Source organism: Streptomyces sp. NRRL S-1813, assembly GCF_000719605.1.
Lineage (GTDB): Bacteria > Actinomycetota > Actinomycetes > Streptomycetales > Streptomycetaceae > Streptomyces > Streptomyces decoyicus.
This window is the reverse complement of sequence record NZ_JOHB01000046.1, coordinates 1-47873: the sequence shown is the minus strand read 5'-3', so window position 1 is coordinate 47873 and position 47873 is coordinate 1. Positions and strand designations below refer to the sequence as shown.

The window sequence follows — 47873 nt, the reverse complement described above, 5'->3', positions numbered from 1 at the left end:
GCCAACGGCAAGGGCAAGGTGCTCGCTGCGTTCGTCAGCAACGGCCAGTATGCGGCGCTGAACTCCGACGAGCAGGTCATCGCCTCCAAGCTCGTCAACAACGGCGGTCCGGAGATGAAGGCCGCGGCCAAAATCGCCCTGGCCGATTCCGCCGATCAGCTGCACGACTTCGTCCAGGTCGGCCAGTACATGTCCGACCGCAAGGACAAACTCGCCAGCACCCACAGCGCCCAGATGCAACGCCTGATCGCCGAAGCCTCCGGCGTAGCGGCTAAAGCCCGGCTCAACAGCTGGAAGGCGGCACAAGCCGCCGCCAAGGCCGACGATGCCAAGGATGACGCCGCCAAGGCCGCGGACGGGGCGAAGAAGTCCGCCAACCTCGCCAAACAGTACGCCGCCGACGCCGACAAGGCCGCCACCAGCGCAGAAGGCAGCGCAGCCCAGGCAGCCAACTCCGCCAAGACCGCACGCACCGCAGCCAACGCCGCCGACCGAGACGCCGCCGACGCCGAATCCTCCGCAGCCCAAGCGGAGTTCTCCGCCAACTACGCGCGCAATTCGGCCTCCCTCGCCACTTCGGCAGCCGATGACGCCCGTGCCGCCGCACTCGACGCCGGAAAGAGCGCCAAGGAAGCCAACACCCTCGCCACCCAGGCATGGACGGAGGTGAAGAAGAAGCGCGAGAGCGAGGTCGCCGAAGCACGCCGCAAGGCCGAAGAAGCCCGCAAGGAACAGGAGAAGCAGAAGGCCAAGAAGCCACACTGCGTCTCTCACACCCGTAACGAAATAGCAGGGCTCCTGCCCTGCGTCCTCGCCGGCGGCGACGTCACTCCCGTCATCGACCCCACCCTGACCGCCGTGGTATGGGAAATCACCGGCCTCAACGATCTCAGGGAGTGCATCAAAAACCCCAACTTCGGAGCCTGCACCGCCTTCGCCATCTCCGTCCTCCCCATCGGCAAGGTCAAGCTCCTCAAGAAGCTCGGCGAAGGCATAGAAGACATCGCCGAAGGCTCAAGGGTTGCGAAGGAAGCGCACGGTCACCGACCTCATCGTCACGGAACACGACAAACACTTCAACGAACTCACCATCGCCACCCCCAAGGGCAACCGCCACCTCACCGCCACCAACGAGCATCCTTTCTGGTCGCCCTCGAGGAACGCATGGACCGAAGCTGCCCTCTTGCGTCCTGGCATGACGCTGAGAACCGTCGACGGCAGCGCGGTCACAGTCAAGGGCAACCGCCCCTTCAGCCAGAACGCCAGAACGTACAACCTGACGGTCGACAACCTGCACACGTACTATGTACTCGCTGGGGAGACGCCGGTACTCGTTCACAACAGCAACTGCCCTTGGACTTCTTACCGGAAATTCGATAACGATGGCCATCCGGTGGACGGAACTCAAATTCCAACGAACGAAGCCCTCGAGGCGGCGCAGAGGTGGATCGGTCCCGGCTATTCCGAGCCCGTGAAGGGTAGTGGGCGATATGTCTCAAAGGACGGTACGCGCGTTGCCAGGCTGGGCGAACGGGATATCACGGGACAGCACGGCGGTGGTCCGCACATGAATTTTGAGCGATTGGCGCCGAATCCCAATAAGCCTGGCAAGTCGATGATTGTCGAAAATCGGCACGTCTATCTCGAATAGGGCCTGTGTGTGGGGAGTCGCTTGATGAGACATCAACGGCTCCCCGCTGCGTTACCAAAGGAAGGTGACAGTAGTAATGGATCTTGTGATTAGTGTTCCAGATTATCGAGTTGGCGAAGGGCTGCAATTCTCCTGGGACGATGGTTTTGAAATTGAATTGGAGGTCGGGTCGACGGAGGTGGTCCTTAAAGCGAACCGCGCCGGATTGACTTCACTGGCACGTCACCTGTTGACCCTTGCTCAGCAAGGAGTTCATGAAGGTTCTCATATTCATCTGACAGCGGATCAAGAGATCGAATCTCAAATCGATCTCGTTCTTGAGCGTGTGGAGAAGGGCTGATCCTCTTGTGCCCGGCAGGCCGTTGACGGCAGCGGGTGACGCAAAGATCGACGGTCCGTTCGCCGAGCATGGTGCGGTGCTCACGTGCGGTGGAGCCGAGCGTGGGTGCCGTGTTCGGCGTCGTCCCAAACGACGGAATGGACTCCGAAGCGCACGCTCCAGGGTGGTCGGCGTTGTCCGCGCTCGGCCGGCGGGTGAGCTGTTCAGAATTTCACTACTGGTTCAGGGGCGGTCCGCTTGTGCGGGCCGCCCTTGCTCCTGGCTGCCGCCCCGCTGGCGACGGTCCCGGTCCACCGGTCCGGCGAGTACGAGTCGGCGTGCACATGCATCAGCGCTGTTTCGTTTGGCGCCAGATATTCCGATGGTCCCGGTAGAGCTCCCGCAGGGCACCGGACGGTCTCTCAGGCCAGGCAATTTTCATCTGCCGCTCGCCCCAGCAGAAGGCCAGATGGCTGCGGAAGGGTACGTCCTCAAGGCTTTTAGCAGCGCGTTCGATGCGCTATCTGCCGCGGGGCACGCTAGGCGCTCTCCTCCACGGGAAGCGGGGCCGCTCCGCACCTCAACATGGCACATTGTGGCTATGGCTTCTTCCCCTTCTGCTGTCGATCTGCGTGCCGAACCGGTCGACGAGGTGCTCGACAGGGTCGAGCGGTCTTTGGACGTTCGTTTGGAGCGGGGGAGCGGGGGAGCGTGGTGCGCAAGCGTCGCTCGGTCGGCGCGCACGGACCGCGGGACTTGGGTGCGGTTGGAGCGTCGGCCTTTGGCGCGGGTCGACGGCCAGGGGTGGAACGGCACGGAGGCTGCGGCAGCGCTGGAGGGCGTCGCTATGCCGCGGTGGCTGGCCGGCGTCGCGTGGCGGGACGCGTCAGGCGAGGCTATGTGGCGGGCGGATGAGACGAACCTGCTTCCCGGCGCCCCAGTAAAGCCCGGAGGAACCCTCACCGTCGATCCGCAGCTCCCCGGGGCCTGGTGGGGGCAGCTGAACAGGTCCCTGGACGCCCTGGCCGGCCAGACCACCACCCGTATCGCGACGCCGGACACCGTCACCATCACTCAGGGCCGGGTCACACAGGAGATCACTTCGACCTTTGGCGACCTCGGCACCACCCTCGCGGACTGGCGGCCGGCCCACACGGACCTGAACTGGGCGAACGTGACGGGCCCTACGTTTTGCCTGTTCGACTGGGAGGACTGGGGCATGGCACCCAGGGGCCTGGACGCTGCCTCGCTATGGGGGAATTCTCTGGCGGCCCCCGGCCTTGCAGAACGGGTGTGGCGGGAGCGCCGCGAGGACTTGGAAAGTAGGGACGGGCTGCTGATGGCGCTGTTCTACTGCACGAAGGTCGTCGGCCGCTGGGCCGACGAGGCTGATCCCAAGCTTGCGCCAGCCCGGATCGCGGCTGAACGGATCGTGGGCGAACTTCAGGCCCATTGACGACGTGAGTGGTCGCGCAGCAGCTTTCGGTACTGGCGCACTGTCGCCTCGTTGGCATTGAGGTGCAGTGCGTCGACCAGCTCACGCAGGTGTTCTGCATCGTCCGAGCCCACCGCGACCATGGCGACGGGGGGGCAGGAGGTAGGCGGCGCGGAACGCGGCCTGCACCCGCGAGGCTCCGCGGTGCTCAGGCTGCAGGAACATACGGGCGTTTGTGACTCAGTTCACAGTAGATCCAGAACCTGCGCGCCGCACCGGGCGTCTGGCTGGTGTGAGATCACGCAGGAGAGCACTGGACGAACTGGACGAGGAACGCCTTGTCCGGCTGGTGGCCAGAGGTGACCGCGGGGCGTTCGACGAGTTGTACCGGCGCACCTCGCCGTGGCTGGCGGTGCGGTTACGCCGCCGCTGCGCGGACGAGCAGATCGTCGCCGAGGTCATGCAGGAGACCTATCTGGCGGTGTGGCGCGCGGCCGGCGCGTTCGCCGGGAGCGCGGTCGGCGGGACGGCCGTCGGGTGGCTGTGGACGATCGCGGCGCGTCGCCTCGTCGACGCGTTCCGGCGCCGTGCCCACCACGCCGAACCGCCGGTCGCCGCCGCCGAACGGGCGGTGGTGCCCGCGGCGGAGGAAGAGGCACTCGCCGGGACCGTCGGCGGCGACGTCGGCGACGCCCTGCGGCGGCTGGCGCCGGAACTCCGAGAAGTGCTACGGGCCACCGTGCTCGACGGGCTCTCCATCCGGGAGACCGCCGTCCTGCTCAGACTGCCCGAAGGCACGGTCAAGACCCGCGCCCGCCGGGCCCGGATCGCGATGCGGGAGGCGCTGACATGAGCGGGGAACACGCGTCGAGGCAGTTGATCGACGACTACGCACGTGGTGACGCGACGATGGCCGCGGACACGGTATGGGCGATGGAGGCCCATCTGGAGACCTGCGCGTTGTGCCGGAGCCACCTGGCGGCCTGTGTGGCCACCGAGGCGCCCGGCATCGCCGCGCTCGTCGACACCGTCCGGGCCGGTCTGGAACCGCAGTTGGACGCGGCCGTCAGGGCGCCCTCGCGGCGACACCGCCCGAGGCGGGTCGCTGCCTGGCTGGCGCCGGTCATGGCCCCGTGGTTGGTCATGACCGTCCTCGTCACCCTGATGGCGCTGCTGTTGGACGCAGTGACGCGGCCCATGTTCCTCGGCGGCGTCTCTCCCGTGGTGGCGATCGCACCCGTGCTGCCGCTGTGCGGTGTCGCCGCATCGTGGTCGCGCGGCCTGGACCCGGCGCACGAACTGACGGCCTCGACCGCCCGAGCCGGCCTGCCCCTGCTCCTCCGGCGCACCGCGGCGGTTCTCGTGGTGGTCCTGCCCGCGCTCGTGGTGGAGGGATGGCTGACCGGAACGATGTCGGCCGCGCAGTGGCTGCTGCCCTCCCTGGCCTTCACCTCCACCGCCCTGGCGCTGGGCAGCGTGGTCGGCGTGACCCGCGCCGCCACCGGGCTGGTGGGCGCCTGGGGCGTCGTCGTGGTACTCGCGTGGGCCACCGACCACGGCCCCGTGGACCTGGAGCGTGTCCTACAGCCGGACCAACTGCCCGCGTGGGGGCTGTTCTTGGCACTCGGCATCGGCGCCGTGATCGCCCGCAGAAACGCGTACTCAACGCTGTGAAACCATCGTCGACCCTCGCAAGGGACTACCGCATGACGCCCACCACGAGCGCGGCCGACACCGCGCCGAAAACCTACGCCTGGCAGATCCGGGCCAGTGGCCTGAGAGTACGCGTCGGACGGAAGAAGATGGCCGTCGACGGGCTCGACCTCTCCCTGGGCATCGGCACCCACGGCCTCCTGGGGCCCAACGGCGCGGGAAAGACCACCCTGATCCGGGCGCTGGCCACCGTGCTGCGCCCCACCGAGGGCGAACTGGAGATGCTCGGCACCTCCCTGGGCAGGATGGTCGACCACCGGGCCCTGCGTCGCCGGATCGGCTACCTGCCGCAGGACTTCGGCTACTACAAGCGCTTCACGGTGCGCGAGTTCGTCGAGTACATGGCCTGGTTGAAGGAGGTCCCGAAGGCGGACGTCCCTGCGGCCGTCCAGCGGGCCGTGGAACGGGTGGGCCTGGCGGACCGCGCCGACCATCGGATGAAGACCCTGTCCGGCGGCATGGTGCGGCGGGCCGGCATCGCCCAGGCCATCGTCAACGACCCCGCGGTGCTGCTGCTGGACGAGCCGACGGCCGGCCTGGACCCGGCGCAGCGACTGCGCTTTCGCGAGCTGCTCCAGGAACTGGGCCGCGACACCTGTGTGGTCGTCTCCACCCACCTGGTCGAGGACGTCGCGGCCGCCTGCTCCGACGTGGTGCTCTTCGCCGACGGCCGCCTCGTCTTCCAGGGCACGCCGGAGGACCTGGCCGCGGCGGGCAGCACCGATTTCCCGGGCGACAGCCCCCTGGAGCGCGGCTACTCGGCGCTGCTCCGCAACTCCGGGCAGCGGGGAGGCGCCTGGTGACCGGACGTGTTCTGCGCATCGAGCTGAAGCGCTCCGTCGCCCCGTGGCCCGGCATCGTCGTCCTGGGCGGCAGCCTTGCGATCTTCTGTCTGTACGACGGGCTCTGGTGGAGGGGCACCGCGGGGTGGACGGCCCAGTGGACCTCCATGGCCCTGTGGACCCGGTCCCTGCTGACCTTCTTGTGGCCGCTCGCGGTGGGCACGGGAGCGGTGTACGGGCTGCGCGAGCCCCGCTTGCGGATGGCCGAACTGCTGACGACCGTGCCGCGACCGGCCTGGCGCCGTGCGGCGCTGCCGGCCGGTGCGATGGCGCTCGCGCTGGCGTCGGGCTTCGGCCTCCTGGTCCTCGTGGGCGGGGTCCAGGTGGCCCTCGGCCGGACCACCTACACGCCGCTCGATTGGCTGCCGATCTCACTCGTGGCGGCGCTGGCCCTCGTCGCGGGGGCCGTGTTCGGCATGGGCGTCGCGCGAGCCCTGCCCTCCGTGCTCACCCCGCCGGGCCTGGTCTTGTTCTTCCTCATGCTGACGGCCCTTCTACAGCAGAACAGTGACGAGACACTGCCGTCGAGCATCGCGCCGAACCGGCTCGCCCAGCTGCTCCCGGTGACCGCGGAGCCGCGGGAGATGCTGCTGACCCTGTCCGGCTCCGTACACCTCGGTCAGACGCTCTGGCTGCTCGGCCTGCTCGCCACCGGCTTCGCACTGCTGTCGACCGTGACCCGCCGGGCCCGGCTGCTCGCGGTGATCCCCGTCCTGGCCGGTGCGGCCCTGGCCCTGCTGGTCCTCCCGGCCGCTGCACGCGACACCTACGTCGTCGACAAGGCCGCCGCCGCCCTGGTCTGCGACGGACAGGTGTGCGTGACGCAGGCAAACCGCTCACGCCTGCCCGAGCTCGCACGGCGCGGCAAGGAGGCGCTGCGCGTGCTGCACGAGGTCCTGGGCGACAAGGCGCCGAACGCGGTGCGGGAGGACACCAGGCTGCGCGCGATCGCCGACAAACGCGAACCCTCCGGCGACGTGGTGCTGGTCGACTTCGACGACCGGCTGCTCGCCGATGCGACAGGTGAGAAACTGACCCGCGCGCTGATCGCCCAGGGTCTGGCACCCAGCTGCTACGGGAACAATGACCGGGAGGGCGGGGGGCAAGGCAACCTCCCTGTCCAGAGCGTAGCCGTGAGCTGGGCCCTGCACGATTCCCGGCTCCAACCGCTGGCGGAGAGGGACAGCGACGCGTACTTGCGCACGATCTGGCCGGACGCTGACGTCGCCTGGCAGAGGCTGACGGCGCTGTCACCGGCCGAGCAGCGCTCGCGGATCGCCGAACTGCACACCGCCGGCCTCTCCTGCGCGGCGGACAACCAGCTTGCGGTGCTGGCGGGGAAGGCGACGCGATGAGGTGGCTGATCCTGCACGCCCGTTCACGGCAGGTGCCCGCCTCGGCCGCCGCGGTCGCGCTCGTCGCGCTGGCGGTGTGGGCCCTCCACCGCCCAGGACCGGTGGATCAGGCGATGGCGGCCCTGGTCCTCACCGCGAACGTGGCGGCAGCTTCCGTCGGGCTCGGCGGGTGGGACGTCGTGCTGGAGAGGACGGCCGCGATCCGGTGGATGCCCCGCCGAGCGGCGCACGTGCTGCTGGCCGGCGCGTGCGCCGGTGCGGCGCTGCTGACGGTCCAGGCGGCGGGAGTGAAGCTCGCCCCCGCCGAGGTCGTCGTCCGGGACAGCGCGGGCCTGGTCGGCCTGGCCGCGCTCGGGGCGGCGCTGTGCGGGGCACAGTTCGCATGGACCCTGCCGACCGGCTGGCTCGCGTTCACCCTCTTCGGACCGCCTCCGGGCGGCACCGCGGGAGACGTGGTCATGTGGATGATCTATTCCCCCGCCACGACGGCGTCCACCGGGACCGCGTGGGCCCTGTTCGCGAGCGGCACCGTGGTGTACGCCATCGCAGGACCAAGACGGTAACGGACACGCCCCGCGTCGAGCGCTTCAGCCGGCGAAGCTCGCCGACTGAAGCGCTCAGTCACCGCGACGACGCCCGGGCACCGCGCAACCGCCGCCCCGGGTCAGGGGCGGCGGGTCCGTGCCCGTGCCTCAGGGGTGCTGCGGAATCTCGTCCTTCAGTGCCGCCCTGATCTGCTCCCGCAGCTCCGGGCTGTCCGTGTGGCCGTGGGACGGAGACGGCGTGCTCGCTGGCGGCGCGGACCACTTCCTCCTCCTCGCCGGCGATGACGAGGTGCAGTTCATCTCGCTCGGGTAGTCCCGGCAGTCGACCTTCTTCCGCATGGTGCACCTCCTCCTCTCCCAGTGTCGGCCGGTCGCCGCCCCCGGTCGTATACGGCGAATCCGGTATGGCGCGCGGGGTGGCCGGACTGCTGCAGTGAGAGGGGCGAGGAGGTGAGGGCCATGGCGACATCCGCCGAGGTCACCTCGGGCGCGGCCCCGGGCCAGGACCGGGTGCAGGAGTTCCTGGAGAGAGTGATCATCGACGCCGGTGCCGCGGTCGCGGGTCTGTGCACCTCGCTCGGCGACCGGCTGGGCCTGTACACGGCCATGGCCGGTGCCGGTCCGCTGGTCGCATGCACCCTCGCCGTCCTTGCCCACACGCCGACCAGACAGCCCCAAGGCGCTGCGCTCCGTGTGCTCGGCGAGGCCATCCTCGGCTTGGCGAAAGCGCCTCCCGAGAAGTCTTCCACCTGGTCGGATCCGAGTTCCAAGCTGCGTAATAGGGGCATCCGTGAGGCCTGACGGCATAGTGGACCGGGATTTCCTGGTTTTCGTACGATCCTCGGTCCCAGGCGCACGGCCCCACCCCTGCGACCTTTCAGCTCGATAGATCACCGCTGATGCAACAGGCCGGACGGCGTAGCTGGGCACGCCGGGCAGTCCCTCTATACGGAACGCACCTGCTGACAGCCGGAGTCGGGGTTCTACATGTGGTCCTGTGTTTCGTCGGGCTCGGGCGTGACGGTGGGCTCGATGCTGGGGCCGCGGTACTCGGGGTGGGCGCGGTCCATGGCGTCGGCAACATGCAGCGGGAACGGGTGGCGGGTGCGCGCGTCCCAGGCCAGGGACTGGTGGCACAACTGGGCGGCGAGAGCGGCGAGGTGTTGTGGGTCCCTCTCTCCGGCGTGGGGGACGGCGTTCTGGGCGGCGGTGGAGCTGTGCCAGTCCTTGCGTTGAAGGAGGAACGCAGGTGCCCGCCGGCCGGGCGTAAGGGCTGCTGTCGGCCCCGGGATGTCCAAGGTCGACAATGCGGTCGGTGGACAGCGAGCCAGGAATTCTCGTCAAGGAAACCGTAGGAGAACGGCGCGGGACTCGTGGTTCAGTCGTCCTGCAAGTGACCGCAGAAGTCGTGCTCGTACGTCGGCCCTCCGGTCGCTTTCGGCTGCGTCGTCCGGCTCCGGGGTCGCGTGTGAAATGTCGTCGGGTGTTGCGTCGGCGTTGGCCAGCAGTGCCTCGTCGATCATCTTGCTGGAGCGGAGGACGACAGAGTCCGCCGGCTCTTGCGGCCAGACAGCAATGAGGTAGTCCTCGACAGGCTCTTCGCTGACCCCGTCCGGGTTGATCGAACGCCCCGATGCGTGGACGCACATTCGATACCAGCCCGGTCCTTGGGGGTTGAGCGCGAGAAGGTCATCGGGCGTGATGTCGTAACCGGAGTTGATGCGCAGATCGCCGGCAACCGACCGCACGCTGACCTCTACGATCTCTTCCCAGTCGGCCGCCTCAACGGACGGTGCGGCATCGAGGCACTGAGCCTTCACACGCACATGGCCGGTGTTGGTGCCGGTGAGGATCCACGCTCCGTGGTCCATCGGAGCGGCGAGGCCGGTCGACCATCGAACCGTTTCCATGGGCACCTGGGCGTCGTCCGAGATGCCGAAGATGCCTTCATTGACGAACATGACAGACGATGTGGTCACGTGTATGAGGCTACCCGGGAGCAGGAACGGAGGAGGCACTACGGAGAATCCCGCAGCGCCCCCTCCATGAGCGGTCAGTCGCCGATCAACACCCGGTAGGGATCTCCGTCCAGCATCCGCTCGGCCTTGTAGAAGCTGCTGTTCATGCCGCCCTGGTAGTTCTGATCGGAAACACTGATCATGCAGGCGCTTGCCCCCTTCGCCCCCGTGCGTGAGGGCACTGTGGGTATGGAGCACCCCGGGAAGGTACGACACTGACCGCCGGCGGACAGGCCCTCCTTCGACGTGGCCACGGGGTACTCGTCACAGCTCTTCCCCTGAGGCCGTGACTCGTCCCTGGGACAGGCCAGGTCTCGGTTGCGTTTCATGGTGGCCGCGTTCGTCGTCCGGGGCAGGGGACTTTTGAAGGTAGCTCCCGGCAGACCGGAGCCCAGGCCACGGCAGGGGCATCCGCGGCCGCCATGCTGCTCGGCGTGGGCCTCGGCTTCGTCGCCGCCACCACGTACGCCCTCTACGCCTGGGCCGCGCACCGTCTCATCACCGGCGGGGTTCCCTCCCGTGCGGCGATGGGCGCCGTCTTCGGGCTCGGTGGCCTGCTCCTGCTGCCGGTCCTCCTGGCCACCGGAGCCCCGCTCGTCGGCTCGTGGCCGAACGCGGCCGTCGCGACCTACATGGCGGTGGTCCCAATGTTCGCGGGCTACGCCCTGTTCGGCTGGGGACTCGCACACCTGCCCGCCAGCACCGCCACTACCCTGTCTCTGCTCGAACCGGCCGTCGCGGCCGTACTCGCCGTCCTCGTCGTCGGTGAACGCCTCCCGGCCGCCGGTTGGACCGGCATCACCCTCGTCGTCGCATGCCTCGCCGTTCTCACGAGTCCCTGGCCCACCACCCGCCGCCGAAAGCAGCAGGCCCGGGGCCCAGAGACGGCAGACGAATCCAACGACGCGATGCAGGGTCATCTGGTGCGTCCCGGAGCTGCCTAGAGCTCTCAGCCGGGCCAACTCGAACGCTCACGGGCCAACATGGCGCTCAACTGGCTGGAAGGGAGTCGCGCCGACGGAGGAATCGATGTCATGACGGTGCGCTCTGAGCGCTGGCCGGCCGCGTTCAGCTTGGCGAGCAGGACCTGTTGCGGCCGGTCGATGACGCCTGCTTTCTGCCACCGGTCCAGGCGGCGCCAGCAGGTCTGTCCCGATCCGAATGTCAGCCCCGCCGCACAGGACAGGAGTTGCCGGGCTATGTCGTTGTACAGGACGATACGGGATGCCCTGGAGGTCTAGCCGGTCCGCCACCGGCTGTGGCCCCGGCGATCGCTCCAGCCGTGGCGGCAACAACAGCTCGGTCGGCGCCCACAACTTATCGTCCACGATCCACGGTCGATTTCCCGCACCATCACGAACGGCCGAATCGTCACACCGGGCATGGTCAACCAGGACGTTTCAGCAAGATCGTGTTACGAGCTCATAGGAGCTGTGCTAAGCGAGCCTGGAGGCCGCGGCCCAGGCCGCGGGGTACGGCGGCACGCTTGTCGGCGCCTACCTGAACCACTCCCGACCCGAACAGACCACGGCGAGCGGTGTTCCTGGCCGCGCTCTGGGGGAGGCGGAACACAGGGATGTTTTCGGCAGAGTGAATGAGAGCCACTCGGACAGTGAGATCGGGACCTACTGTTTGGGCATCGAAGTTGAGAGCCGCCTGTCCCAACCGGGTGCGACATGCCGCTTTTGGCGTAATGGGCTCGTTGGGCTGGCCGGGCGCGTCACTCTGTGCGGGTTGATCACGGTCGGTCAGGAACCCGTGTGTACAGATCGCGTAGGTGGCTCTTCGCGCGGATGTGCAAGGTGAGCCGGGTCGGCACCAAGCCCCCGAGGCCCAAGGCCGCCGCCTGGTGAGCGGTCCCTTGGAGGGACCGCCCCGTAGGCGAAACCGGCTCTGCTGTGGCGAAAGGGAGCGGCTGTGGCGGACGGTGGGCGCTGGCCTGACAAGGCCATGGTGGATCGGTCGGAAGGGTTCGGCGAGCGGCTGCTCGGGGTGCTGCTGGACCGGGCGCACGAGATGCCGCCGCAGCTGATCGCCCCGCTGATCGCGGAAGAGGTGGCCAGAGTCGGTGGCCACGACGTCTCGATCCTCCTGCAGGACTACGGCCAGCGGGTGCTGGTGCCGCTGCCGGGTAGGCGGCTGACCGTCGGCGAGCCCGAGCCGATCGGTGACTCGCACGCCGGCACGGCTTTCCTCTACGCGACCCCTGTGGAGGTACCGCAGGCCGACGGCGTCCGGATGTACCTGCCGTTGCTGGACGGCAGCGACCAGGTGGGAGTGATGGCCCTCACCCTGGCCACCGCCGATGACGATGACCGGCGGCTGCTACGCAGACTCGCCGGCCTGGTCGCCGACATGCTGGTCACCAAGCACAGCTACACCGACCGGTTCTTCCTCGCCCGGCGCCGCGAACCGATGAGCGTGGCCGCGGAAATCCAGTGGTCTCTGCTGCCGCCAGTGGCGATGTCCACCCCGCAGGTCGCGGTGGCCGGAATCCTCGAACCCGCCTACAACGTCGCCGGAGACAGCTTCGACTACGCCCTCAACGACGACATCCTGCACGTGGCGACCATCGACGCGATGGGCCACGGCCTGGACGCCGCCACCATGGCGACCGTCGCCATCGGCGCTTACCGTCATGCCAGACGCGCCGACATCGGCCTGTCCGAGATCTACGCCTTCATGGACCAGGCCATCTCCGACCAGTTCGGACCCGACCACTTCGTCACCGCGCAGATGATGCGCCTGAACGTCGCAACCGGCCACCTGCAACGGGTCAATGCGGGCCACCCGGCACCGCTGCTGATCCGCGACCACCAGGTCGTCCGGCAACTGGAGAGTGCGACCACCTTGCCGGTCGGCTTCGGCGGTGAACAGCCCCGGATCAGTGAGCAGACCCTTCAGCGCGGCGACCGGGTGCTGTGCTTCACCGACGGCCTGATCGAGGAGCACGAAGCCGGCGGGGAGCAGTTCGGCGTGGAGCAACTCATCGACTGGGTCAACAGCATCGAGCGCGCCGAGAAGGGAGTGCGGGCGGTGGTGCGCTCTCTCTCCCACGCCTTGATGGAGGAACGGGGCGGCACAACCAGCGACGACGCAACTCTCTTCCTCATCGAGTGGCGCGGGGGCGGAGCCGACCACCTCGCCATCCTGGACTGAGCCGAAGCTCAAGACACTTCGCCCCGCCGCAGCCGAGCGCCGCACCACAATTGAACGAAGTCCACGGCACGCACCTCCCGCTTCCCAGCCACGGCGTTCTTCTCACCACGGACCGCCATTGGCACTCCCTGACCGAGGCCACACGTGACGCCGGGCCCCTCACGATCCATGCCAGTCCGGGACGTGTCCGGAGCAACGGGCTCCGGACACGTCAGGACCGGGAGAGGCGCAAGTCGATCCAGGGGATGCTGTCGCCGGGCAGCAGGTATCGCTCGGTTTCGACGAACCCGTGCTTGCGTGCGAACCGCAGACCGTCCTCGTTGGAGGACAGGACGACAGTCTCGATCACTTCGGCGCCGAGTTCCTGCGCCCGTTTGCGCCCGCGCGCATAGAGTTCCTCGCCAAAGCCCTGACCACGGTGAGCGGCGAGTACTCGGGCGATCACCGTGGCCGTCTGGGTTTCGTCCGTAGGCGGGCGCACCGTGCTGCACCCGATGAGGACGTCACCGACATACGCGACCTCCAAGTGGTGGCGCTGTGCACGTTCCCCCACCTCATCCAGCGAAAGGAGGTGGGTAGGGATGATCACGTTGTGGACCTGCTGCCAGTCCTTGAGGGTGGCGTCGCCGTCCGGCTGCTGGATACGAAGATCAGACATCGCAGCAGGAGACCCGAGTCCACCTCGGACGTCAACTCTGTTTGCCACGCCAGACTCACCCAGGAACTCACCTCCGCCGTCGAGCAGTACGCCCCGGCCGGCGAACGCCTCACCGAACTGCGCCGGATCACCGAGGAACTGTTCACCCACGCCGACACCCACGCCAGTTGCGACCCTGCCCGCGGACACCACGACCCTCCGCCGGGTGCGTTCTCCGTGCGGGGGGATCGCCTTCGCGCGGGCGGCACGGTCGGCCTGGAACGGGGGAAGTCGGACGTCGTCGTCGACACCTGGGCCGGCGCGCCGTCCGCCGTGCGGGACGCTGCCCGGCTGTTGGCCGACCGGACGGAACGTTACGTCTATGTCTCCAGCCGCTCGGTCTACCGTCACCCGGCGCCCGCCGGACTCTCCGAGATAAGCCCCGTGGTCGACGACGCCTCGCCGGACGACGGTGAGGTCGGGTACCCGCAGGCCAAACGGGGCTGGGAGCTGGCGGTGGAGGACGTGTTCGGGGACCGGTCCCTGCTGGTGCGTGCCGGACTGATCCTCGGCCCACGGGAAAACGTGGGACGGCTGCCGTGGTGGCTGTCGCGGATCGCACGCGGCGGGCCGGTGCCGGCGCCCGGTCCCTGGCACCTGCCGTTGCAGTACATCGACGCCCGCGACCTCGCCGGCTGGACCCTGGACGCCGCCAAACGCGGACTCGACGGCCCCTACAACCTGGTGAGCCCGCCGGGACACACCAGGTCGTGCGAGCTGCTGGAGGCCTGCGTGCGTGTCACCGGTGCCCGTGCCGAACTGCTCTGGGCCGACCCGGACGCGGTGCTCGCCGCCGACATCCAGCCGTGGACCGAGCTGCCCATCTGGCTGCCGCCAGGGGAAAGCCACCGGGCCCTGCACCAACCGGACGTCTCCAGAGCCGTCGCCACCGGGCTGCGGTGCCGCCCGGTAACCGAAACGGTGGCCGACACCTGGACGTGGATGCGGGACCGGGGCGGCCGGGTGCCCCAGCGCCCCGGCCACTCCCCGGTCGGGCTCCCCCCGGAGAAGGAGGCGCGGCTACTGCGGGTTCTCGGCCGGTGACCACACCACCGGAGGCCTCCCCGTGCCACCTGGACGGGGAGGCCTCCGGCTCAGCGGGCCGGCGACGGCCGGGGCAGCCCTGGCGCCAGGCCGCCGCCATGACCGCAGATCGTGCCACCACGCCCATGATCAGGTGATGATGGCTCGGTTTCGCCGTCACGATCAATCATGCTTACCCGTGGTGAATGGCCCTGCTGCTGTACGACGGTAACTCCAGGTTTTGGGGCTCTGGCAGCCAGCATGCCTGATTCCGGTGCTGGTTTTCCTCCCCTTGGCCGGAAAACCGCAGGGGCCTATCTGATCGGATGAGTAGTCGTATTTATGCACGTAATGTCTGGTCTGTCGTGTGCACGGACACTGGGTCGTGACTCCGTCGAAAGGAGCCCCCGTGGGACCGAGTAGGCGACCACCAGGCACGGCGGCGTCAGCCGGCCGGCTGGATCCGAGCCGTTGGCGGGCCTTGTGGGTCACGCTGGTGGCGGGCTTCATGATCCTGCTCGATGTGACGATCGTCGCGGTCGCGCTGCCCTCGATGCAAAGGGATCTGGGCGCCTCCCCGGCCGCAGTGCAATGGGTGGTGTCCGGGTATGCGCTGACGTTCGCGCTTGCGCTGGTGCCGGCCGGGCGTCTTGGCGATGCGATCGGCCGACGCCGGATTTTCCTCGGAGCGCTCGCGGCCTTCGTCTTGTGCAGCATCGCAGCGGGGGCGGCCCCGACGATCACCCTGCTCGTCATCGCCCGCATGGCGCAAGGAATCGCCGCAGGCTGCCTTGCTCCGCAGAATTCTGCGCTGATCCAACAGATGTTCAGTGGAGCCGAGCGTGCTCGTGCCTTCGGCTTGTTCGGCGCCACCGTCGGGATTTCCAGTGTGGTCGGTCCGATCACCGGAGGCCTCATTCTCGCCCTGGCCACCGGGCCCCAGGGCTGGCGCTGGATCTTCTTTGTCAACTTTCCCGTCGGTGCTGTGGCACTTGTACTCGGCTACCGGCTGCTGCCCCGTGTCGCCCCGGGTAAGAGGGGACACCTCGATCTGTCGGGGGTTGCTCTGATCGGGTGCGGTGTCCTGGCGGTTCTGCTGCCGTTGGTCCAAGCCGACTCCGGCGGTGTGCGCCGTCTGTGGTGGCTCTTCCCAGTAGGGGCACTGCTGCTGGTCGGCTTCGGGAAGTGGGAGCGCCGAGTCGCAGCCCAAGACGGCGAACCGCTGCTGCATCCACGGTTGATTACCGGAACCCGCGGCTATGCGACCGGTGCCAGCCTGGCGACGCTCTACTTCATGGGATTCAGTGGTGTGTGGATCGTGTTCGCGCTGTTCTTCCAAAACGGCCTGGGCTATTCGCCGCTGCAGTCCGGACTGGCCGTGACACCGTTCGCGGTGGGCTCCGCGGGAGCGGCCGTCGTAGCCGGACGGCTAGTGGAGCGGATGGGCAGGCTGCTGACCGTGCTCGGCCTGGTCGGCGTCGTTGTCGGGCTCGCCGCAGCGGCGCTGCTGCTCAGGTTCGCCCCGTCATCGGTCGCCGTCTGGGCCGCTGTCCCCGCCCTCCTCGTGGGCGGTATCGGCAGTGGCTTCGTCATCTCCCCGAATGTGACGATGACGCTGCGGGATGTTCAGGTGCGGATGGCGGGCGCCGCCGGCGGTGCGTTGCAGACCGGACAGCGACTGGGCGGGGCAGTGGGGACGGCCGCGCTGCCCGGCACGTACTACCTGGTACTGGCCTCAAGCGGGGACGAATACCGGCTGGCCGTGGCAGCGTCCGTCGGCGTCGGCATCGCCGCCATCTTGTCGGCGTTGGTCATCGCGCTGATCGAGTGGCGTCACGACCGCGGCGCAACAGTGGCTCCGTGCCCGCCCGAAGTCGCCCACGGTCACTGTCATTCCACCCAAAGCTGAGACTGGTCGGACTCCGACCCGAATGGCGACACGCCCAAGTGCACGGACGGTACCTGGTCCTACGGCAAGCACTCCTCCTGCTCCCTCCACCACAGCGTGACGACGGGCTATCCCTCCCACACGGTCCTTGAGGTCTCTCGAGTACGGGCGTGCCGCGTCATGCACGGGCAGGGCGAATTGGGAGCGGAGGAGCCGCTCCGCACCCACAGCTTCTCGCACGGGTCGTGGGACGGGACCTACGCGAGTTCCTTCCGCATCAACGTGCACGTGGTGTTGTAGCGGCGCAACGATCCATCAGGGGCTTGCTCGTCCCACGAGTCCGGCTGACGGCCGTAGATGGCTCACACAGGACGCAAAGCCGGTTCCTCAGCCCGCGATCCTGGCTCACTGGCCACCGCTCCGGTAGCAATCAGAGGAGCCTTGCTGAAAGCGAAGGAAGCCTGACGTGTGAGGCCACCGCGAAAGCCGGCAGTTGCGCGCTCGCTTCCACGGAGACCACGCGGTGACCGAGCGGCTCGCCGCTGCGCAACAGTGGCTGGCGATCGATGAGGAGGCGGACACCCGGGAGACTCAACAACGCCAGCCAGTACGGGTAGTCAGGGCCGCCCGTCAGGTCGAGGGGCTCAGACCCGATGGGGCTGGTGCTCGTTCTCCGGGCAGCCACGCGATGTTCGAGCTCAGCACGCGTCGGCTGCTTCGGTGAGGGGACAGGCACCGTGAGGGTATGTGACGCAGGGCATACAACCCGCGGGCGGTCCGGTGTGGTCCCCGATGCGTGTTGCACTCTTCTTCCCTCCCTGCCGCCACCGGCGTGCCGGCGCCCGGCACCGTCGATCTGACGGTCGTGGTGCCCGCGTACAACGAGGAGCACCGGCTGCCTCGGACCCTCGATGCGATCTGCCGCTATCTGCGCTCCTCGCCCGGTCGGCATGCCGGCTGGGAGCTGATCGTTGTCGACGACGGCTCAACGGACGCCACCGCGGCCGCTGTCCGCGAGGCGGCGGCGGCCGAGCCGCGGATCCGGCTGGTGGGGTCGCCGCCGGACCCTGGACTGCCTGCCTCGCACGTGCGTAACCACGGCAAGGGCCACGCGGTGCGCCTGGGTGTGCTCGCCTCGCGAGGCGGCCGGGTGCTGGTGACCGACGCCGATCTGGCTCCCCCCATCGAGGAGGTGGCGCTGCTGCACGATCAGCTCGACGTGGGTTACGCCGCCGCGATCGGATCCCGCGCGCAGGGGGGCGCCCGCGTCGAGGTGTGCCAGCATCCGCTGCGGAAGTTGCTCGGCCGGGTGGGCAACCAGGTGATACGGGCGGTCGCCGTGCCCGGTGTCCGGGATACACAGTGTGGCTTCAAGCTCTTCGACGGCGACGAGGCACGCGCGGTCTTCGGGCGTTCGCGGGTCGACGGCTGGGGCATCGACGTGGAGATTCTGCGGATGTTCCACGAGGCGAAGTGGCCGGTGGCCGAGGTGCCGGTGCGCTGGGCGCACCAGGGGGGCCAAGGTGCGTGCGCTGGACTACGCCGGAGTGTCCTGGAACTGGTGCGGCTGCGGGTGCGAAGTGCCCTGCGAAGGATGCGGCCCGCCGACCGGGTCGTGGTGCTCGGCTATCTGCTGGTGTTCCTGTGGCTTTTCAAGGGGCTGTGGGCCGACGTTGACCGGAGCTACCTGGCCGACAGCGGGCAGGACCAGAACCAGTGGGAGTGGTTCTTCGCGGTCACCGCGCACCATGTCTTCGGGCTGCACGACCCGTTCTTCACCATCCTGCAGAACCATCCGCTGGGTGTGAACCTGATGGCGAACACCGCCATGCTCGGACTGTCCGTACCGCTGGCGCCCGTCACCGCGCTCTTCGGACCCGCCGTGACCTGGGCACTGGTACTGACCGGCGGCCTGACCGCGACCGCGGCCGCCTGGTACTGGCTGCTCCTCAGGCGATTCGTACGGTCGCGCCGGGCAGCCGCGCTCGGCGGGGCCTGTGCGCTTTCGCACCGCCGATGATCTCGCACGCCAACGCGCATCCGAACTTCGCGGTGCTGTTCATGATGCCGCTGATCATCGACCGGCTGCTGAGGCTGTGCGGGGCGCGTGGCCATCACGGTGGCGGCCATGACAGCGGCGGCACGCCTGGCCGCCGTACCGTCCGGGACGGTGTGGTCCTCGGCCTCCTCCTGACGTACCAGATCTTCCTCGGTGAGGAGGCGCTGCTGCCAGACGCTGCTCGCCGCGGCAGCGATATGCAGGGGAGGCTGATCCGCAGCCGCGCGAGGTTGCGCACCACTGAGCCCGGTTATCCGCTTGCCGGGCGCTCGAACGGTCTCGATCGAGCTCACCTTGCTCGTGACGAACTTACCTGGCCGGGACATAGGCGGTCTGGGGCGTGGCACAGCGTCACGATCGATGCTCCGGGCGCGGACGCCGTCGCGCTCGGGGCGCCAGTGCGCTGCGGCGGTGGTTCAGGGGAAGCCTGGTGTCATAGGACAGCCTCGGGAAGTCTCTCTCCACCGCGCAGAAGAACGGAACGGATCCGCATGCGCGTTCACAGATCTGGATGCTTCGTCGCCACGTGGTAGTACCCCGAGTGAAACACCAGGGGGGTACCGCCATCGGCCTCGTACTGTTCCACCTCACCGAGGAAGATGACGTGGTCGCCGGCGTCCAGGCGTTGGACGGTGCGGCATTGGAAGCGGGCGACCGCGCCGTCCAGGAGAGGGGTGCCGGCGATGCCGGGGGTGGTGGGGGTACCGCGGAATTTGTCGTCGGCCGGGGTGGCGAACTGGCGGGAGAGGTGGTGCTGGTCGGCGGCCAGTATGTGGACGGCGAAGTGCGAGGCGTCGGTGAAGTCCGGGAGGCTCGGGCTGTTTTTGCCGGGGCACCACAGGACGAGGGGCGGGTTCAACGAGACGGAGGTGAAGGAGTTCGCGGTCATGCCGACGTTGCGGCCGTCGGGGGCGCGGGCCGTCACCACGGTCACGCCGGTGGCGTACTGGCCCAGCGCACGGCGCAGTTCGCGGCCGTCGAAGCGGGCGGCGTGCTGGGCGCGCTTCTCGGCGAGGAAGCGGCGCGCCTCGGCCTCCTCGAACCACCAGCGGTAGAGGGTGCGCGGGTCGTCGAATCCGGCGGCGAGGGCGTCGGCGACAGCGGGGAGTTCGGCTGCCGCTGTCAGGAGGTCGTGGTGGTGGGGACTCAGGTCGGTCAGGAGAGAGTTGGTCCAGCCGACGGCCCATTGAGCCCAGCCGAGCCAGAAGCTGTCGAAGGTGCGCTGCATCCACTGCGGGGTGAATTCGGCGGTGCCGTGGCGGAGGATGCTGTCGAGGTAGTGGGCCGCGGCCTGGGCCGCGTTGTTCGAGCCCTGGCCGGTGATCGGATCGTTGAGGACGACGGCGTCGGCCATGCCGAGGACGTGCCGGCCGGAGGCCAGGCGGGCGACGGGGTGCCGGACGGTCGGCGTGATCCGTCCGCGCAACACGCCGCCGTTGTCGGTGAGCAGGGCGTGCCGGCAGCGTTCGTATTCGTCGGGGAAGAACCGGTGGAGGACTTCCAGTGAGCGGGTGAGGTGGCCTTCAGGCGTGCGGATGTCGTCCCAGCAGTCCATCGGGCCGCCGGGGACGCCTTCGAAGACCATGATGTCGCAGGGTCCGGTGGCGGTGAGGGCCGGGAAGGAGAAGTATTCGCCGACGCCGGGGACCAGGCGGTAGTGGACGGCGCCCTCCCCCTCGCGCGGTGCCGCTCCCGTGACGTACGTCAGGGCCAGCGCACGGCGCGGCCCGTCGTACGGGGAGAGTTCGGAGTTGCGCGGGAAGAGTTGGCTCAGCTCGCCCTTGCCCGTGGAGACCACGACGAGATCGTGCGTACGGGCGTACCATTCGAGGTCGTTGACGCCCGCCTCGTGCAGCACGATCTCACCGTCGTCGCCGTCCGCGAACTGCTCGATCCAGGCAGCACACTTGACCCGTTGATCGACGGAGTGGGCAGGGCCCTCCAGCGGCGCGCGCCAGGAGACGTTCGGAGTGCCGTGCGGACCGATGAGAGAGAATGCGATGCCGGAGATGTCCGGGGCCTGGCCCTCCCAGTGATGCAGTCCGAGTTCGCGCTCGCTCTGCAGCGCGGTGTCGAACATGCACTGGCTGGACATGACCGGGCCGCGACGTATCTCGTCGGGGTCGCGGTCGGTGACCAAGGTGACGTCATAACCGTGTGCCTGGAGTCCCAGGGCGAGTTGGGCACCCGCCTGCCCGGCTCCCAATACCGCGATCCTTCTCATGTCCCGCTGTCCCGATCTCGTTACGTGGTATCGCTGACGTAGCGCCAATTGGGTTGTCTAGGTCCTGACGGGCACTCAGGCGCTCGTCTCCGTCAGGTAGTTCTTCGCGGCGACCGGGTCCAGGAACCAGTGGTGCAAGTCGCGCGGGTCGTCAAAGCCGTTGACGAAGCGGGCGGCGATACGGGGGTTGGCGCTTGCCGCGCCGAAGATCTCCAGGACGTGCTGCGGCGGGGCGCCGAGCATCGCGTTGGTCCAGGTTGTGGCGGACTGTGCGTTGTCCCAGAAGCGGCCGAAGGCCAGCTCCATGAACGCGGCGTCGTACGGGCGCTCGCCGTGGTCCAGGATGGTGGCGAGGTAAGAGGCCGCGCACTTTGAAGCGTTGTTGGACCCCTGACCGGTGATCGGGTCGTTGAGGACGACGACGTCGGCGAGGCCGAGCACCTGCGCGCCGGAGGGCAGTGTGGCGACGGGCTTGCGGACGGTCGGCGCGAAGCGGCCCGCGAGGGTGCCGTTCTGGTCGGTGAGCGTGACATCGGTGCAGCGCTCGGCCTCCCACGGAACGTACGTCCGCAGCAGTTCCTGGAACTTCGCCAGCTGCTGGTGGGGGGTGAGCCCGTCGAAGCAGTCGAGCGGGCCGCCCGGGATGCCCTCGAAGAACATGATGTCGCAGGGGCCGCTGGTGGTGAGGCTGGGCATGGTGAAGTACTCACCCACACCGGGGATGACGTTGAAGCTGACGCCGGGGCGGTCGGGCAGCTCTGCCATGCCGGTGACGTACGCCAGAGCCAGGGCGCGCTGCGGAGCGTCGTACGGGGAACGCATGGCGTCCCGCTCGAACAGCCCGGCGATCTCGCCCTTGCCGGCCGCGACGATTACCAGGTCGGACTCGGCGGCGTAGCGCTCCAGGTCCTCGATGCCGGCCTCGCAGAGCTCCAGACGGCCGCCGCGGCGCGCGAACTCGCCCATCCAGAGTGGCATCTTGACGCGCTGGTCGATGGAACGGGCGGTGGCCTCAAGGCGGGCGTCGAAGGAGAGCGCCCGGCCGCCCTGGCCGTCGGCGATGTTCACGCCGAGCCCGGCGATCGGCGGGCAGGCGTCGCCCCAGAAATCGAGGCCGAGGTTGCGCTCGTGGGCCAGCGCGGTGCCGAACATGGCCTGGCTGGACATGACCCGGCCCTCGCGGATCTGGTCTCCGGTGCGGTTGGACACGAGGGTGACGTCGAAGCCGTGGCTGAGCAGGCCGATACCGAGCTGGAGGCCCGCCTGGCCGGCTCCGATGATGGTGATCTTGCGCATGAGGGGGATCTCCGGGGGTTGGAGTGTGCGGTTTCTTGAGCGGTGCCGTGCAGTGCCGTGCGCTGTGCAGCGCTTCGGCACGTGGCGGCGTCAACGAGTGGGCGGCGGTTGTGTGGAATGCGGCTGCCCGCCGGAGGGGGGCTGGCGGGCAGCCGCGGGAGGCCGCGTCACCCGTAGGGCCGGGGGATGGGCCCCGGGTAACCCGGCCGGCTAAAGGGGCCCGGCCGAATCGGCGGGCCGGGGCAGCAGAGGCAAGGGTGCCGCGACGTGCGGGGGTACGGTCTTGGCGGCCCTCGCCGCGCCGGTCGCACGTAATACGCGCAGCGCGCAGGCGACGGGCTGTCCGCTGGGCATGACTCCGCCTCTGACGAGCGCAGTCCGGCCCGGCACTCCCTGCATTGTTGATTCCCAGGATTCTCTCGGGGCCGCGGCGGTCAGGGATCAATCTTGGTATGGCAAGATCACCTGCGCTATCCGGATCACGCGGGTTGCTGTCCCGATCGCGCATCTCGGCGGTGGAGGTTCCTATGCCCGCTGAAGAGTCCCCTCTCGCAAATCACCAGTGGTTCCATACAACGGACATTTGGGAGGCGCGGGCCGAGGTCGGCCGCGCCTTCTGTCCGCATGACCTGCGCATCATGCGTCGCTCGGCGACGCTCGACGCCCGGCTGCACGGCGCACCCTTCGATCGGACAGGTCTCTATTACCTCGATTACGGAACGGAAGTCCGGATCACACCGGGCGATCTGGAGAGCTTTTTCCTGGTCCAGATCCCGCTCGCCGGTTACGCCGAAATCACCTGCGGCCGCGAGGAGATCATTTCCTCCCCGGAACTCGCTTCTGTCCCCTCTCCGACCGGAAAGTTGGACATGCGCTGGGGTGACGGCAATCCGCAGCTGATCGTGTGGTTCGACCGATCGTCGCTGGAATCGCACCTGGGCAGCTTGCTCGGCCGCACCGTGCGCCGCCCGCTCCTCTTCTCGCTCGGCATGAACCTCACCACACCGGGCTCCCGATCCTGGCTCAACATCGTCGACCTCATGCGCCGGGAGGCGGAGGGGCCTGGTGGCATGACAAGCCAGCCCGTTGTGACAAAACAGCTTGAATCACTCCTCATGACCCAGCTGCTGATGGCTCAGCCCAACAACTACACATCGGCGCTGCTCGGTGAGCAGCCGCGCGTCGCACCGCCCGCGGTCCGCCGCGCCATGGAGGTCATCGAGGGACACGCCGCTGAGCCGCTCACGGTCGCGGAGATCGCGGAATGCGTCGGCGTCGGCGTACGGGCCCTTCAGGAAGGCTTCCGCCGGCACCTCGGCACGACACCGCTCGCGTACCTGCGCGAGGTCCGCCTGGACCGCGTACGCAAGGAACTCCTGGCCTCCGACCCGGGTGCCGCGACCGTCACCGCCGTCGCCTCCCGCTGGGGCTTCCTGCACCCGGGCCGTTTCTCACTCGCGTACCGCCAACAGTTCGGGGAGTCACCTTCGGAGACATTGCGGCCATAGGGCGAAATCGGTCGTTCGACCGCCCTGTCGATCAGCGGGCGGCAGGCAGAACGATGCAGGCCGTGGATGATCACCATGCGCATCGGCTTTGACCCCGCTGCCAAGCGGCGGCGTCGTAGCAGGCACCATGAATCCGGGAACCGGGCGTACGCTGCCTCCCCTTCGTGCCGGTGCGCACTCGCCGACCTGGGGGGCATGGCATCAAGTCGAGAAATTCCCAGTGCGCCCGGGGTTGCGCGCCGCTGAGCCATTTCCCGCAGTTCTGAAGGACCGTGGGGCTTGAGGTGATGTGCTGGGTACCTGTGCCGAGATCACGCAGAAACCGGTCGATCGGCCCGCGCCGGATCGCCGCTGTCCCCGCCGATGGGTGCACCGTCTGACCCACGTCCTGCACGGTCCACGTCGCGTGGTTGAGCGCCAGCCTGAGCAGAGTGTCCTGCTCGGTACTCGTCAACTCACCTGTATCCAGGGTGTCTTCAATACCTCGCCATACCTCCATCGCCCACGCCCGTGCCGAACGAAGTTTGGCTTCGGCGGTTGCGTACGCCGCGTGGAACTGCGCGGTGTCGACGGCGGCGTTACGTGTGCCGGATTTGGCCGCGGCGACCAACTTCAGTTCATCGAGCAGGCGCCGCCCGACACCGAGCGCCCACCCGGTGTGTCCGATTGCGGACATGTTGACCAACCCGAGGCGGTAGATCGCGCCGCCGTTGGCCGGGTTCGTCGTCGTGGCGAGATACGTGTGCGTTGCCGGGACAAACACATCGGCGCAGTGGTAATCAATACTGTGCGTCGCACGCAGCCCGAGCACATCCCAATAGTCGACGAGTTCCACCTGCGACTTCGGCATCGCCAGCACCCGCAGCTCCCCGGTGCCCTCTACCTGGATCGCACTGTGGAAATGGGGGGCGTGCGCCATACCGGAGGCGAACTGCCAACTGCCGCTCACCAGATAGCCACCCTCCACCGGGACGGCCCGGCCGGGCCGGAGTCAGCGGAGTTGGGATCAGCCTTCTGGCAACGTGCCGCACGGAGGAAGAAGTGGGGACTGCTAGTACTGCAACGGTGCTTGCCGTGACTGCTGGCCAGCTCGTTCGTTGGTGTGGTTATGGGTGGGGACCTTGCTGAAGTCAGGTTGTGGGCCGGCGAGCTGGACGTAGTGCATGAGCGGTTCGTGCACCGGTTCAACCGGGAGGAGCCGCGTCAGTCGGCGCTGGCCTATATGCGGGGGCTGGTTGCGCCGCTGGAGCGGAAGAACGGCTGGACGCTGGCGGAGGAGGCCGGTCACGCGGGCCCCGATCGCATCCACCGGCTGCTGAACCGGATCGAGTGGGATTCCGACGAGGTCCTGGACGACGTACGCGACTACGTGGTGGAACACCTCGGAGACCGGGACGCCGTCCTGATCGTCGATGACACCGGGTTTCTGAAGAAGGGCATCCGCTCGGCCGGCGTGCAAAGGCAGTACTCCGGAACCGCCGGCCGCACCGAGAACAGCCAGATCGGTGTGTTCCTCGCCTACGCCACCGGCCGTGGACGCACGCTGATCGACCGCCGTCTGTATCTGCCCACCTCCTGGACGGATGACCGGGACCGCTGCCGCCGGGCCGGCATCGATGACAGCGTCGCCTTCGAGACGAAGGTGGCCATGGCCAAGGCGATGGTCCGCCGGGCCGTCGCCGACAAGGTCCCGTTCAGCTGGGTGACGGCGGACGCCGCTTACGGCTACAGCAAGGGCTGGCGGTTCGAGCTTGAGCAGGCGGACGTCTTCCACGTCATGGCCACCACCCGGCACGACACCGTCGTCACCCGCTGGTCCATCGATCACCCCGTCCACGACCTGTTTCCCGGCCTGCCGCGGCAGAAATGGAAGCGCCGTTCTTGCGGTGAAGGAGCCCATGGCCGGCGGATCTTCGACTGGGCACGCGTCGAAGTGAGGCCCTGGCACCGTGAGGACCGCCGGCACTGGGTTCTTGCCCGCCGCAGCGTCAGCAGGCCCGAGGAGATCTCCTACTACATCGCCTACTGTCCCGCCGACACAACGCTGGACGAGCTGATCCGCATCGCGGGCAGCCGATGGGCAGTCGAGGAATGCTTCCAGACCGCTAAGCAGGAATGCGGCCTGGACGACTACCAGGTCCGCCGCTACCCCGGCTGGCACCGCCACATGACCTTGGCCATGGCCGCCCACGCCTGCCTGACCGTCCTGCGGGCCCGACAGCTGGACACGGACAAAGCAGAAACGGATCCTCCCAGCTCATCCACCTAAGCCTCGCCGAAATCCGACGCCTGATCCACCGCCCTACCGACCGCCGGCCAGCACCGATCGAGCACATCCTGCACTGGTCAACATGGCGCCGACGACGCCAATATCAGGCCCGCCTGAGTCACTACAAACAACGCGGACACAGCCCCTGAAAACTGCCCGGCACTCAGAACAAGCACCGTTGCAGTACTAGGACGTGTTTGAGATGTGGTCACAGAGTCTGTCGTATCAGGGCGAGTTGGACGGTCGCCTCGTAGCGGACGGCGAGCTTGTCGTACCTGGTCGCGACGCCTCTCGCCTGCTTGAGAAGGCCGATCCGGCACTCGACTTTGTGCCTGCGTTTGTACGCCTCGCGGTCGAATCCGGGCGGTCGGCCACCAGCCGAGCCTCGACGGAGCCGGTGGCCAGCTTGGTCGCGCTTCTCCGGGATGGTGTGCGGAATCTGGCGTCTGCGCAGGTAGGAACGGATCTGGCGGGAGGAGTAGGCGCGGTCGGCGAGGACACGGTCTGGCCGGGTGCGCGGATGGCCGCCTCCGGGCCGGGGGATGCGGATTCGCTCCATGACCTGCTCGAAGACCGGCGCATCACCCCGCTGGCCTGCTGTGATGACAGCGGCCAGGACGTGGGATGAGGCGTCGACGGCGAGGTGAATCTTGGTGGTCAGGCCGCCGCGCGAGCGTCCGAGGCCGTGGTCGTCCGGCTCGGCCGCCAGGCCGTCCGTACGCGTCCGGCCCGGATCGTCAGCCCCTTTTTGCGGGCCCCAGCAGCATGCTGATGAGCCCGGCAGACGGTCGAGTCGACCGACACCTCCCACTCGATAATGCCGTCGGCATCCACCTTGACCTGCAACTTCTTCAAGATGCGAGGCCAGGTCCCGTCGATCTGCCACCGACGGAAGACCGTGTATGCGGTCTCCCAGGGGCCATACCGCTCGGGCACGTCCCGCCACGGCGAGCCGGTCCGGGCCCGCCACCAGATCCCGTCGAACACCTGCCGCCGATCTCTCGGCGGTCGGCCCATCTTCGGCATCGGCGGCAACAGAGGCTCCAGCCGCTCCCACTGCGCATCCGTCAGGTCGCCACGAGACATCTCAAGATCGTTTCACGACCTTGATCAACATCTCAAACACGTCCTAGCACCCCGTCTGCTGCTGCCCGGTCCGCGGCTCCGTCACGCGGCCAAGCAGCAGCAAAGCCTTGAGACACTTGCAGGCTGGGACAGCTTGACAGACCGCATAACTGCTGGGCTCATCCAGGAGCACCATGTGGGTGGTGCGGTGGTGGCGGTGTTGAGGGCGTGTTCTGCGGCGTCGAGGTCGCGGCGGCAGGCGCGGGCATCGCCGTTCATGGCCAAGGCCCGGGCCTTGCGCAGGTGGAGCAGGGAGCGGGCGGTGGGGTCCTGGGTGCGGGAGAGAGCGTGGTCCAGGACGTCGATGGCGGTGCCGGCCTGGCCGAGCCAGATGTTCTGGTACGCCAAATCAGAGAGGACACCTGCTCCGCGGTCGCCGTCGCCGACTTGGTGGGCGGCGTGGAGGGCGGCGCTCCAGTAGTGGCCGGCGGCGGTGTGGTGGTCGTGGTCGAAGCGGTGCCACCGATCGTCTGGGCAAGGGAGGAGGCCAGCGTGTACAGGCGGGCTTCGGTCGCCTGGTCGTAGCGGGACTTTTCCAGCAGACCAACCACGGTGTCGTAGTAGCTGTCCAGGAGCTGGGCGCTGTGCTGGCGGTCGACGGTGGCCATGCCGGTGAGGTGCTTGACGCTGGTCTCCAGCCAGGTGACGAACTCCGGGGCGACGGCCTGGCCGTCGGTGGCTGACGCGGCAAGGGCGGGATCGAGGGTGGCCCACTGCTGTGCGAGCGCCGCGAGAGCAGCGGGTGCGAGTCCGACAAGGGTGCGGCGGTTGAGCATGGCGCAGCGTTGGGCCTCTCTGAGTGCGGCGACCGTCGCCCCTGTACCTAGGGCCGCGGGTGCCTCGTTCCCGGGCAGCCAGTACGGCCAGCCCAGTACGGTCACACGGTCGTGGCCGACGCGGAAGACGTCGGCGATCAGCTTTTGAAACCAGGCATCGGGCACGCGGCCACCGGGGCGCTCCCACACTGACACCTGCTGCTTGGTCGTGCCGGCCCTGCGGTCGCGGCGGCGCGCCGCCTGTTTGATTTCCTCGGCGAGGCCGCTCTGGGACAGGCCGTAAAGGTCCCGGGCGATAGCGAGCGGGTGTTGGGGGAGCGCGTCCACGTCTCCATCTCAGCATCTGAGGGCTCGCGTGGGGGCCGGAACGACGACAGCCGCATGACCCCCGCATGACCCTCGAACGCCCGGACCGTGGTGTCAGCTACCTCAATGCTGAGGGCCGAGCGGAGTTCGGTGGTCTGCCCCGGCACTGAGGGCCAGGAGCTCAGACCTGCGTGGAGCCAGCGGGGTGGTGGACGTGCAAGGTGAGCCCCGTAATCCTGCCGGATTGGATGATGGGGCCGTGCTGGGCTCCTCCACTGATGTCGTTGTGCACGGTGACCCTTTGTGTACCCGGCGCGGTGTTCGCGAGCCGCTGCAAGGATGCGAGCAAGTCGCGCAGGTCGTCTCCGGTGGCGGAGCCGGCCTGTAGAACATGTTGCAGGTAGGCGTGCCACTGGCAGGTGACGGCATCAGCGGTTTGCCTGCCGTTTGCAGCATGGGCACTGAGCAGCCGGGCCCGGGCGGAGTCCAGGTCGGCGACCGTGTCAACATCCGCACCGATACGAGAGAAGAAGCGCCCGACCAGCTCGCGGGCGTGTGTCCAGGAGTCGGTGACCATGAGGGAGACCAAGGTGGTCGCTCCCGATGCGGCGAGAGTAGCCAGTTCGCTGTCCATCGTTTCTCCTTCAAGGAGGTCAGAGTCCGGGTGTCGCATCGGTCGCGTCGTTAACCGGTGTGTAAACCGCAGGCGGGTCGAACCTTTTCAGCAGTTCCTCGGCCGTCTCGTTCCGGTCCTGTGTCTTGATGATGTCGGCGATCTGCTTGGCCAGCATCGCCCGCCGGTCATCTCCATCCGTGAAGCCCATGCCGGAGAGGAAGGCTTCGAAGTGGTCAGCGGTCGTCGGCTCTCGTTCGAACGAAGCGGGTGGCGCGTCCACGCTTTCCAGGTCGGGCTGATTGCTCTGCGGCTGGGGCAGGAAATCCCGCAGTCGATCGGGTACGTCGGTGTCGTTGGCCGCCGACGTGAGCTGGGCGAGCAGACCGAGGTCCGCCACCGTCTTCTCCACATGATCGTCGTTCTTCGCAAGCCACCAGACCACCGCGCTGCCGGTGTCCTTGAGCACGTCCTCGCCCAGGTACTCACGCTTGCTCTGCTCGTACTTCCGCTGGTGTTCCCAGACCGCCTTGTCCTTGCGCACTTCAGCCAGCTTGTCCAACCGTTCCTGATCGTGTTCGCGCAAGGTGAGCGTGACGTTCTCCGCCATGACCTGGAGGTGCCTGGTGTGGTCCGGGCGCATCCTGCTGAGCGCACCACTCAGCTCGTGCTGGACGAGTGAGGCCCGGCCCGGCTCCCGCTGTTCCGTGATCGCGCGGGCGCGGTCCAGCACCGTTTCGACAGCGAGGCCTGCCGGGTTGACGACGGGGTCGCCGCCGCTGGCTTCGAGGGGGCACCACCGCACGGTCGCCGAGAACAGAAAGTCGTAGTCGTCCCACTGGCTGGGCAACGCCACGTGGCTGACGCGGTGTTCCCTGCGTTCGATGGGCGCCGCGGTGTGCTGCTCCTCGAAGTCGACCGGTACGGAGCCGCGCCGCGTTGCGGCGATCTTGAAGGCTGCCGCGGGCACTCCCGCGAGGAGAACGATGAGGGCCGCCCACGCCCATGTGGGCCACTCCTGCACCAGGCCGAGGATCGTCAGCAGCAGAGCGCACAGGATGGTGAGGAAGACGGTCGTCGTCTTGCAGCCGGTCGTCATGGTGTGGCCCCCCTGGCTGGTGCCGGTCGAGACGGTGCGGCCGACGGGCGGAGGCCCTGCGCCGCGGAGATTTTCTGGAGCAGGCGGTCGGTCGTCGCGACGCCGCGTGCCAGGCCACCGGAGGTGGTGGGTTCCGCTGCGCGGGCCACGGAGTACAGCGCCGCGAGATGTTGACCGTTCCGGCCGGCGGCGGTGACCAGCAGGTCGAGCAGCAGGTCATGGTGGTCCCCGGCATCGGTGGCGGTGTGCAGCCAGCGCAGCGCGTACGGGTGCCAGAGCGACTGCGGCAGCTCAGCGAATGCCTCCCGCCAGCCGAGGGTCACACAGCCCTGTACGTACTCCTCGTCCACCAGTGCGCGGGGCGCGCCTCCAGGGTCCGTCAGCGGCACCGGGTCGCAGATCCGCAGGAAGATCCGGGCGTCGTCGGCCGGGGCCGACGAATGCCGCGTGAGGCGGTCGAGCATGCGGCGCCTGAGCCTGCTGCTCGTCGCCACCAAATCGCACAGGGCGTCCAGCGCGGGCGTGGCGCCGCCCTCACGGCGGGCGAGGTGGCGCAGCCGGACCATTGCCTGGTCGGGATGGGTCGGCGCGATCACGTCGATGCAGACACGGAGCAGAACGTATGCGAGATTTCCCATCAGCTGCTTGTCCCTGCACCACGTGTAGATCAGCTGCCGGAAACTCCCGCCATACTGCTTGTTCTCAAGCCCATGGGTGAGTGCGTGGATAGCCGCCGCCGAATGGGTCAGGGTCGTGGTGTTGGCGCTCCACTCGTCGGCCAGGGCCGCAAGCTCCTTCCACTGCCCGGCACGCAGGTACTGATCGGCGAGCCGTTCCACCAGGTCCTTACGGAGGCCCGGAGTGAGGTGTGGATCCTCCAGCTCTGTACTGCGCGCAGTCCAGACGCTGAGAAGCCGTCTGAGGTCGGGCATGTGGTCCCAGAAGTGCGCGCGGACGGCGGCGTCGAAGTCCAGCTTGTCGAACTGTACGTGACCGCCCGGTCCGGCCGACGCGGAGATCTCCGTCAGGCGCTCGGCCAGGTCCTTGCCTTCGAGTGGGACAACCTTGTCTTCAGGGATCTTGAGGGTGCGGAGCAGAAGAGCGGTGGCGTGGTGGATAACGTCGGGGTGCGCGCCGTGCAGCATGGCCGTGGTGATCAGCAAAGCCCGCTGCGGCGCCTCGCGCCGTTCGGTGACGAGACCGGCGACCTCTTGCCGCCATGCCTTCCGCGCATCGCGGGCCTGCGCGCACCAGCCGGCGAAGCCGTCGCGGGCCGGATGCGCCGTACGCGCCCGCCGCACACGGTCGGCGAAGTCCGCGATCTCTTCGACCGAGCGCTGCTCAGCCAAGAAGTCCGCCAATGCGGGCGCGCATTGCAGATACTCCTCGTGCGGAACCTGGTGGAGCCGTAGGTGGCGCCGGAACACCTCCTGGGCCGGAGGCGGGGCGATATCTGCCCGGTAGAACTGGAGGTCGGATTCCAGTGTGCCGCCGTACGGCATGACGACCACCAAGTGCGCCTGCTGTTCCTGAACGGCCTTGCGGAGCGCCGGCAGATCTCTGCGGTTCCTCGCCCAACGGGCCCCGTCGGCCTCGGCAAGGTCCAGCAGCAGCCGGTCGCCGGCGCCGACCAGCCCGGCATCCGTGAGCGTCGATTCCTCTTCGTCGCCGGGCAGCAATTCGCGGAAGATGCCGGTGTCCCGGTGAAGTTCGTACAGGAGGACGCGGGCTGTGGCAGTTCTGCCGCTGCCCGGCGCTCCGTGCAGGATCACGGTGCTGCGCTCTGCCAGCAGGCGGCGAGCCTCGCCCATACCCTCGGGATCGACGAACCGCTGCCTGAGCAGGCGAAGTTGGTCATCCGCGATGCGACGGGGAGTCCGGCCGGCCGTCTCTTGCTTCGGCGGGCTGGCGGTGTAGTTGTTGTAGTTGTAGATGTCGCCGAAGCCGGCATGCACTGAGCCGCCGGACTGTTCGACACGCGTCGTGAACGCTTCGTTCACCGCTCGTCGTCCTCGCGCCGCCCCGGCCCGCCGAAGCGGTGCCGAATATCACCGTGATGGTCGCCTTCGAAATTCGTCATGCCGTCACCCGAGTAGTGACGGCCGCCCGACACGTGGCGGGAATTCTGATAGATGTTGCCGTTGCCGGAATGCACGGGGCCGGTCGGCCCCTTGATGACGGTGCCGCCGACGTCTCCGGTGAAGTCCCGGCTCTGTACGGCCGTTCCGTGGATGTCCCCGGCCGAGTTGGACACGGGGCAGGGCTCGGGGGCCGCCGGTGCGTCGGTGTGCTCGAGGTCATGCAGTTCGGGAACCATCTCGGCGGCCAGGTCACCGAGGCGCTTCAGATCGGCTTCGGCGTTCTGCGTGTCCAGCCGCACGGACTGGAGTTCGGCCAACCGCGCCAGGTCGGCCGGCAGATCGTCCTTCTTCAGGCGCTCCGTCGTCCTGCCTGCCAGGACAGGGACCACCGGCAGTCCGCAGGCGAACGCCTCCAGGATCTCCTTCCGTACCCAGTCCTCCGGGTCGCGCAGCCTGGACTGGAAATTGACCCAGTCGGCCCCGATCACCACCAGCAGAAGAGCGCTGCGGCGCAAGCTGGTCAGCAGGGCATCGGGATAGATGGTGCCGGGAGGGATGGACTTCGAGGCGCGGAAGGCGCGGTCCTTCCCGAAGCGGTTGGAGAGCTCGTTGTCGATCAGAGCGGCGGTCTCATTGCCGTCGCCCGTCCGGTAGTTGATGAACACATCAGCCATTGCGTGGTCCTCCTCAGGAAGTGGTGAAACGGGATAACGTGCCGAGTCGCGGAGAGAGCTGCCGTACCGGAGCGTGATCCGAGTGACGGGCCATAGCGCGGGCGAGACGCCGGAGGTCGAGGGTGACGGTCGCGGAACGTACGGCCGCCACCCCGTCGAGCAGCGGCTCCGTCAACATGCAGGCATGGTCGATCTCGCCGTCCGCCGCGTAGGCGAGCGCCCGACGTACGCCGTAACGCACCTGCGTGCGTACCGCGTCGGGGGAGACCCGTGCGAGCTGCCGGTTCAGTTCTTCGGCTGCCTCCCGCGGGCGGCCCAGGTCAAACAGACACCAACCGGTGACCATGCCGACCGAGTCGGGCAGGTGCATGCTGCCGATCACCGGCGCATCGGCATCGTCTGCCTGGCCGGTGAGCAGCGCCCGGGCTTGGTCCAGGGCGCGCTGACAGGCGTCGTGGTCACCAGCGAGCGCGTGGCCCTGTGCCTCGCGCTGCGCGGCGAGTCCGCGGATCCGGGGTGGGAGCGTGCGGCTCTGTGCCTGCTGCGCCAGAGCGACCGTCTGTTCGGCGTCGTCCTGATACAGCGTGACCAACGCCCGGCGGACCAGCGCATATCCGGCTAGTGCTTGGTCACCCCCGGCAGCGGCAAGATCCACCGCACGCTGTGTCCACCACAGTGCCGCCTGCTCGTCTCCGGTCTCCTGCACCAGCCAGCCGATGTATTCGGCGTACCTGGAGCCGAGTGCGAGCAGTTTCTGGCGGGTGCGGGAGTCGGCATGCGCCGACAGCTCCCGCAGCGTGTGGGTCTGGGCGATCAGCCCGGGTAGGAGGAAGCCGGGCTCGACGGTCTGGCCGAGCCGCCGATAGTGCGTGAACAGGGAGCGGGACGCCTCCAGCATCCCGGCACCCGTGGTCGGCGAAACCGGGCCCTGACCAGAAGTACGCCATCTCATCAACGAAGCGGCGCCGGCGCTCACGATCTGACGCCGGCCCAGGGGCTGGAACCACCCTGTGCCGTCCGGTGACAGCTGCATCGTCCACTCCTCCTCATTGAATTCGCCTGGTTCCGGCTCATCCGGTGTGCTGGAAGCGGATGTGGCGACCAGGGCGATCAGTGCGCCGCCGGCCTGGAGGGTGGCGTCGCACAGTCGGGCGAGATCGCGGCTGGGCGCCTTGATGCCTCGTTCGACCTTGCTCAGCTGTGCCTTGCTGTAGTGCACGGCGGCAGACAAGGCAGTGAGACTGAGTCCGGCGTCCAAACGCCGCTTCCTCAGTTCTTCGCCGAACTCGGTGGACGGCTGCGGCACGGGAACCTCCAAAACCATCCATCCAGGTGCACGGGGTTGCTGCACGAAAGAGTGCGGCAACCCCGGCCGGACGGACAAGGCGAATGGTGCTGTTTCCCGTTTCCTTCTCCGCCGGTGAGAGGCGGTATTCTCCGAAGTGAGGAGTTGTGTTGCGATCCGGTCCGGTCGAACATGGATGCCCTCGACGAGGCATGGACCTCATGGATGCGGTTGCGAACCCTCCCGAGCTGATGACACAGCGCCGGGACGATTTCACTACGGTCACCGACCGGCTGTTGCGAGCCCTCCAGGGCTGATGACGACGGAGGTGCATGTACACCGGCAGATTTCGCTGGTGGCGTTGCGCCCCCGGGGCTGATGACGACAGGAGACCCCGTCGGCCCAGGCGCTCCCGCTGTCGCGAGCCTTCCAGGGCTGATGACGACCGCGCCCAGCTCCGCGACCTGCACACCGCCTACGTGTTGGGAACCCTCCAGGACTGATGACGACCACTACATCGATCCGGCGGCACCCGACACGCAGGGGTTGCGAGCCCTCCGGGGCTGATACTGACCTTTGCGCTTCAGGGTGACGATCGACTCTGCATCGTCGTCTGTATCGCTGGGTTAGGGCGTATGAGCTTGATCCCTTTCGTTCTGGCCGCTGGTGGGTGTCGGTGTGAGGTCTCAAGACTTTTTGACGGTTTGTCGTCAGGTGATCCTTGACGGTTCTCCTGGGTGCCCATGCCTTTGACGTAGAGCCTGGTGATCGGTCCGAGGTTCTTGCGGGGGCGGACGGCGAGTTCGTCCTCGCCGTGCAGGATCCGGTAGTGCGTGTCCTCGATGACGACGGTGACGATCTTTCCCGCATGGCGTGAGCCGAGCTTGATGAACTGGCCGTTGATCATGAAGCGGCCGCTCGTATGCACCTTGCGCTGGGCCCGGATGGCACCGGCCGGCAGGGGTGGAGGCGGCAGCGGGGACGTCGCCGTCCGTGCCCCGTCGATCTGTCCCAGGCGGTCGGCTGGAACGGGGCAGGGCCAGGTTCCCATCAGGGCGTTGTCGGCGATGGCGTGCATGAGGTGACCGTCAAGGCGGAGGGTGATCGTGCGGCCGGCGAGGGCGAATCCGACCTGGTAGCGGCCTCCGGCCAGGCAGACGACCCCGTCGCGATGGACCTTGCGGGCGACCTCGACGGGTTCGCCGGCGGCGAGGATGGCCGTGCCGCTGCGGGCCCTGGGCAGGGTGGCGGGTGCGGGTGCGGGTGCGGGTGCGGGTGCGGGCTCGGGACCGGCCGAGCGGGCGCCGTAGCGCATGGTCAGGTAGGCGAGATCCTCCGGCCGCAGCCGGGGACGGGACCGTGGTGACGAGGTGCCCCTCGAGGAGGAAGTGGACGCTGCGGTGGTTCGCCCAGACCGTCAGTGCCCGGCCGGCCAGGGCCTGGTGGATACCGACTCGCTGCCTGCCCGTCACCAGGGTGATCTCGCCGCTGGGAGGCACCCGCACCTCGAACTCGATCGCGGTGCCCTGCGGCGGCAGGACGGGCGGTTCGACGACCTCGACGGACAACTCCGGTTCGGAGACTGCCTGTTCAGGATGCTCATCATCGCGGCCGACAGCGGTGTGGGGCCGGAAGAGGCTGATGGGCGTGGCCATTTCAGGGCCTGGTGCGGGCGCTGGTGGTTGTAGGCGTGCCCCCAGCCGTCGATCGCTTCCTGGGCCGCGGCAAGCGACTCGAACGGCACGACCTGATCGAGGAATTCCTCGCGCAGGGTGCGGTGAAAGCGTTCGATCTTGCCCGTAGTGGTGGGCGAGCGCGGCTTAGTCAGCCGCTGGGTGATGCCGTTCTCCCGACAGATGCGCTCGAAGAGCACCTCCACCGGCTGGGGGCGAGTATGGCGGCCGGTGAACTGCTTGCCGTTGTCCGTCAGAACCTCGAAGGGCACTCCGTAGCGGCGCATCGCGGCGATGAAGGCTGAGCGCACCGCGCGGGCGCTGGGCACGGCCACGACGGAGGCGATCACGACGAAGCGAGAGTGGTCGTCGATGCCGGTGACCATCTTGCACTCCCGGCCGTCGGCCAGCGGAACCCGCCAACCAGGTCCATCTGCCACAGGTGCATGGGCGCTTCACGCTGCCACCGGTGGTATTTGCGTGGGTGCTGCTGTTCCTGGGTGCGGACCAGGCCGTTGCGGGACAGCACCCGGTGGACCGTGGCCCGCGACGGCGCCGACTCCACCCCGCGGCCCGCGAGTTCATGGACGATCCGGCGGGCACCCCACCGGGGATGCCGGCGACGCAGCTCGCAGATCTCGGCCTCGATCTCGGCGGACAGACGCGTGGGGCTGTTCCGCGGGCGCCGGGAGCGGGCCAGCAGACCGGGCATGCCCTCCTGCTCGAACCGCCGGCGCCAGCTGTGCAACGTCTGACGCGAGGTGCCGTACCGGGCGGCGACCTCACCGATCGGAGACCCGCCGAGGACCTCGCGGACAGCTCGGTATCGGTACTCGGCCAACTGCTGTACATCCACGACCCCGACGGAAGCACCCATGTCCTACTGGCAGTTGGGAAACGACGGACGTTCAGCCGAACGTGTCAACCATGTCCAGAGCACAAACGGTCAAGCATCCCCTGAGACCTCACACCGACATGCGTGCAACGATGCAGGTCACGAAGTCTGTTCCCCGCGCCCGCGAGGATGGTCCCTTGCCCTGGAGGGCAACCAGATCACCGCGGACCTGTTCCCCGCACCCGCGGGGATGAGCCCCATGTGGACAGAGCACCGAAGACAGGCCCGAGCCGCTCCCCGTGCCCACGGGGATGAGCCCAACCCGTTCTCCCGGGTTACGCCCAGCTTCGGCTGCTCCCCGTGCCCGCGGGGATGAGCCCCGCTCTGGCACTGTCTCCTTGAGGGACTTCGCGCCGCTTACGCGCGGGGACGAGCCCGGGGGGAGTGAACGACACGGCCTCCTCCTTTCGCTCCCCGCACCCGCGGGGATGAGCCCGGGGGAGTGGCCGGCCGAGTCGCCCTGACGAACTGTTCCCCGTGCCCGCGAGGATGGTCTCTCCCTGCCGCAGCACGACCCGGCGTTGCCGGCTGCTCCCGCGCGGTGATTGCTCGCGTGACTGGGTCAGCGAGAGGTAGTGCCGTGATGGCCGGAGTTGGTGAAAGTGGTTCAGAACCGGGCTGTGTGCGTGCAACGATGCAGGTCACGAAGACTGCTCCCCGCACCCGCAGGGATGAGCCCCAACCTTGCCCGCGGCCGTCGAAAGCTGAGATCTGCTCCCCGCACCCGCAGGGGTGAGCCCCGGCCGGCCTCCTGGTCCTGGCGTGGCTGGCTTCTGACCGGGATCAAGGTCGAGCGCCAGCCCGCGATTCGCTCCGTCCACACCGCTCTCGGTCTACCGGAACGCTGGCCGACCGGCGGCGCCTTCCCCCGGAGTGACCCGAGATGACGGCAGCGGCACCGTCTTTCTCGACAGCGGCACCCCGGTGAGAGCACCTCGTCCGCACGGCAGCGATTGGTGGGGGCCTCTGCGTGGACTGGGGGAGGCCCCTTGACCAGGTTCGGGGAGCATCCGTCGTGCATCGGGTGGACACCCTGATCGGCCGGTCGGCGCTGTGCCGCATCCGAAGTGGCCTGCGGCGGCCGCAGGCTGGGAGGCGGATGTGGCTGGCAGGCGGGTTATCGCCCGCCGGGCCGCGCTTTAGACTGCGACCGCTCCGAAATCTGGCGATCTTCTGGAGGGTGTGCAGGATGAGCCGAACTCTCATGACCGCATTGGCTGCGGCGGCGTTGGTCGTGTCCGGGGGCAGTATTGCCTCTGCTTCCGGTGCCCCGCCGCGAACCACGCACCGCCCTTGCCAGTACACCCAGACCCCGGACGAGCCGGCGGCGCGGCGGGTTCCCCTGCCGCCCGATCCGCGGCACACCCCCAGTCACGGCACGGTCGGTATGGCTGTCCGGACCAGCCAGGGCCCGCTCCCGCTGCGTCTGGACCGGGCGAAGGCGCCGTGCACGATCCAGAGCTTTGTGCACTTGGCGCGGCACCGTTTCTACGACCGTACGGTGTGCCATCGGCTGACGGCGTATCCGACGCTGAAGGTCCTGCAGTGTGGCGACCCGGGTGGGCCGGGGTACAAGTACAAGGACGAGCTGCCGGTGGACCTGCCGCCGGCACCGAGCGATCCGACCGGCGTCCGTCGCCTTTACGGGCGCGGCTTGCTGGCGATGGCCAACGCCGGGCCGAACACGAACGGTTCGCAATTCTTCGTCGTCTACGGCGACTCCGCGCTGCGACCGAACTACACGGTGTTCGGCACGGTCGGTGCCGCCGGCCTGAAGACTCTCGACAAGATCGCTGCTGGCGGCATCGAACCAACTGCGCAGGACCCGGCGCCTGTCGACGGCACGCCCGTGCTGCGGACCGAGCTGCTCAGCGTCCGGCCGTCCTGCCTGCCCTGACGAATTGTGGCGCGGTCAGCGCGGTTCAGCTACGCGACAAAGGGGCTGAGGGACCCGGACGTCACGCCCGGTGCATAGGGAATGCCCTCGGTCCGTATGGGCCGGGCCACAGGACGTGATCCGCGTCAGTCGCTGTCGGTCTCCTTGTGCGTCACAGAGCCGTTGGACGCGTCGATGCCGAAGGTGGTGTTGTTCCAGTCCTTGGTGACGACACTGGTCTTCCAGGCAAGGAAACTGCGGCGTCTGCTTGGCGGCCGCCATGAGCGGGGTTCATCGGGCCCTCAGGTGGGATCTGTTGCGGTCGTAGGACCTTCTCCTCTGGAGGGTGAGCCTCCAGCAGGCTCCAATGCCGCGCACACCTCAGCCCAGATTTCCGCAGCAGAGATTGACCGCAGAGACACCGTCTTCGTGTAGCCGTCGTACGCAAGGCCGTTGTCCAAGACAGCTGGCCAGCAGCGAACCCGCCACGACTCGACCATGGCCTTCTCCACAGTCCGAGCGTCACGCCCGAGGGGAAAGGCCAGCTTCTTCAGGACAGTCCACCCGTTACGGCCGTGTTCGCACAAGCGGCTGTTCTTCGGTGTGTTCTCGCAGATTCCGATCTTGGCGGCGGCGAGGGTCGACTTGATGACCAGGTACAGCAGCGCTGGTCGGTCGGGTTTGAATCCATGCTCAGCGCACGCTGCGCAGGGCCCACCGCTGAAGCGGGCGTTCAGGGTTGGGTCACAGAAGTGCCCGTGGGCCAGGCAACGGCCCGGCCATCTGATGGTGTCGTTCTTGTAGGGGGTCTCAGGGTCCGGCTCATAGCCCCATGCGCGAGCAAGCCGACGTGCCTTCTCATCGGGAAACCGAGCCTTGCCGCCGCAGTGCTCGCAACTGCCTTGGCCTGAGCGAATGTTGTCCAATCGGGGACTGACGGCCTGCCAGCACTGCAGACACCACCCGCGAACTGGCTGCCTCATGTCGTTGATGATCTCCATCGATAGAACGCGTCCACGGGTGATCATGTCTGCACGACGCTCGTCTGCACGACGCCTCTTGCGGTACTCGCCACAGCCAGCACCGCCATACACCGGGTTGCGGATGTAGCTGAGGTACACCTTGAACAACTTCTCATTGCCGGGGCAACGCTTGTCAAGGCACGTGACCAGCCATGGAATCGACGTGCGCCCGGGGTAGGGCTCTGCTGGCTCGCAGCCAGCTCCATTGAGTTCCGACGTTGCCTCAATGTGAGCGATCTTAGGTCGTCTTGTCATACTGGGAATCATGCCCAAGTCCAAGGATGTCGGCGTTGAGTTGCTGCCTTTTGGCCGCTGAGCGTTGGTCTAGTAGGACTCCGCAGGGGCGGTGGCAGGTGGTGCAGGTGCCGGTCCAGCAGTTCAGCAGGTCCTGGATGGTGTCGAGGATCTGGTAGAGGGTGAGTCCGCTGTATCGGCTTTTGGGGCCAGACGCTGTTCGGTGAGGAACGCGTGGGCGGCGGTGACCAGGGTGACGTGGTGATGCCCCCCGGCCCAGGAACGTCCCTCGAAGTGGTCCAGGCCGAGGCCGTGCTTGAGTTCCCGGTAGTCGTGCTCGATGCGCCAGCGGATCTTGGCCAGGCGAACCAGTTCGCCCGGCGGGGTGTCGGCGGGCAGGCTGGACAGCCAGTAGTCGGTGGGTACTTCGGCGTCCTCGGTCCACTCGACCAGCAGCGTGACCTCGGGCAGGACACCGTCCCAGCAGCCGTCCCGCGCGGTGGCGGCAGCCTGGGCCAGGCGGCGGGCCCTGACCCCGGCCGGCCGCACCCGCAGCGCCACAAAGCGCGAGCGCATCGGCCCGCGGGACCCTCCCCGCCAGGTCACCTCGGTGAAGGCCTGCCGCCCATGGCCGGCCGCGAGCGCGGCCACCGAGGACGGCTTGTCGCGGTAGCGGGGCTGCGGCTTACGGCCGTTTCCGGACCACACCCGACCGAAGTCTGGGCCGTCCTGTGCGCCAACCGGTGCTCTCCGCGGGAGCGGAGGTGAGCCGAACGAGACCGGCGAGTGGGAGACGCTCGACGGGTGCTCTCCGCGGGAGCGGGGGTGAGCCGCTGCGTGAGCACGTCCAGGACATGGACTACACCTGAATGCCTGTGGTGGAGCGACCCTATGATCCCCTTGGGTGAGGTGGCAAACATGCTGGTCAGGGCGGTTGTCGGTATCTCTTTCGGCATGTGCAAGTTCGGCAGGGTGGAACCCGTTCTGGCAGGGCTCATGCTGACCCGATGCTGACTTTTCTGATGATGCGTCAGGCTTGATCTTGGGGCTCTGGGCGCCCATCCAGGGCGCCCGGAGTGCAACATCGGTCCGTTGCGAGGGGCAGCTGCCGATCTTCTCACCGACGTCCATCTGGGCCAGGACCAGTGCGTTCACGTGGTCGCAGGCGGCCAGGAGGTGGATCTTCCGTCCCTTCGCGTGGGCCGCACCCCGCAGCGACTTCCCGTCGACCGCGAGCCCTCGCAGCCCTTGTCCCCTGGTCTGCCGGTCCGCGAGCCAGGCTCCGACCGCCCGGTCCAGGGCGTCCGCGTCGATTCTGGCGAGCAGTCGCCGGATCGTGGATTCCGCGGGCCAGGACCGTTTCGGGATCAGCGGGTCGACGGCCGTGCCGAGCCGTTCGAGTAGGGCCGGCGGTGCGTCGGCCACCCATTCACTCATCGCGAGCAGGGATTACGCTCCGGCGAGGACCGCGCAGGCCGTCAGTGCCAGGAGTGTCACGAGAGGGTGCCGTACTCCCGCGGGTCCGGGACCTGCGCGAGGCGTTCCAGCAGAGCCGGAAGATCACCCCTGGACACTTCCGGATGCGGTCTGAGCTGATCAAAGGCAGGGGAGATCAGAGATGATGCGTCGACAGGCACGGGCAGTCCAAGGTCACAGAGCGTAGAGAACTCCATGATCACGGACGTCCGTGCCTGCTGTGTACCGAACCCCACTCAACATGACGAGACGTCAGCAACCGAGCGTCAGCCGACTACGTCGAAGTGACCGAAGAGGGCGCAGTAGTACGCGACTTCCAGTTCGCGCTTCATCCAGATGTAGCCGGTTGGGGCCTCCGTTGTTGCGTTGCCGGACCATCCGGTTGGCTTCCGCTGCGCTCTTCGAGATGCGCGACGAATGGATCGCCTTACCGCGCCGCCACCTCCCCGAAGGTGATATGGGTGATATCCGCCGTAAGCTCTCTTTTGGTTCCTCCGTGCTATCCAGCGCACCGAAATGCAGCCGCCAGTTGATCCCCAACAGCATGACGAGGGACACTACCTGGCGGATGCGTGTTCCCGGTCGAGTTGCACTCGCTTCGGTATCCTCCCGTGCAGGTCATCGGAGGCCATCTATCCAAAGGTTGCTGGGCAGTTGACCTCAGTGTTTCGTGGTAGCGTCCTTGTTCGAGGGACAATGCAACCTGAAAGGGAAATCGTGAACACGGAGAAGATCGCCGCTCGCCGCCTCTCGCTGGAAGAGGTGACGAAGCTCGGCGTGAAAGACAGGCTCTTCATTTCCGCCGAAACGGCAGAACTCAAGCTTCCCGACTGCTATGTCCCTGCTTTTCTGACCAAGTCCGGTGAGGATTTCGAGGGCGGCTTGATCACGGCGAGAACCGTATTCCAGGAAGAGGTCTCCTGCCTTCCCGACGACGAGAATGAAGCCGGAATCTACTTGGCAGACGAGAACGGCTCGGTGACCATCGAGGTCCTCCAGTCCGCCGGTGTCGTGCTGGACTTGGCGCTTTTCGTCCCTAGTGGGGACAAGGGGGCCCTCACGGCCCTTTACGCTGCGGCCCGGCAGGCCTTCGGCGCCGACGTCGTGCAGATCTGGCGCCAGGGCCTCAAGGAGGTTCCCGACGTGAAGGTCGACATCTTCGAGGAGCAGATTCCCCGGGGGCGCAAGGGGAGCGACAGCCCCAAGCGTGACCGTCGCGCGGTCGACACCTACCCCACCCGTGCGGACTTCATCGAGTTCTCCGCGGGGTGGAAGCCGGTCGTTGAGATTCACAGGCCGATTGTTGACGACACCCCGACCATCTGAGGCGGCGTTACCTCTCGGTCTCAGCCTGAGAGGACGCCGAGAACGCATGCGCCGGCCCCGGGTCGACCCCTGAGCGTCCCAGGGAGCCGTCGGAAAATAACTCACGAACGATGAAGCGCCGTTCCACTCGATGACCTCGCGAGACAGCCCGCCTGACCAAGATCAAAGCCTGAAGTTATTCTGCGACAGCCTCAGGGCTTCGGCGTAGTCGAGTGAGGTCCGCTTCGTGCTCAGGCGAGGCCGAGGAGCGTGAGGGGTCGGCGGGCGTCACGCGCATTGCGGCGACGGCCGGAGGCGATGTTCTTCGCGCCGTTCAGTCGCAGGGCGCCGACCGCGAGGTTGCGCCAGGTCGCCATAGCGCGGGGTGCGCTGTCGGTCCGCCACCGCGCAGGCGGTCAGGTCGAGGACGGCGGCCAGCGCGTGCCGCACTCCTCGTAGCCGGATGATCTGCTATCAGCCCGAACGCCCAGCCCAGCCGCTCATCCCATGCACGAGCGTCGTCCGCATCTTCTCTGCACTTCGTCAAGTCAGGTGAAGGGCGCCGGGCAGGGGATGCGGAACCTCAGGGCGACGTGGCTGCGTTCTGCGCTGCGGCGATCTTGTCGAGGAGACGCATGAGCAGATCGGCGAGCAGCACGACTTCCGCGGCCTCGGTGGGGTCTGCGAAGTCGACGCGGCGATGGCTCGCGGGGTTCTTGAAGGTCCCGAAGGCGCCCTTGAACAGCTCCATGAGGGCAACGGCTTCCCCGGGGTCTGCGGTTGGGTCCCAGAGCGGCCCTCCGTGATCGTTCGGATCATTCGCATTCTTGGGAGGTCGGAAGGCGTCGGTCATGAGGGTCTTCCCGATAACGCTGTTGGACAGTCCCGCCAGCTCTCGGACGCGGACCTCGACTTCCTTCATGGCCATGAAGGCGGCGGCTTCGAAGTCGCCGCGGAGGAATTGCGGGCGGGCCTTGGCTTCGAGCACGGGGACCATCTGGATGTCGAGGCGCTGGACGGCCTGGACCCAGAGCAGTCCACGGTCGAGGGCTTGGTGGCCTTGTCGGCTGATGACGAAGGCGCCCACGGAGTCCTGGTCTGGGTTCCAGACGATTCAGGCCCAAGCTGTCCCGGCGGCAGAAGGCCGTCAACCGCGCCCACGCGAAGATCCGCGCTCGCGGCGAACGGGCCATCGCTACCCTCAAAACCTGGAGAATCCTGGTCAAGCTGCGCTGCTGCCCGCGCCGAGCCACCGCAATCGTGCAGGCCATCCTCGTCCTGCACCACGTCGAGTCACCGCGTTACGAAGGATGAAACGGCTCACTGGATGCCGGCTCGTCTGCGATCGATGTGCCGGCGCGGTCGCCGGTGCCCGGCAGGTCCTTGGCGAGCCGGCCTGCGAGTGCGCTCACCGGGCATCGACCGGGTGAGGACGCCGAGTGTGAGCAGAGCGAGCGCCGGCAGCACGGCGACGATGATTCCCATCGGCAAGGCGTCGGTGGCGCCACCCGCGCCGGCCAGCGGAGCAAGTGCCCCGCCGAACATGAACTGGCTGAAGCCGAGCAGAGCGGCGGCCGACCCGGCGTGTCCGCCGTGGTCGGCCAGGGCCTGGGCCGCGGCGTTCGGCATGACGAGGCCCACGCTGGAGACCAGGACGAACAGGCCGATCAGGAGCGCGGGCAGGGGTGCCCGTGTCAGCACCGCGCCCAGGACCGTGGTGCCACCGGCTGTCGCGCCCAGCAGACCGGCGAGCAGCAGCACGCGGGCGCCGGCCCGGGCCACCAGCCGGCCGCTGATCTGGGCGGCCGCAATGAGTCCGGCGGCGTTGACGGCGAACACGGCGCTGTACTGCTGCGGTGACAGGCCGTGGATTTCCTGCAGGACGAACGGCGAGCCGGAGATGTAGGCGAACATCGCCGCGAAGACCAGGCCGTTGGCCAGGACGTACCCGGTGAAGACCCGGTCGCTGAGCAGCTGCCCGACGACAGCCAGCAGCGGCTGGCGTGACGCGGAGGACCGGGTCTCCGGCAGTCCTGCGGCGGAGGCCGCCAGCATCACGGCGCCGAGTACGGCCAGGGCCACGAAGATTCCAGGCCAGGCCGTGACGCGCAGTAGCTGGCCGCCGAGGACCGGCGCGAACACCGGCGCCAGGCCGGTGATCAAGGTCAGTGCGGAGAAGAGACGTGCGGTGCGGGTTCCGGAGGTGCGGTCGCGGACCATGGCGTTGGCAATGACGATGCCGAACGCCCCGCCGATGCCCTGGACCAGGCGTAGGCCGACGAAGGTCCGGACGTCGGGCGCCACCGCGCAGAGCGCGCTGGCGATCGTGTAGAGGGCGAGGCCCGCCAGCAACGGACGCCGCCGGCCGTAGATGTCGCTCAGCGGCCCGGCGATCAGCTGCCCGATGGCCAGCCCGGCCAGGCAGGCGGTGATGGTGAGCTGGGTGGCCGCGGCGCTGGCGCGCAGGTCGCCGGCGAGGTCCGGCAGTCCGGGCAGGTAGCCGTCGATGGACAGTGGTCCCAGGGCCACGAGCGCTGCGAGCAGGACGATGAATCGGGTTTGCCGGCCGGCGGCGTCGTTGCTCATGGCTCAGTACGCCACGGTGATGCGGCGGCGGATCGCGGTGCCGCTCTCGATCGTGTCGGCCAAGGCGATCGCGTAGTCGGCGTACGAGATGCGGCTGTTGCCGTCGTCGTCGGTGAGCAGGGTGTCCCCGGCGCTGCGGTAGGCCCCGGTCCGCTCGCCCGCTCCGATGACTGCGGCGGGCGACACGTACGTCCAGTCGAGGTCGTGCACGCCGCGGTAGAGGTCGAGCGCTTCGGACTGGGCCTCGGCGTTGGCCTTCCACAGCGCGGGGAAGTCCGGGTCGTCCATGACCCGGGCGCCGGTCGGCGTGCGTAGGCTACCGGCACCGCCGATGGTGACCAGGCGGGTGACACCGGCTCGGCGGAGTCCGTCGATCAGCGCACGGGCGGCACCGACGATCGTGGCGCGGTCGTTCTCCTGGCCGATCCGGGGGCCGACGGCCGACAGTACGGCGTCGTGGGAGGCGGCGAGGCCGGCGACCGCGGCGGCGTCTGTGACGTCACCGGTGGTCACGGTCAGGGCCTTGTGCTTGAGTCCGTCGATGTGGCCGGCTCGGGTGACCGCGGTGACGGTGTGGCCGCGACGCAGTAGTTCCTCGGTGGTGGGCCGGCCGATGTTGCCGCTGGCACCGAACAGGACGATCTTCATGTGTTGCTCCTTGTTTCTGATGGTCAGAGGACGGGCTGGCCGTCGGCGATGATGGCCGCGGTGATGCCGCGCTCGTCGGCGGCGTGCTGGAAGCGCTGCTCGATGTCGGGTTGTTCGGTGTAGAACGGCGGGTTGTGGAACAGGCCGTAGTGCATGGCGCAGACGGTGCCGGCGCCGAGTGCGACGGCGGCCTCGACGCCCTGCTCGGGGGTCATGGTCGCCGGGACGTTGGCCGCGTAGCCCTCGAAGTGGGCGATGACGCCGTTGACCGGGACGAACGCGACGTCGAACGGGCCGTGGTCGCGGGCGATCTGCCACCAGCTGCCGTGCCACTGGGTGTCGCCGCAGTGGATGACCCGCCGGCCGGTGCCTTCGACGACCCAGGCGACCTGGTCACAGTCGTTGCCGCGCCAGTCCAGCGAGGTCACCGGGGTGACGGTCAGCTTTCCGATGCGGCGTGACTGGCCCAGGTCCTGGGCGACGGGGGTGATGCCCGCCTCGTGCAGCGCCGCCGCGCTCGGGGTGTGGCAGCCGATCGTGCCGGTGGCCGCGATCCGGGCGATCAGGTCGTGGTCGTAGTGGTCGGGGTGCAGGTGGGTGATGAGGGCGTGGGTGCCGGGCGGGGTATCGACCGGGTCGACCGGCCGGTGCGGCGGCCCCATCACCGGCGCCAGCGGAGCGACGTTCTCGAGCGGGTCGATCAGCAGGCGGGTGTCGCCGAGACGGATCTCGACGCCGGCCCAGGCCAGCCGACGCACGGAAAGGGTGGGGGTCATGGGCAGCGACGCTAGACCGACGTTGTTGAGAAAGTCAACAAGAGAGTGTTGAATCTCAACACCACGATGTAGGGTGGTGGCATGCGCACCTACGGGCAGTACTGCGGCATCGCGAAAGCACTGGACACCATCGGCGACCGATGGACCCTGCTGATCGTCCGTGAACTGCTCGCCCTGGGTCCTTGCCGGCACACCGACCTGCGCAACGGGCTGCCCGGGATCGCCAGCAACCTGCTGGTCGACCGGCTCCGCGGACTCGAGGAAGCCGGCCTGATCCACCGCGAGGCCGCCCCGCCGCCGGTGGCCACCACCCTGTTCTCCCTCACCGAGCGTGGCCGCACGCTGGAGCCGGTGCTGCAGGAGCTGAGCCGGTGGGGCGTGCCGCTGTTGCGTGAGCCGGGCGGCAACGACACCTTCCGCACCCACTGGCTGGACATGCCAGCCCGGGCACTGACCGACCACCGCCCTGACCAGCCGGCAATCGCCCTGCAACTGCACGCCGACGGCAACGAAGACCTGGTCATCGAAGTCAAGGACGGCTCGGTGCACACACACGCCGGCCGGGTCGACCACCCCACCGCGTCACTGACCGGACCGCCGCACCTGCTGGCCGCCACCCTGCTCGGCGACCTCGATCTGAGCGCCGCAGTACAGCAAGGCCTGCGGCTCAGCGGCGAACACGAGGCAGTAATGCGCATCCTGCCCCGCTGAACGACCGGCCGCTCGCGAGACTGCGACCTCAAGCTCTACCGAGTCTGCGCCGGTCTCAAAAACGGTCCATTGAGCGTTTTCCAACTGGCTTTGGGCAGCTGAGGGCGCGTATCGGGGTAGAGCGCGGGGTCGGGTGAGGCTCCCGGTAAGACAAGCAATCGACCAAGAAAGATGCCCCTCCCGGGAGCCTCGTTGCTGTCCTACCCTGCCGCGATCCCGCTGTCCACCCGATTGCTGAACCACCTCGCCGACCTGATCCGCACCCATCGCCAGCAACGCCGATCACACTGGCGCCGCCTCAAACCCGGCCGTCAAGCGCTCCTGGCGCTGGCCCACCTTCGCAACGGCGACACGTTCACCCGGCTGGCCGCCGACTTCCAGATCGGGGTGGCCACCGCCTGGCGCTACGTCCGCGAAGCGATCACCCTGCTCGCGGCGGTCGCCGAGCACCTGCAGACAGCCATGACCCGGATTCGCCTCCTGGCCTACGCGATCCTCGGCGGCACCCTTCCCGATCGACCGTGTCCACCATCAGAAGCCTTATTACTCCGGAAAACATCGCCGCCACGGTATGAACGTCCAGGTCATCGCGGACGCTGCGGGACGTCTCGTCTGTGACAAATCCGTTGCCGATCACTCCATGAGCGAAGCGCTGACCTGGGGATCTAGTGATCATTTCCGGATTTTTGGCCGTGGCGTGGCGCGGCTCTG

36 protein-coding genes and 9 pseudogenes are annotated in these 47873 nt (G+C 68.0%); 22 read left to right on the top strand and 23 right to left on the bottom strand.

What is annotated here, in order from left to right; genetic code table 11:
- Positions 1 to 18 precede the first annotated feature (18 nt).
- The 9 genes and pseudogenes from IF67_RS45880 to IF67_RS0135825 all read left to right on the top strand — a co-directional run.
- Positions 19 to 177, top strand: a pseudogene (locus tag IF67_RS45880) (ALF repeat-containing protein); the annotation flags it as partial.
- Between the two features lie 856 nt (positions 178 to 1033).
- Positions 1034 to 1354: pseudogene (locus IF67_RS46435) on the top strand (polymorphic toxin-type HINT domain-containing protein); the annotation flags it as partial.
- 373 nt (positions 1355 to 1727) lie between these two features.
- Entirely contained in the window at positions 1728 to 1991 is a 264-nt protein-coding gene (locus tag IF67_RS42510; protein WP_078889836.1) for an Imm32 family immunity protein, read from the top strand.
- Between the two features lie 580 nt (positions 1992 to 2571).
- A pseudogene (locus IF67_RS0135850) lies at positions 2572 to 3426 on the top strand (hypothetical protein).
- A gap of 271 nt (positions 3427 to 3697) precedes the next feature.
- Positions 3698 to 4258 carry an RNA polymerase sigma factor gene (locus IF67_RS0135845; protein ID WP_026169289.1) on the top strand — a complete coding sequence of 187 codons (561 nt, stop codon included), beginning with the start codon at positions 3698 to 3700 and terminating at the stop codon, positions 4256 to 4258.
- Positions 4255 to 5079 carry a zf-HC2 domain-containing protein gene (locus IF67_RS0135840; RefSeq protein ID WP_030992840.1) on the top strand — a complete coding sequence of 275 codons (825 nt, stop codon included), beginning with the start codon at positions 4255 to 4257 and terminating at the stop codon, positions 5077 to 5079. Before IF67_RS0135845 ends, IF67_RS0135840 begins: the two co-directional genes overlap by 4 nt.
- A 32-nt stretch (positions 5080 to 5111) precedes the next feature.
- The gene (locus tag IF67_RS0135835; RefSeq protein WP_030992838.1) at positions 5112 to 5921 is read left to right on the top strand and encodes an ABC transporter ATP-binding protein; all 810 of its coding nucleotides are present in this window, start codon (positions 5112 to 5114) and stop codon (positions 5919 to 5921) included.
- Entirely contained in the window at positions 5918 to 7315 is a 1398-nt protein-coding gene (locus IF67_RS0135830) for a hypothetical protein (protein ID WP_030992836.1), read from the top strand. Before IF67_RS0135835 ends, IF67_RS0135830 begins: the two co-directional genes overlap by 4 nt.
- Positions 7312 to 7878, top strand: a complete 567-nt coding sequence (locus tag IF67_RS0135825; RefSeq protein ID WP_030992834.1) for a hypothetical protein — start codon at positions 7312 to 7314, stop codon at positions 7876 to 7878. The genes IF67_RS0135830 and IF67_RS0135825 overlap by 4 nt, the downstream gene beginning before the upstream one ends.
- A 129-nt stretch (positions 7879 to 8007) precedes the next feature.
- Here the strand turns inward: IF67_RS0135825 and IF67_RS45505 are convergent.
- Positions 8008 to 8199, bottom strand: a pseudogene (locus tag IF67_RS45505) (DUF1059 domain-containing protein).
- A gap of 120 nt (positions 8200 to 8319) precedes the next feature.
- Between IF67_RS45505 and IF67_RS45500 the strand changes: the two are divergent.
- Entirely contained in the window at positions 8320 to 8661 is a 342-nt protein-coding gene (locus tag IF67_RS45500; RefSeq protein WP_030992833.1) for a hypothetical protein, read from the top strand.
- A gap of 182 nt (positions 8662 to 8843) precedes the next feature.
- On the opposite strand, the gene IF67_RS0135810 is transcribed toward IF67_RS45500, so the two are convergent.
- The 3 genes from IF67_RS0135810 to IF67_RS46430 all read right to left on the bottom strand — a co-directional run bounded on the left by IF67_RS0135810 (position 8844) and on the right by IF67_RS46430 (position 10207).
- On the bottom strand, positions 8844 to 9158 hold the full coding sequence (locus tag IF67_RS0135810) for an RNaseH domain-containing protein (protein WP_199812841.1): 315 nt from the start codon (positions 9156 to 9158) through the stop codon (positions 8844 to 8846).
- A gap of 42 nt (positions 9159 to 9200) precedes the next feature.
- Complete coding sequence (locus IF67_RS0135805; protein WP_158713212.1) at positions 9201 to 9839, bottom strand: hypothetical protein; 639 nt, start codon at positions 9837 to 9839, stop codon at positions 9201 to 9203.
- Between the two features lie 74 nt (positions 9840 to 9913).
- Complete coding sequence (locus tag IF67_RS46430) at positions 9914 to 10207, bottom strand: NucA/NucB deoxyribonuclease domain-containing protein (RefSeq protein ID WP_107050355.1); 294 nt, start codon at positions 10205 to 10207, stop codon at positions 9914 to 9916.
- A 93-nt stretch (positions 10208 to 10300) separates the two neighbouring features.
- On the opposite strand from IF67_RS46430, the gene IF67_RS0135795 reads away from it, so the two are divergent.
- Both IF67_RS0135795 and IF67_RS0135790 read left to right on the top strand, forming a co-directional pair.
- On the top strand, positions 10301 to 10822 hold the full coding sequence (locus tag IF67_RS0135795; protein ID WP_107050354.1) for a DMT family transporter: 522 nt from the start codon (positions 10301 to 10303) through the stop codon (positions 10820 to 10822).
- A 1006-nt stretch (positions 10823 to 11828) separates the two neighbouring features.
- Positions 11829 to 13037, top strand: a complete 1209-nt coding sequence (locus IF67_RS0135790; protein WP_199812843.1) for a PP2C family protein-serine/threonine phosphatase — start codon at positions 11829 to 11831, stop codon at positions 13035 to 13037.
- Positions 13038 to 13248: 211 nt separating this feature from the next.
- Here IF67_RS0135790 and IF67_RS0135785 read toward each other — a convergent pair whose 3' ends face one another.
- The gene (locus IF67_RS0135785; RefSeq protein WP_030992843.1) at positions 13249 to 13695 is read right to left on the bottom strand and encodes a GNAT family N-acetyltransferase; all 447 of its coding nucleotides are present in this window, start codon (positions 13693 to 13695) and stop codon (positions 13249 to 13251) included.
- 126 nt (positions 13696 to 13821) lie between these two features.
- Between IF67_RS0135785 and IF67_RS0135780 the strand changes: the two genes are divergently transcribed.
- Positions 13822 to 14778 (top strand): reductase, encoded by a 957-nt coding sequence (locus IF67_RS0135780; RefSeq protein WP_234341574.1) that lies wholly within the window; start codon positions 13822 to 13824, stop codon positions 14776 to 14778.
- Between the two features lie 388 nt (positions 14779 to 15166).
- Positions 15167 to 16666: an MFS transporter gene (locus IF67_RS0135775; protein WP_051818978.1), complete on the top strand. Its 1500-nt coding sequence runs from the start codon at positions 15167 to 15169 to the stop codon at positions 16664 to 16666.
- Between the two features lie 236 nt (positions 16667 to 16902).
- Here IF67_RS0135775 and IF67_RS45495 read toward each other — a convergent pair.
- Positions 16903 to 17001, bottom strand: a pseudogene (locus IF67_RS45495) (GNAT family N-acetyltransferase); the annotation flags it as partial.
- Positions 17002 to 17441: 440 nt separating this feature from the next.
- On the opposite strand from IF67_RS45495, the gene IF67_RS39865 reads away from it, so the two are divergent.
- The gene (locus IF67_RS39865; protein ID WP_420708738.1) at positions 17442 to 18665 is read left to right on the top strand and encodes a dolichyl-phosphate beta-glucosyltransferase; all 1224 of its coding nucleotides are present in this window, start codon (positions 17442 to 17444) and stop codon (positions 18663 to 18665) included.
- 538 nt (positions 18666 to 19203) lie between these two features.
- Here IF67_RS39865 and IF67_RS0135755 read toward each other — a convergent pair.
- Together IF67_RS0135755 and IF67_RS0135750 are read right to left on the bottom strand one after the other, a co-directional pair.
- Positions 19204 to 20928: a styrene monooxygenase/indole monooxygenase family protein gene (locus IF67_RS0135755; protein WP_030992823.1), complete on the bottom strand. Its 1725-nt coding sequence runs from the start codon at positions 20926 to 20928 to the stop codon at positions 19204 to 19206.
- A gap of 75 nt (positions 20929 to 21003) precedes the next feature.
- Complete coding sequence (locus IF67_RS0135750) at positions 21004 to 22224, bottom strand: styrene monooxygenase/indole monooxygenase family protein (protein WP_030992820.1); 1221 nt, start codon at positions 22222 to 22224, stop codon at positions 21004 to 21006.
- 527 nt (positions 22225 to 22751) lie between these two features.
- Here IF67_RS0135750 and IF67_RS0135745 point away from each other — a divergent pair.
- Complete coding sequence (locus IF67_RS0135745) at positions 22752 to 23732, top strand: AraC family transcriptional regulator (protein ID WP_030992819.1); 981 nt, start codon at positions 22752 to 22754, stop codon at positions 23730 to 23732.
- A 70-nt stretch (positions 23733 to 23802) separates the two neighbouring features.
- On the opposite strand, the gene IF67_RS0135740 is transcribed toward IF67_RS0135745, so the two are convergent.
- Positions 23803 to 24681: a hypothetical protein gene (locus IF67_RS0135740; protein ID WP_234341572.1), complete on the bottom strand. Its 879-nt coding sequence runs from the start codon at positions 24679 to 24681 to the stop codon at positions 23803 to 23805.
- A 159-nt stretch (positions 24682 to 24840) separates the two neighbouring features.
- Here IF67_RS0135740 and IF67_RS0135735 point away from each other — a divergent pair, with 159 nt between their 5' ends.
- Entirely contained in the window at positions 24841 to 26001 is a 1161-nt protein-coding gene (locus IF67_RS0135735) for an IS701 family transposase (RefSeq protein WP_037840262.1), read from the top strand.
- A gap of 208 nt (positions 26002 to 26209) precedes the next feature.
- Here the strand turns inward: IF67_RS0135735 and IF67_RS42485 are convergent.
- The 8 genes and pseudogenes from IF67_RS42485 to IF67_RS46425 all read right to left on the bottom strand — a co-directional run.
- Positions 26210 to 27087, bottom strand: a protein-coding gene (locus tag IF67_RS42485; protein WP_234341570.1) for an IS5 family transposase whose coding sequence is annotated in 2 segments (ribosomal slippage) — positions 26210 to 26754 and positions 26754 to 27087 — 879 coding nt in all. Because the reading frame shifts where the segments join, the coding sequence is not laid out codon by codon here.
- Between the two features lie 254 nt (positions 27088 to 27341).
- Entirely contained in the window at positions 27342 to 28229 is an 888-nt protein-coding gene (locus tag IF67_RS39860) for a helix-turn-helix domain-containing protein (protein ID WP_051818974.1), read from the bottom strand.
- 160 nt (positions 28230 to 28389) lie between these two features.
- Positions 28390 to 28842 carry a hypothetical protein gene (locus IF67_RS0135715; protein ID WP_030992810.1) on the bottom strand — a complete coding sequence of 151 codons (453 nt, stop codon included), beginning with the start codon at positions 28840 to 28842 and terminating at the stop codon, positions 28390 to 28392.
- Between the two features lie 19 nt (positions 28843 to 28861).
- The gene (locus tag IF67_RS45490) at positions 28862 to 29920 is read right to left on the bottom strand and encodes a hypothetical protein (protein ID WP_030992808.1); all 1059 of its coding nucleotides are present in this window, start codon (positions 29918 to 29920) and stop codon (positions 28862 to 28864) included.
- Positions 29917 to 31920 carry a hypothetical protein gene (locus tag IF67_RS0135705; RefSeq protein WP_030992807.1) on the bottom strand — a complete coding sequence of 668 codons (2004 nt, stop codon included), beginning with the start codon at positions 31918 to 31920 and terminating at the stop codon, positions 29917 to 29919. Before IF67_RS0135705 ends, IF67_RS45490 begins: the two co-directional genes overlap by 4 nt.
- On the bottom strand, positions 31917 to 32675 hold the full coding sequence (locus tag IF67_RS0135700; protein WP_030992805.1) for a toll/interleukin-1 receptor domain-containing protein: 759 nt from the start codon (positions 32673 to 32675) through the stop codon (positions 31917 to 31919). Before IF67_RS0135700 ends, IF67_RS0135705 begins: the two co-directional genes overlap by 4 nt.
- Positions 32676 to 32688: 13 nt before the next feature.
- Positions 32689 to 33981 carry a helix-turn-helix domain-containing protein gene (locus IF67_RS0135695; RefSeq protein ID WP_199812839.1) on the bottom strand — a complete coding sequence of 431 codons (1293 nt, stop codon included), beginning with the start codon at positions 33979 to 33981 and terminating at the stop codon, positions 32689 to 32691.
- Positions 33982 to 34696: 715 nt separating this feature from the next.
- Positions 34697 to 36510: pseudogene (locus IF67_RS46425) on the bottom strand (IS481 family transposase); the annotation flags it as partial.
- A 1222-nt stretch (positions 36511 to 37732) separates the two neighbouring features.
- On the opposite strand from IF67_RS46425, the gene IF67_RS0135680 reads away from it, so the two are divergent.
- Positions 37733 to 38425, top strand: coding sequence for a peptidylprolyl isomerase (locus tag IF67_RS0135680; RefSeq protein WP_234341565.1), 693 nt, complete (start codon positions 37733 to 37735; stop codon positions 38423 to 38425).
- 1379 nt (positions 38426 to 39804) lie between these two features.
- Here IF67_RS0135680 and IF67_RS0135675 read toward each other — a convergent pair.
- Positions 39805 to 40371 (bottom strand): annotated as a pseudogene (locus IF67_RS0135675) (transposase); the annotation flags it as partial.
- A 1482-nt stretch (positions 40372 to 41853) separates the two neighbouring features.
- Between IF67_RS0135675 and IF67_RS0135665 the strand changes: the two are divergent.
- Positions 41854 to 42462 (top strand): hypothetical protein, encoded by a 609-nt coding sequence (locus IF67_RS0135665; protein WP_030992798.1) that lies wholly within the window; start codon positions 41854 to 41856, stop codon positions 42460 to 42462.
- 230 nt (positions 42463 to 42692) lie between these two features.
- Here the strand turns inward: IF67_RS0135665 and IF67_RS45875 are convergent, their stop codons facing one another.
- Complete coding sequence (locus IF67_RS45875; protein ID WP_258572997.1) at positions 42693 to 42818, bottom strand: hypothetical protein; 126 nt, start codon at positions 42816 to 42818, stop codon at positions 42693 to 42695.
- Positions 42819 to 43024: 206 nt separating this feature from the next.
- Entirely contained in the window at positions 43025 to 43528 is a 504-nt protein-coding gene (locus tag IF67_RS0135655) for a TIGR02391 family protein (protein WP_051818973.1), read from the bottom strand.
- A 23-nt stretch (positions 43529 to 43551) separates the two neighbouring features.
- Between IF67_RS0135655 and IF67_RS42460 the strand changes: the two are divergent.
- Positions 43552 to 43755 (top strand): annotated as a pseudogene (locus IF67_RS42460) (transposase family protein); the annotation flags it as partial.
- A gap of 6 nt (positions 43756 to 43761) precedes the next feature.
- Here the strand turns inward: IF67_RS42460 and IF67_RS0135650 are convergent.
- From IF67_RS0135650 to IF67_RS0135640, 3 genes are read right to left on the bottom strand one after another with little or no spacing between them, the layout of a single operon-like run.
- Complete coding sequence (locus IF67_RS0135650) at positions 43762 to 45027, bottom strand: multidrug effflux MFS transporter (protein ID WP_063754426.1); 1266 nt, start codon at positions 45025 to 45027, stop codon at positions 43762 to 43764.
- Between the two features lie 3 nt (positions 45028 to 45030).
- Positions 45031 to 45675: an NAD(P)-dependent oxidoreductase gene (locus IF67_RS0135645; protein WP_030992792.1), complete on the bottom strand. Its 645-nt coding sequence runs from the start codon at positions 45673 to 45675 to the stop codon at positions 45031 to 45033.
- A 23-nt stretch (positions 45676 to 45698) separates the two neighbouring features.
- Positions 45699 to 46451: an MBL fold metallo-hydrolase gene (locus IF67_RS0135640; protein ID WP_037840261.1), complete on the bottom strand. Its 753-nt coding sequence runs from the start codon at positions 46449 to 46451 to the stop codon at positions 45699 to 45701.
- An 81-nt stretch (positions 46452 to 46532) separates the two neighbouring features.
- Here IF67_RS0135640 and IF67_RS0135635 point away from each other — a divergent pair, with 81 nt between their 5' ends.
- Positions 46533 to 47162 (top strand): winged helix-turn-helix transcriptional regulator, encoded by a 630-nt coding sequence (locus tag IF67_RS0135635; protein ID WP_030992790.1) that lies wholly within the window; start codon positions 46533 to 46535, stop codon positions 47160 to 47162.
- A gap of 192 nt (positions 47163 to 47354) precedes the next feature.
- Positions 47355 to 47873, top strand: a pseudogene (locus tag IF67_RS42455) (transposase family protein); the annotation flags it as partial.

Bases quoted from the DNA above. Each gene is read 5' to 3' on its own strand.
- IF67_RS0135785 (WP_030992843.1), bottom strand. From the start codon at position 13,695: ATGTCTGATCTTCGTATCCAGCAGCCGGACGGCGACGCCACCCTCAAG.
- IF67_RS0135825 (WP_030992834.1), top strand. From the start codon at position 7,312: ATGAGGTGGCTGATCCTGCACGCCCGTTCACGGCAGGTGCCCGCCTCG.
- IF67_RS45875 (WP_258572997.1), bottom strand. From the start codon at position 42,818: ATGGCGACCTGGCGCAACCTCGCGGTCGGCGCCCTGCGACTGAACGGC.
- IF67_RS0135755 (WP_030992823.1), bottom strand. From the start codon at position 20,928: ATGAGAAGGATCGCGGTATTGGGAGCCGGGCAGGCGGGTGCCCAACTC.
- IF67_RS0135745 (WP_030992819.1), top strand. From the start codon at position 22,752: ATGCCCGCTGAAGAGTCCCCTCTCGCAAATCACCAGTGGTTCCATACA.
- IF67_RS45500 (WP_030992833.1), top strand. From the start codon at position 8,320: ATGGCGACATCCGCCGAGGTCACCTCGGGCGCGGCCCCGGGCCAGGAC.
- IF67_RS0135715 (WP_030992810.1), bottom strand. From the start codon at position 28,842: ATGGACAGCGAACTGGCTACTCTCGCCGCATCGGGAGCGACCACCTTG.
- IF67_RS0135635 (WP_030992790.1), top strand. From the start codon at position 46,533: ATGCGCACCTACGGGCAGTACTGCGGCATCGCGAAAGCACTGGACACC.
- IF67_RS0135700 (WP_030992805.1), bottom strand. From the start codon at position 32,675: ATGGCTGATGTGTTCATCAACTACCGGACGGGCGACGGCAATGAGACC.
- IF67_RS0135750 (WP_030992820.1), bottom strand. From the start codon at position 22,224: ATGCGCAAGATCACCATCATCGGAGCCGGCCAGGCGGGCCTCCAGCTC.
- IF67_RS0135795 (WP_107050354.1), top strand. From the start codon at position 10,301: ATGCTGCTCGGCGTGGGCCTCGGCTTCGTCGCCGCCACCACGTACGCC.
- IF67_RS46430 (WP_107050355.1), bottom strand. From the start codon at position 10,207: ATGAAACGCAACCGAGACCTGGCCTGTCCCAGGGACGAGTCACGGCCT.
- IF67_RS0135650 (WP_063754426.1), bottom strand. From the start codon at position 45,027: ATGAGCAACGACGCCGCCGGCCGGCAAACCCGATTCATCGTCCTGCTC.
- IF67_RS0135640 (WP_037840261.1), bottom strand. From the start codon at position 46,451: ATGACCCCCACCCTTTCCGTGCGTCGGCTGGCCTGGGCCGGCGTCGAG.
- IF67_RS42510 (WP_078889836.1), top strand. From the start codon at position 1,728: ATGGATCTTGTGATTAGTGTTCCAGATTATCGAGTTGGCGAAGGGCTG.
- IF67_RS0135835 (WP_030992838.1), top strand. From the start codon at position 5,112: ATGACGCCCACCACGAGCGCGGCCGACACCGCGCCGAAAACCTACGCC.
- IF67_RS0135645 (WP_030992792.1), bottom strand. From the start codon at position 45,675: ATGAAGATCGTCCTGTTCGGTGCCAGCGGCAACATCGGCCGGCCCACC.
- IF67_RS0135790 (WP_199812843.1), top strand. From the start codon at position 11,829: ATGGTGGATCGGTCGGAAGGGTTCGGCGAGCGGCTGCTCGGGGTGCTG.
- IF67_RS0135840 (WP_030992840.1), top strand. From the start codon at position 4,255: ATGAGCGGGGAACACGCGTCGAGGCAGTTGATCGACGACTACGCACGT.
- IF67_RS0135680 (WP_234341565.1), top strand. From the start codon at position 37,733: ATGACCGCATTGGCTGCGGCGGCGTTGGTCGTGTCCGGGGGCAGTATT.
- IF67_RS0135735 (WP_037840262.1), top strand. From the start codon at position 24,841: ATGGGTGGGGACCTTGCTGAAGTCAGGTTGTGGGCCGGCGAGCTGGAC.
- IF67_RS45490 (WP_030992808.1), bottom strand. From the start codon at position 29,920: ATGACGACCGGCTGCAAGACGACGACCGTCTTCCTCACCATCCTGTGC.